Below are 55,059 nucleotides of genomic sequence, written 5' to 3'. Positions count from 1 at the left end.
GTATTCCACCTGGCATAAGCCATGCAGAGGAGCCACGATGGTGAACCAGTCCTGGGGTGGCTGGTATGTCATACGCCCCTGATCGGGAATGAATCGCCTTTCGATGGTCAGCGAATTCCACAGCGGGACGCCACGAGGGTCGGCCATGTCCGTGTCACCTTTCTGGTAAGTACTGCTTGGGCTCCCGCCGCCTCAGGACCTTCTTGAAGTCCGGTTGAGCGGGGGAAGTCGCTGGTCCCGTCAAGTCGCCTGTGCTGGCGGAATGCTGAGAGTTGTCGTTGGTCGATCGGCTGATCGATGCCCGGACCCACACCGCCGTCGCGGCGCACGGTCGACGGCTTCCGACACGGGACGGCCAGGGTTGAGGATCGCCGCCAGCGGAGGGTGACTGTCTGGGGGGTTCGATGCAACGGGCGTCAGGGCGGATCGCTAACTCGGGCATGTCGTCACCTCCGGACAGTCCAGCCGTCAGATGTCGCTCGGAACCGACAGGGCCCGCCGGTCGCGTAGAGCGATGGGAGAAGTTGTAAGGCCGAACGGGCAAGCCGAACGGGCCCGTTCGGCTACGCATCGGAACCGACTCTGTCCGTTTCCCTGCGGCCGACAAGGCCGACGACTTGCCCGAATGCTGGCCATGGGTCTGGTACCGGTGTCCGAATGGCACCTGCGGAGGCCCGTTTCCCACCCGGTTGCCTCCCGATCACCGCCCGAACCGGGCTCGGAGGCGGACATCGGGGGAGTGGGCCCAGTTCTCTCCGGCCGTCACGGTCCACTCACTTGGCCCGCGCGCGAGCCGAGTGGCGTGATTCCCCCGGCGCCATTGCCCGGTGGTGGACGCGCACCGTGGTGTCCGCGCCGGGCTGGCCAGCGGGGGCCTGCTCTGGAACCCCTTGCGGTCGATGACCGTGTGTCCAGGGGGTGTTGTGGCCGGCGGGCGGCGGCAGTGCGACTGAGCAGCCCCGGAACCCTGGTCCATCCAGTCCTCGAACCGCCCGGTTCGGCGCCTGATTCGCCGCCGGCGGGCACCCGTTCGGGCTCCGATCGCCAACTGTCGCCACTTGGCCTGCGATTGGACCGTCGGGTAAACGGGCAGATCCGGGCGGGCTGTGGTCTGGAACGGGCCGGTCCCCTTGAGTGCTGCGGCGGTATAAATTCTGGCGGGTCCATTCGGGCTTCGGATGCCCGAACGGGCTGTGAAGGGCAGGTAGTTGGGATGGGTTCGGAGGAGCGGCACCACAGGCTGCTGACTCTGGTGCGCCGGGAGGGCCGGGTGGAGGTCGCGGTGGTGGCGGCTGACTTCGGGGTGGCGCCGGAGACCATCCGGCGGGACCTGAGCGAGCTGGAGCGCCGGGGCCTCGTGCGGCGCACTCACGGTGGCGCCTATCCGGTGGAGGGCGCGGGGTTCGAGACGAACCTCGCCCAGCGGGTGACCCTGCACGTCGAGAACAAGCGCCGGATAGCCGCTGAGGGGGTGAAGTGGCTCGGTGGGGCGGAGACGGTGTTCGTGGACGAGGGCTACACCCCCCAGATCCTTGCCTCGCTCCTGCCCAGCGACCGGCCGCTGACCGTGATCACCGCCTCGCTGTCGACGGCTGCGGCCGTCGCCGAGTCGGCGAACACCACGGTGCTGCTGCTCGGCGGCCGGGTCCGCGCCCGGACCCTGGCCAGTGTGGGTGCGTGGGCCTGCTCGATGCTGTCGGGTTTCGTCATCGACCTCGCCTACCTCGGGTCCAACGGCATCTCGCGTGAGTTCGGGCTGACCACGCCCGATCCGGCCGTGGCCGACGTCAAGGCCAAGGCCCTGGAGGTCTCCCGGCGGCGCGTCTTCATGGGGCACCACGGCAAGTTCGGCGCCAGCAGCTTCTGCCGGTTCGCCGAGATCTCCGACTTCGAAACGATCATCACCGACACCGGCCTGTCCACCGCCGAGGCCCACCGCTACTCCCTGCTCGGCCCGCAGGTCATCCGGGTCTGACCCGGGACGCCGCGTTCTGGCATACCGGAGCACGAGAGCCGCCCCGGGCTGTCCTTGGCATGCCCGCAGCACTAGGGAAGGAATGATCTACGTGAGGAAGAACGGGCACATCGTTCGCGCAGGGACCGTAGCCCTCTGTGGCGCGCTGCTCGCCGCGTGTTCCGGCGCGGGCGGGGCGGGCGGGGGCTCCGGCGCCCACTCCATCAACGTGCTGATGGTCAACAACCCGCAGATGGCGGACCTCCAGAAGCTGACGGCCGACCACTTCACCAAGTCCACCGGCATCACCGTCAACTTCACGGTGCTGCCCGAGAACGATGTACGAGACAAGATCAGTCAGGACTTCGCGAGTCAGGCCGGCCAGTACGACATCGCCACCATCAGCAACTACGAGACACCGATCTACGCCAAGAACGGCTGGCTCGCCCCGCTCACCGACCGGGCGAAGGCCGACAGCGCCTTCGACCAGGGCGACATTCTGCCCGCCATCCAGGAATCCCTGACCGCTTCGGGGCAGCTCTACGCCGAGCCGTTCTACGGCGAATCCTCCTTCCTCATGTACCGCAAGGACGTCTTCGCCGCGAAGCAGCTCACGATGCCGGACCACCCCACCTGGCAGCAGGTGGCCGACCTCGCGGCGAAGGCGGACGGGGCGCAGCCCGGCATGAAGGGCATCTGCCTGCGCGGACAGCCCGGCTGGGGCGAGGTGGTGGCGCCGGTCACCACCGTCGTCAACACCATGGGCGGCACCTGGTTCGACCAGGACTGGACGGCGAAGGTCGACAGCCCCGAGTTCACCAAGGCCGTCACCTTCTACGTGAACCTGGTCCGCTCCCATGGCGAGGCGGGCGCCCCGCAGGCCGGGTTCACCGAGTGCCTGAACGACATGACCCAGGGCAAGGTCGCCATGTGGTACGACGCCACGTCCGCAGCCGGGGCCCTGGAGGCCACCGGCTCACCCGTCGCCGGAAAGATCGGCTACGTGCCCGCGCCGGTCGAGGAGACCAAGAGTTCGGGATGGCTCTACACCTGGGCCTGGGGCGTCCAGAAGGCGAGCAAGAACCAGGACGACGCCTGGAAGTTCATCTCCTGGGCCTCCGGCAAGGACTACGAGAACCTCGTCGGCACCCAGCTCGGCTGGTCCAAGGTCCCCGCGGGCAAGCGCACGTCGACGTACGGCAACCCCAAGTACGTCGCCGCCGCATCGGCGTTCGCCTCCGCCACCAAGGACGCGCTGACCGCCGTCGACCCGGGCAACCCGGGCGTGCAGCCCCGGCCCGCGCCCGGCATTCAGTTCGTGGGCATCCCCGAGTTCACCGACCTCGGCACCCAGGTCTCCCAGCAGATCAGCGCCGCGATCGCCGGAAAGACCAGCGTCGCCGACGCCCTCAAGGCGGGCCAGGCCCGCGCCGAAGCGGTCGCCGACAAGCACAAGGGACAGTGACATGACCGCCGCGCCCCTCGCCCGACCCACCCGCCGCGTCCGGATGCCCGCCGCCCGCGCCACCCCCGGGCCGCGCGGCACCTGGGCCCGCCGCGCACCCCTGTTGCCCGCCCTGGTGTTCCTCGTCGTGGTCACCCAACTTCCCTTCGTGGGAACCCTGGTGATCTCCTTCATGCGCTGGAACGCCCTCGAACCCGACCGGCGTGGCTTCGGCGGACTCGCCAACTACAAGGCCGCCTTCACCGACCCCGACCTGCGTTCCTCGCTGGTGACCACAGTGGTCCTGACCGCGGCCGTCGTCCTGGTCAGCCTACTCTTCGGACTCGGCCTCGCCCTGCTCCTGGACCGCCGATTCCGGGGACGGGGCGTCGTGCGCACCATGCTCATCGCGCCGTTCCTGGTCGTCCCGGTGGCCTCCGCGCTGTTGTGGAAGCACGCCCTTTACAACGCCTCGTACGGGTTCATCAACGGCTCGCTGACCTGGCTGTGGCAACTGTTCGGCAGCCACAGCGCCCCGCAGCCCGACTGGATGTCAGCGATCCCCCTCATCGCCGTAGAGGCGTCGCTGATCTGGCAGTGGACCCCGTTCATGATGCTGATCCTGCTCGCCGGGCTGCAGAGCCGCCCGCCGGACATCGCCGAGGCGGCCCGGGTCGACGGGGCGACCACCTGGCAGGTCTTCCGCCACCTCACCTTTCCGCACCTGCGCCGTTACCTGGAGCTCGCCGCCCTGCTCGGCAGCATCTACGTCGTCCAGAACTTCGACGCCGTCTTCACCCTGACCTCCGGCGGCCTCGGCACCGCCAACCTGCCCTACACCGTCTACGAGACCTTCTACCAGGCGCACGACTACGGCCAGGCCTCGGCCGAAGGCGTCATCGTCGTCGCCTGCACCATGCTCATCGCCACCTTCGCGCTGCGCACGGTCTCGTCCCTGTTCAAGGAGGAGGCACTGTGACCGCGCTCGTCCGCCGCGGCACCTGGGGATTCCTCGCCTGGTTCTGCGGGCTGTTCTTCTTCCTGCCGTTCGCCTGGATGGTGCTCACCTCGTTCCACGGGGAGGCCGACGCGGCGACCAACCCGCCGAGCGTCGGCGCCGCACTGACCCTCCAGGGCTACCGAGAGTTCTTCGGTACCAGCACGGGTGTCAGCCCGTGGCCGCCGCTCATCAACTCCCTTACAGCAAGCGTCACTTCGACCCTGCTCGTACTCGCGCTGGCCACCCCCGCCGCCTACGCCCTGTCCATCAGGCCGGTCCGCAAATGGACCGACGTCCTGTTCTTCTTCCTCTCGACGAAGATGCTGCCTGCCGTCGCGGGCCTGCTCCCCGTCTACCTGATCGCCAAGAACGCCGGAATGCTCGACAACATCTGGCTCCTGGTCATCCTCTACACCTCGATGAACCTCCCGATCGCGGTGTGGATGATGCGCTCCTTCCTGGCCGAGGTCCCCGTCGAGATCCTGGAGGCCGCCTCCATCGACGGCGCCGGACTGCCCACCGTCCTGGTCCGCATCGTCGCCCCGGTGGCCGCCCCCGGCATCGCCGCGACCGCTCTGATCTCCTTCATCTTCAGCTGGAACGAGCTCCTGTTCGCCCGGGTGCTCACCGGCGTCGTGGCCGGCACCGCACCCGTCTTCCTCACCGGTTTCGTCACCAGCCAGGGCCTGTTCCTGGCCAAGGTGTGCGCCGCCGCCGTCTGTGTCTCGCTGCCGGTTCTGGTCGCCGGCTTCGCCGCCCAGGACAAGCTCGTCCAGGGCCTGTCCCTTGGAGCAGTCAAGTGAAAGCAGCCGTCATCAGCTCGCCCGGCGTCGTGTCGATCGAGACGGTCGACGATCCGGCACCGGGGCCCCGGGAGGTGGTGGTCCAGGTCGCCGCGTGCGGTCTGTGCGGCACCGATCTCCACATACTCCAGGGCGAGTTCGCCCCCAGCCTGCCGATCGTGCCGGGCCACGAGTTCGCCGGAGAGGTCGTCGCCCTAGGAGCCGAGGTGGACACGCTCTCCCTCGGCGACCGGGTCGCCGTCGACCCCTCCCTGTATTGCAACGAGTGTCACTACTGCCGGATCGGCCGCAACAACCTGTGCGAGCGGTACGCGGCGATCGGCGTCACCACCGGGGGAGCGGCCGCCGAGTTCGCCCTGGCCCCCGCGGCGAACTGCGTCCGCCTGCCCGACCACGTACGGACCGAGGACGCCGCCCTCATCGAACCCCTGTCGTGCGCCGTACGCGGCTACGACGTGCTGCGCTCCCCGATGGCCTCCCACATCCTGATCTACGGCTCCGGCACCATGGGCCTGATGATGCTGGAGCTCGCCAAACGCACCGGCGCCGCCACCGTCGACGTCCTGGACGTCAACCCCCAACGGCTCGCGACAGCAAGGGAGTTGGGCTGTACGAACGCCGCGGCGGCAGCCGACGAGATCGAGCGGCCGCGCGGTTGGGACGTCGTCATCGACGCCACCGGCAGCGAACGGGCCATCCAGGACGCCCTCGGCAGGGTCGCGCGCGGCGGCACCTACCTCCAGTTCGGGGTCGCCGACTACGCCGCGCGGGCCACCATCGAGCCGTACCGCATCTACAACCAGGAGATCACCATCACCGGATCCATGGCCGTACTGCACAGCTACGAGAGAGCGGCCGACCTCTTCGCGGCGGGCGTCCTGGACTCCGAGATCTTCATCAGCGACCGGCGCCCGCTGACGGACTACGCCGCCGCACTCGCCCAGTTCCAGGCGGGCGTCGGCCGCAAGATCCTGGTGACGCCGTGACGGCCGGCGCACCTGCGCTGCTGGTCATCGGCGAAGCCCTCACCGACGTCATCGTGAAGCCCACAGGCACCCGCAGGTCGCGTCCGGGCGGCAGCCCCGCCAACGTGGCCCTTGGGCTAGCCCGGCTCGGCCACCCCGTACGACTCGCCACCCGCATCGGGCAGGACGCGCCCGGACAGCAGATCTCCGACCATCTCCGGGGCGGCGGAGTCGAGTTGACAGCCGGATCCGTCACCGCTGCCCCGACCTCAAGCGCGGTCGCCCGACTCGACGCCCAGGGGTCGGCGACGTACGACTTCGACTTGAGCTGGGACCCGGATCCCCGGGCCCTGGACCCGGTGACCTCAAGTCTCCCGTCCCACCTCCATACGGGCTCCCTCGCCACCTCCTTGGCCCCCGGAGCGAGCCTCGCCGTCGCCGCCGTCGAGAAGCTCCGAGGCACGGCGACCGTGTCGTACGACCCGAATCCGCGCCCCGCGCTCCTGTCCGACCCCGAGCGGGAGCGTCCCCGTGTCGAGCGCATGGTCATGCTGAGCGATGTGGTGAAGGCCAGCGCGGAGGACCTGCGTTGGCTCCATCCGGGCGGGGACCCCTTTCAGGCGGCTGCCCGCTGGGCCCGCACGGGGCCGTCGCTGGTCGTCGTCACCCTTGGGGAGGAAGGAGCGTGGGCCTTCTGGCGGCACGGCGACTGCCGGTTGCCGCCGAGGCGGATCGACCGTGTCGTCGACACGGTGGGAGCGGGGGACGCCTTCATGGCGGGACTGCTCAGCGGACTGCTGCGCACGGGGCTCCTGGCTTCGGGCGGCGGGGGAGTGGCGGACGCGGAGGGCGCCCGCCGTGCCCTGCACGCCGCGACGCTCTCCTCGCACCTCGTGGAACACCTCGCCGCAGCGCTGTCCTTCGCCGCCCGGGTGGCGGCGGTCACGTGCACGCGGCAGGGCGCGGACCCGCCGACGCTCACGGAACTGGAGAGGGATAGCAGGGACGCATGAGGTGGGCCTGGAATTGGCCCGGTAGCCGGAAGAACAGGACGCGAGTCGGGGCACTGTTTTCTCGGAGGGGACATCATCATGCAGGACAGTTGTCTGAGGGTGGAGACTCTCGGACCACTCCGTGCCTATGCCGGAGGGCGGGAGCTCGTCCTCGGCCCGCCGAAGCAACGCGCGGTGTTCGGAGTTCTCGCACTGAGCACGAACAGTATCGTCTCGCGTGATGATCTGATCGACCGGATCTGGGGCGAGTCGCCGCCGACCACCGCCGCCGGCAGCCTGCACACCTATGTGTCCGGACTGCGCCGGGCCCTGGCCGGACTGGGGGATCCGCTGCCCAGCTCGGGATCGGGCTACGCACTCCGACTCGACCCCGGGCAGCTCGACATCAGGGCGGTCGAGCGGCTGGCGGCACGAGCCCGGACCAGCCGGACCGAGCAGGACCTGTCCACTGCGGTCACCGCATTCGACGAGGCGCTGGCCTGCTGGCGGCCGGGCTCCGCGCTCAGCGGCCTGCCGGGGCCGTTCGCCGCCGAGTACCGTACGTGGGCGGCGGACCTGCGGCTGCGTTTGCTGATCGAGCGCGCCGAGCTGCTCCTGGAGGTCGATCAACCGAGGGATGTGGTCGACCAGTTGAGCGGGCACATCCTGGACAACCCTTATCACGAGCGGCTACGCGCGTTGCTGATGACGGCGTTGCGGCAGAGCGGCCGGACCGCTGACGCGCTCGCGCAGTACCACGCCCTGCGGAACCTCCTCGCCGAGGACCTGGGCATCGACCCGTCGATCGAGTTGCAGACCCTCTACGCGTCCCTCCTGGCAGACGGTGTCGGGACACACCCCGTACCGGCGAGGCCGGCTGACCCGGTGGTGGCCACGGGGCCGGTCCGGCCAGCCCAACTGCCGCACGGCATAGGGGAGTTCGTGGGACGGAATGCTGTGGTCCAGCAGGTCCTGGACGCGGCGCCCGCCGGCTCGGTGGACGGCGGCGGCCAGGCCGGCTGTCCGCGGATCGTGATGGTCGTCGGAGTCGGCGGGATCGGCAAGACGGCGCTGGCCGTGCACTGCGCCCACCTGCTGGCCTCCGCCTACCCCGACGGTCAGCTGTACGTGAACCTCCACGGCTTCGACCCCCAGCACCCCGCGAGACCCCCGGCGGACGCCCTGGGGCATCTGCTCGCCTCCCTGAACGTGGGGAAGGTCCCGGCGGACCAGGAGGGGCGGGTCGCGCTGTGGCGCAGCACCGTCCGGGACAAGCGCCTGCTCATCGTCCTGGACAACGCCGAATCCGCCGATCAGGTCGAGGACCTGCTGCCGGGCGGCGGCCCTTCCTTCACCATCGTGACCAGCCGCAACCGGCTCAGCGGCCTCGCGGTCCGGTACGCGGCCCGCCGGGTGACCCTGCCGCTGTTCACCGTCGAGGAGTCGCTGAAGCTGCTGTCCGACTCGATCGGGGGTGCGCGGGTCGAGGGCGAACCGTCGGCGGCGCGGCGCCTCGCCGACCTGTGCGACCACCTGCCGCTGGCGCTGCGGATCGCCTCGGAGCAGGTGACCGCGGGATTCCAGACGCGGATCGCCGACCTGGTCGCGGACCTGGAGGACGTGCGGCGCCGGCTCGACGCGTTGCAGATCCCGGACGACGAACTGGCTTCCGTGCGGGGCGTGTTGTCCTGGTCGTATGCGAGGCTGGACCCCGAGGCGGCCCAGGCTTTCCGTACGCTCGGGCTGTTCCCCGGGGCGGGCATCCGACTGGAGGCGGCCGCCGCGCTCCTGGACGTACCGCCGTCGAGGGCGGCCGCCGTGCTGCGCGGCCTGGCCGCCCAGCATTTGGTGGAGACCACGGGCGGCAGTTCCTGGATGCACGACCTGACGCGTATCTACGCCGAGGAAGTGTCCCGCAGCGGTGAGACGTCGGCATCGCGACGGCAGGCACTTGAGCGGCTGCTCCGCTGGTACGTGCGGACCCTGGCCCGGGGCCACGAGTCCGCCGGGGACGAGCTTCCGTTCACGCTTGAGGCCGAGGTGCGCCGTCACGTGCCGTTGCGCTTCGGCGACCGCAAGGAGTTCGTGGCCTGGTGCGCCCAGGAGCGGGACACCATCGCCTCGCTGGTGCGTACGGCGCAGCGGATCGGCTGCCATGAACAGGCCTGGCAGTTGGCCTACCTGCTGTTCGACTACTTCTATGCGGCAGGGCAGGTGCGGGAATGGGCCGACACGCTGCGGATCGGGCTGCGTAGCGCCGAAATGGCCGGGAACCGGCGGGCCCGGGCCGTCCTGTTCAACCACCTGGGCGTGGCCCACTCCCGCATGGGGCTGAACAGCGGCGCGGCTCAACAGCTGCGGCTTGGACTGCGGTTGGCCGAAGAGCTCGGCGACGACGTGCTGCGCACCGGCCTCCTCGGCAACCTGGCCGCCACGCTGCGGGCGGCCAAGGACTACGGGGCGGCTCTGCGCCATGCCCGGCAGGCCCTGGACCTGGCCTGGCGCACCGGATCGGAGTACCACGAGGCGGGCTGTCTGGACGTCCTGTGCGAACTGCACGCAGAACTGGGCGAGTTCGAGGAATCGTTACGGCACGGGAGAGCCGGCCTCACTGCGGCCCGACGCTCCCGGAACGTACTCCTTGAGGCCAACATCCTGATCAACCTGGGCGTGGCGGAACACGGGCTCAAAAACGACGGGCGGGCGCTGCGGTACTTCCAGGACGCGCTGTCGCTGTGCGAGTCGAGCGGTGACCACTACCACGAGGCCCTGGCTCTGTTCGCTCTCGCCAAGGTGCACCGGGCCGGACGCGCCCGGAAGACTGCCCACGGCCTGGCGACCCGGGCGCTGCTGCGGCTGAAGGGGCTGGACGCCACGGAGACCGCAGACATCACGGACTTCCTCCGTGTTCTGGCTGCCGACCCGCCACCAGTGCCGGTGGCGGATTCGATGCGCCGCGCCGGATAGCGTCGCCCGGCTGCCGGCGCTGCCAGACCAGCACCGCCTCGACGCGGCTGCCCGCACCCAGCGACCTGAAGATCCGGTTGATGTGGTTCTTCACAGTCTTCTCGCTGATGCGCAGCCGCGCGGCGATCTCGGCGTTGCGCACGCCGGCGGACACCAGGGCCATCACCTCGTGCTGACGCCGCGACAGGGCGGCCGGGCCCCCGGGGTCGGGCGCCGGGCGCGGCCGGTCCTCCGGGACGGGATGCCCGGCCCTCGGACCGTCGCCGACCCCGACCCCGACCCCGACCCCGACCCCGACCACGTTGAGCCGGTACTCCGCGCACAGCCGGCGCGCGACGGGGGCGCCCGCCGGGGAGACGGGGCCGACCACCTGCTCCAGCGAGGTCCCTTCCGCAGCGGGCCGCACGGCGACTTCGACGTACGGCATGCAGACGATGTCCACGGCCAGGTTCTTGCTGGCGAACACCTGCCGGATCTGGGCCAGGACGTCCGGGCTCGCGATGGCGATCCGCACGCGGGTGGGGCCGACCGGCGCGGTGGAGGCGACGAGTGTCATGCGTTCAGCGTGGCGGAGCCGGCTTCATTCGTTCTTCATGTTCGGTCCAGACCGTGTTCGGCGGTCCAGGCGGCATTCGGTCCGGACGGCGTTCAGAGCAGACGGAATTCAGGCAAAGCCGGGCCCGTCGGCCGGGGTGCCCGCGCCCACCAACTCGTCCAGCTGGGCGACCACTTCGGCCTCGGTGGGCACGTCGACGCGGTCCGCCCAGCGCAGCGTCGTCACGATCATGTCGAAGAGCAGGACGACGGCCTGGACCGGCTCGGCGTCCACGTCGCCGTCGGTCAGCACGGTGAAGGTCAGCAGCCCCCACACTCCGGGCGCCTCCGGATGGGACACGTAGTACGAGACCCGCCAGGACGGTGCCTTGCGCCCGACCCGACTGCTGTCCACGACCGAGGCCACGCGGACCGCCGGGGCTCCGCCGATCTCCAGGTACGTCCCGTCGGGGCCCGCGTCGGCGAGGAGGGAGGCGAGGAGCTGTTCCGGGTCCTCGGTCTCGTCCTCGCCTTCGAGGACGGTCACCAGCATCGATCCGGGCAGCTTGACACCGCTGAACTCCTGGAGCGGCAGCAGGACCGAGCGGGCGCTCTGCCGCGCGGCCTCGTCGGTCGCCCCGGTGAGCTCCTTGCGCAGCATCCGGCGCCACGGTCCCACCTTGTCCCTCGGCAGCGAGTCGGGGATGTGGTGGCGGATCACGTTGTCGATGATCCTGCGGCGCAGCGTGCCGGTGTCGGGCGCGGTGGGGATCTGCACCCAGCCGTCCGGGACGACGAGTTCGAAGTCGATCACGGCTGTCCTCCTTCGGCGGCCGCGACGAAGCCGAGCCGGGCCGAGCCCCCGTCGGCGGGGGCGCAGTCATTGGCTATCTGCTGCATCAACTGCTCAACTCCCGTGCCGATCAAGGCCATCAGCCCCAGCTCGAAGACGCGCGCGTTCAGCGTGACGTCGGTGCTGACGCTCGCCGCGCCACCGCGCGGCGGCACGTCGAGGCGCATCGCGGCGTCGAGCCGCCCAAACGCCGTGCCCTCCTCGGTCCGGCCCAGGGCGAAGATCTGCACCCCGTCGCCGATCGGGGTCGTCACGTAGTCCACCGTCGGCAGCCGTGCGTCGTCGTCGCGGCCGGCGGCATCCACCACCTTCATCAGGTAGGTCGGATCCTCGGCCTGCGGGTGGCGGAACTCCACGATGACGGGGACCGGTGCCCAGCGGACCGTGCCGTTCACGAACGCCGCGCCCCAGGCCACCCGCGCATACGGGGGCAGATCCTTCGCACGGGCGAGCAGCCACTCGGCGGCGCCGCGCCCCACCATGTCGGAGGTGAACGGGAATTCGACCTCCGCGTCCCCGGGCCAGGCCGGGCGCGCCGCGGCCATGCCCTGGAACGTCCAGTCCGTGAACAGGGACACCATGTGTGCCGTCCAGGCCTCGTGCTCGGCCTCGCCCGGCCGGACGTCCGGCACCCACTCCCAGTGCCACGGCAACCCGGTCGGCTCCGGCAGATCGTCGCTCATAGTCCTCTCCCTGATCGTCAGCTGGTCGCGCTCGGCGGGTTGACCGCGGGGATCCAGCCCACCAGGCGGCCGCCGGAGTAGATCAACCCGCCTATGCCGAACGCGCCGTTGAGGCCGCCCCAGACGTACCAGAGCGGCGAGATCTTGCCGCCGACGGCCGCCATGATCGCCGACAGGTCGCGGAAGCCGCTCAGGCCGCCGATGACACCGGCCCAGTCCTTCGCGAACTTCAGCGGATTGCTGAACAGCGTCGCCCACATCTGGAGGGCGGCCTTGCCCTGCATGCCCGCCGAAGTCCAGAGCCCGAACTCGGGGGTGACGGCGCCCAGTTTGCCGAGCAGCCAGTTGGTGGCCGGGTTGTTGAACCAGTCCGACATGTTCGTCCACCCGGTGGCCGGGTTCGGTGGTACGAAGAAGTCAGCCGGGGTCGTCTGGATGGTGGTGATGACCGTCGGTCCGCGCCCCCCGGGGCCCAGCTGGGTCAGCTGGATGGGGGCGCCCGGTCCCCACTGGAGCTGTGGCGGGTTGATCGTCACCGGCCGCGGTCGGCCGGCGAGGCTGCCGATGGTCTTGGCGGCGTTGGCCAGGCCCTTGGCCGCCGCCACCGAGGCGATGGCGCCGAGGCCCGCCAGACCGAGCCCGACGGCCCCGAGGACGACGTCGACGATGCTGCCCCTGCCGTCGACGTACAGCACGATGTTGGCCACCAGAGCGATGGCGCCGGCGACGAGGCCGCCGATGATCAGGATGTTCACGCCCGGGATGAGGATCGCGAGGACGCCCAGGATCATGCCGATGATGCTGAAGACCTGGCTGATCTTGGCCATGACGGCGTCGAGCTTGTCGCTGAAGGAGTCGTTCAGCCCGTCGTCGTACCGCTTGGAGTTGACCGCGTCGCCGAAGCGCTTGCCGGCCACATTGAGCGCGTCCAGGGCGTTGTTGAGCCGTGTCTTCGCGGCCGACATGCTCGCGTCCGCCTCGGAGACGGCCTTGTTCTTGTCGTTGCCCTTCTGCTGCTCCTCGGGGGAGGTGATGCCGTCCGGGCTCTTCTGCGCGTCCGGCAGGGCGTGCGCCTTGGTCTGGGCGGTCTCGGCCGCCTCGGCGTCGTGCAGCGCGCCCTCGGTCTCGCTGAGGCCCCGGTCCAGATCGGGCTCGTACTTGGCGATCTCGTTGGACACGTCGTGATAGCGCACGCCGGCTTTGGTGAGGCTGTCCTTGAGGGAACCGGCGTCCTTCTTGAGGCCCTCGACGTACTGGCCGGCGAGGCTCTCGCTGTTGCTGTCGACGATCATCCCGAGCCTGGCGTTGGCGTCGTCGATGGTCGTGGCGATGTGCTCGTAGCGCGCCTGCGACTGGCGCACCCGGTCGGGGTCGGCGTGGATGGGGTCCTTGTCCAGGTCCAGCGGCGACCAGTCGAGTTTCCTGATGGACATTCAGTTCTCCTTTCCCCTGGTTTCCTTGACTGCTCGTCAGCTTTGCTGGAACGAGTCGAACAGTTGCTGGTCCGCCTGCTCCCACGTCTCGTTGACCTTGGTCACCTTGTCGCGGAGGGTCTTCATGCTCTTGACCATGTCGTCGCGGTGGACGGTCCAGTTGTCGGCGAAGTCGCCCATCGACAGATTGGCGTTGTGCTGTCCCCAGAGCCCCTTGTCGTCGTTCTGGAAGTCAAGGGCCCCCTCGAACTGGCTGATCAGCTCGTTGAGGTTGTCGACGAGTTGTTGGAGGTCCCTCACCACGAGGTCGGCCATCACTGCTCCCGGTCGTCGTGGGCGGGTCCGCCGGGCCGGGCGGACGGGATCTGGGCGGTCAGCGGAATGCCGCTGCCCAGGTGCACAAGGGCGGCGCCCGGTACGACCCGGGCGGCGAGCTGGGATCGGGAAAGGCGGACGCCCACCAGGTCGCCGTCGCTCATGGTGGGTGGCGACAGGAGGGCGCCGCGCCGGTTCCGCTTGACCTCGGACTGCCAGCCGGAGAAGCCCGCCGCCACCGAGGAGACGTCCCCGGCGATGACCACGCCCCGCTTACGGCCGGAGGCCGTGCGGACGAAGGTCTTCAGCCAGTCCCGGCACGGCAGGTCGCGCCACAGCTCGGCGTCGTCGACCAGGAGCACCACCGGACCGTCGCCGGGGTCGAGGAGCTCGGCGAACTCCGCCTCGGCGGGGGCTTCGCCGGTGATGACGCCCCGCACACCGGGCCGGCCCTCGAAGCCGCGCAGCGGGGAGTTCATCGGGGCGCCGATGACCAGCTCGGTGCCGCCGCGCAGCAGCGACTCCGCCATGACGCACAGAGCGGTGCTGCGGCCGGACCGGGGCGGTCCGGCGACCAGGAAGGTCGGCTGATCACCCAGGAGGTCGGCTCCGGCCGGTTCCAGGTCGTCGCCGGCCACCCCGATCAGAGCCCACATGGGGGCCGGGGTCCCGACCGTCTCCCACACCTGGTCGAACTCCAGCTGCGTGGGCAGCACCGCGATCCGGTTGGGCCGCGCCGCCTTCGGGACTCCCGCCTCGCGCTCGACGAGCCGCTCGGCCAGGGCGTGCACCGCGGCGACCTGGGCCGGGCCCGCCGGATCGGCCGCCACGAGCGCGACCTGGGTCTCGACCGCGCTGCCCGCGCGGTAGCCGCGGCCGGGCGGCAGGTCCTCCGGGATCTTCCGCGGGTTGAGGCCGGCCAGGCTGGCGTCGCTGCGGTCCGAGAGCCGCAGCACCAGCTTGTCCTCGCACAGCGAACTCATCCGGCCGCTCAGCAGCATCCGGTCTCCGGCGATCACCAGGTGCACGCCGGCGCTCCCGCCCTCCCGGTGCAGGGTCTGGATCAGCTCGGTCAGTACGCCGCCGTCGTACTCGCTGAGGGTTCCCATGAACCCCTCCCAGCGGTCGAGCAGCAACAGGATGTGGGGCAGCCGCTCCGCCTCCGGCCTGGCCGCACGCTGCTCGGTCACATCGGCGAACCCGCCCTCGCCGAGCAGCCGTTGACGGTCCTGCACCTCGGTGTGCAGACGTCTCAGGAGGCGTACGGCCCGGTCGGTCTCCGTGCGCTGTACGACCGCGCCGCAGTGCGGCAGCCTGGTGAGCGGAAGCAGGGCGCCGTTGCCGCAGTCGAGCCCGTACAGATGCAGGTCGGCGACGCTGGAGGCGCTGGCCGCCGCCGCCGCGAAGGTGCGCAGCGCGGCGGAGCGCCCGGAGCGCGGGGCGCCGATGATGTGCAGGTGTCCGAAGGTGGCCAGGTCGACCGTGACCGGCTCCTGGCGCTGCTGCGCCGGCAGGTCCTGGACCGCCCACGAGAACGACGGGTTGGGGGCCGGTTCCGCCGCCAGGTCGACCACCGGCGACAGCGGCAGCGGCGGCAGCCACGGGCGGCGCTGCGCGGCGATGCCCAGCATGTCGTTGGCCTGCCTGATCGCAGTCACCAGGACGGAGAGGTCGGTCGCCTCGTCGGTCTCGGCCTTGCGGTGCGGGCGCTGGGGCGCGGGCATCCCGAAGTCCTGCCACGAGACGGCCACCGTGGCCGTCCGGTCGGCCAGCGGGCGCCGACCCCCCCACCCGGCCGGTCTGGAACGGGATCAGCGAGCTGTGCCCGAGGCGGGCGTAGGCCCGCCCGGGGGTCGACGCCGCGATGCTCGCGGCCTCCCGGGCGTCGATGACGTCGGTGCTCTCGCCGACGTCGGTCACGCGCAGCGCGACCCGCAGGTTGGTGTTGGCGCGGATCTCCGCCGACACCACACCGGAGGGGCGTTGGGTCGCCAGGATCAGATGGATTCCCAGCGAGCGGCCGCGCTGTGCGACGTTGACCAATCCCGTGACGAAGTCGGGCAGTTCACGTGCCATGGACGCGAACTCGTCGATGACGATGAGCAGCCGGGGGATCGGCGCCAGTTCGGGGCGGCGGCTGGCGTAGTCGAGGTAGTCCTCCAGGTCCTTCGCTCCTGCGGCCGCGAGCAGGTGCTCGCGATGGGTCAGCTCGGCGCTCAGCGAGGCCAGGGCACGCTCGACCAGATGTGTGTCCAGGTCCGTCACCAGGCCGACGGTGTGGGGGAGTTGGACGCAGTCCTTGAACGCGGCGCCGCCCTTGTAGTCGACCAGGACGAAGGTCATGGCGTCCGGGCGGTTGGCCACGGCCAGCGACGCCACGAGGGTCTGCAGGAACTCCGACTTGCCCGAGCCGGTCGTGCCCGCCACCAGGCCGTGCGGGCCGTGGCCGACCAGGTCGAGGAAGAAGGGGCCGTTGAGCGAATAGCCGACCGGAGCCTTGGTGCCGCGGCCCGAGGCGCGCCAGCGGGAAGAGACCGCGGCCGCGCTCGGTTCCTCCAGACCGAGGAGCTCAAGGAGGCGCGCGGAGGCGGGCAGTGCGGCCTCGCCCTGGTTCTCGCTGACATCGCGCAGGGGCGCCAACTGGCGCCCGGTGGCCGCGTACCAGCTGTCCGCCACCTCGTCCGCGAGGATGCCGTCGATCTGCGCGGCACGCTGCTGGCGCAGGGTGGCCGGTCCCGTGGCGCCTCCGACTACGACGGCGGTGCACTCCTCGGGCAGGGTGCGTTCGTCGGCGTCCACGCAGATGCTGAAGACGCCTACCGCTGGCCCTTCCTGAAGGATCGTCACCACTCCCGGCAGCGCCCGAAGCCGTCGGGCACCGTCCAGCACCACGACGACGTCCGGGTCCGCGAGCACCGCCGCGGCACCGGCATTGAGCTGCGCCTGCTGGCGGGCGTTGATGAGCTCGACCAACTCGGCCACCCGGTGACCGAGCGTCTCGGCGTCGGTCCCCACCAGCGCCAGGGCCTGCTGCCCCAACTGCGGCCGGGTGTGCGGCAGCCAGGCCGCCCACTCCCACAAGGCCCGTCCGGTCGGATCGGTCAGGATGTACAGCTGTACGTCGCGCGGGCTCTGCAGCACGGCCAGCTGTCCGAGCAGCCAGCGCGCCATGCGCCGGGGCCATTCGTCCCGCCCCGCGACACCGACGACTCCCGTCTGCGCGAGGGAGAACGCGGCGGGGACGTCCGGCGCCGCCCGCAGCTCCCGGCGGCGCTGCTGGATGCCGCCGCCCTCCTCGACGGCGATCTGGGTGGGCAGGTCGGCGATGCCGACCCGGACCAGGAGGTGGTCGGGATCGGTACGGCGGCGCTCCCACAGCCGGGCCCGGGGACCGGTCGCGATGACGAGCAGCTCGCCCGGGTCGGGGCTGGCGTCGCGCCGGTCCAGGCGTTCCTGGCCGAGGGCCGCGGCGATCTCGCCCTCGATCGTCTCCAACTGGTCCCGGTATTCGGCCACTTGGCGCCGGTGGCTGATGCGGCCCTGGCGCCGTCCGGAGAACCAGCTTCCGAGCACCATGACCGGCGACATCGCCGCCATCATGAGGTACATCGGGTTGTGCATCAGCAGGGCGAACAGGCCGCCGGCGGCGGGCACGGCGGCCGCGATCCACGGCAGTGCGCTCAGGGTCGCCTGCCTGGGCTCGGTCGGCAGGTGGAACTCGGTGCGCCGCACCGGCGGGAGCAGCCGGGGCGGACGGTTGTAGTCCAGGTACTCGCCGTCGGGCGAGGGCTCGACGACGGCGTCCGGGCGCAGCTGGGGATGCGCCTCCAGGAGGGTGTCCCCGATCAGGAGCTGGTGCCGCTCCGGCCAGCCGACTTCGCGGTCGGGCAGCGGGCTGCGGTCGAGCTGGGCGGAGGCGGCGACGGAGCGCACGTGCACCGAGGCGTCGAGGGAGACCCGCAGAACGGCGACGACCTCCGGCTGGTCGGCGCCCACGGTGATGCGGCACCCGGCACCCGATCCGATGCGGTGCTCGCCCGCATCCAGGTACCAGACCCGGCCGGCGCCGGTGCCCGCCACCGCCCTGATGGTGACCAGACCGGTGCGGGGGCCCGCGCCGAGGCCGGGCCGGCCGAGCCACAGCACGCTGCCGTCGTGGATCCCGGTCTCCGACAGGGGCTGGGACAGGTCGAGCGGTTGGCCGGCGAGATGGACCTCCGGCTCGGCCGAGGGCATGGGCGGTGGGGCCTGCCACACGTCGAGGCTGTCGAGCAGGCCCTTGACGACGTCGCGGAGCGGGGTGGTGGGATCGGCGTCCACCACCACGTCGGCCGACCAGTCCGGGAGCCGGGCAATGGTGATCATCATGGGCATGGTTCCCCACCCCTCATAAGTCCGGGCGCCCGCGCCGATGGCGCTGACGCGGGGCGCGTGTGCGGTGCCGACCGGGTGCGGGCCGGCGGGTACGTGCCGGAGTCGGCCGCTACGTACTGCTGAGCCGGCCGCTGCCTACGTCTGGGTCGGCTGATACGTACGTCCGGGCCGGCCGCTACTTGTTGAGGGAGCCGGAGAGCTGCTGGTCCATGTCACGCATCGCGTCCACGGCCTTGTCCAGCCACTGCGACAGCTGGTCCAGGCTCTCCATGACCTGGTTGGCCGAGGTCACGAACTCGGTGTGCGTTTCCTCGAACTTGCCCGACGCCTGCTCGGTGACGAAGCCCGAGCTGGTCAGGCCGTCGACGATGTTCTTGCACTCGGTGAGCTTGGCGTCGATGTCGGCCTTGTTGTTGCGCATCTTGCTCGCGCTGTCCGACATCTCCTGATAAGTGACGTTCAGGTTTGCCATGGATGTGCCCCTTCCGGTGTTGCCGAACGTGAGGGTGTGCCGACAGGTTCGGCACGGACGCGGTCGATGCTAGGAACGGGCCCAGTGGCGGTCCAGCGCCACGGTGGTGGACGTGGGCCCCAGGGCCCAAGCCCTGCCCGTACTGGGCGTTGACGCCTCGTCAGGCGTCTTTCGACGCGGTAGACACCGGGGTGTACACACACCGCCCGCCGACCGTCGAGGAGACAAAGGTGACACTGCCGAGCCGATCCACTGACCGCGTTCCTCGCCGCGGGAACTGGCTTGCGGGGCTCCGTCGGCAGCGCACGGCCGAGCCACGATCGGGGCCGGCCCCGGGCGCCGACCACGGTTCGTGGACCGTGGACCGGGTCGTGCGCGTCCTGGCCACCTCCTGCGAGCGGGCCAACCGCGGCGTCCCCGTGGCCTACGCGGTCGTCCTGGGGCCGGACACCGTCCGGTTCCACCTGAAGAACCCCGACGAGCGGCCCCCCGCCGGCTGGACCGCCGAGTCCGGCGGCCGGACCTGGCACGCGCAGCTGCACTGGCTGCATAGCGCGAGCGTGGCGGAGTCGCTGCGCGAGCCGTATCCGCAGCTTGTCTCGCTCGGCCACACCAGCAAGGGGTTCGTGCTGCTGAACCTCAGCCAGGCCGGCGGGATCGTCGCGCTGGAGGGCGACAGCCGGCAGGCCAGGGCCTTGGCCGAGGACTGGACCGGCGAGCTCACGGCGAGCCCGTGGTCGCAGGGTGTGCAGGTGGTCCGGATCGGCTTCAAGCCGGGCGCCGCGGAACCGGCCGCCGGAACGATCGAGGTGAAGAGCCTGGCCGAGGCCGAGGCGGCGCTGTCCGACGAGGGCGGCGGGGTGCTACTCCTGTCCGGTCTGCCCGGCGGCCGGGACCGCGAACGCGTCTACACGCTGGCCAATGATCCGGAGGGCCGGTGGTCGGTGGTCGTCGCCGACGAGGTCGAGCACCCGCGCTGGCGCTTCACCATCGACCCGGCCGGCATCGTGAACACCGGGCTCCTGGACGAGCCCGTGGCACACCGGCTGAACGCGGACCTTGGCGCGCCCGTCCCCGTGGACGCCGACGCGAATGCCGCACAGCCGCAGGGCGCGGCCGTACCAGGGAGCCGCAGGGCCGAGCGGCGGTTCACCCGCCGGCGGGTCATCGTCGCGAGCGTGGTCGTGGCCTGCCTGCTGGGTACGGGACTGACGCTCGGGCTGAGGGGAACCTCCTCGCCCTCCGCCCCGGTGGGGCAGGCCTCCAAGACCCCGGGGACGCAGTCGAAGGCCCCGGCGGACGCCGCGAACATCAAGGGCCAGGGCTGGTGGCCCACCGAGGAAGGGAAGGGCGCCACGGCCAAGGACGGCGCGGGGCGGCACGATGCCCGGCTCGAAGGCGGCGTGTCCTGGACGGACGCGCCCAAGGGCAAGGCGCTGCTGTTCGACGGCTCGACGGGGTTCGCGGACACGGGCGCCCCGATCATCGACACCGCCAAGGGCAGCTACTCCGTGACGGCCCGGGTGCGCCTGGATGCCGAGGGGTTCCGTACGGCCGTCTCGCAGGACAGTGAGACGGCCAGCACCTTCTACCTCCAATACCTCGGCGACGAACGCCGGTTCTCGTTCAGCTTCGCCAACGCCCGTGCCGTGGCCCGCGATCTCGGCCCCGCGCAACTGGGCCGCTGGTACCACCTCACCGGGACCTACAGCCAGAGCGACGGCTGGCTCCGCATCTACGTGGACGGCAAGCACATGGGCGCTGTGCAGGCCCGCAACACGGAGACGGCGACGGGCAATCTGGTGATCGGCCGGGGCAAGAGTTTCGGCAAGCTCGCGGACTTCTGGCCGGGCGCGATCACCGACGTACACGTCTTCCAACGGACCCTGAAACCATGGGAGATCGCGAAGCTGGCCACCGCCGAACCCAAGTGATCGCGGGGCCCGGGTGGCGTCACTGCGGCCCGCCGCAGCGGCGACGGCGCCCAGCGCCATTCGCGCATGGACGGAAGCGGCCCACTGATGCCCGGCGGGTATCACAGCTGCCGAAACAGGTCTTGGACCGGCCGCCCGTGTCGACCGCAGTCTGTAAGTGAAGTCTCCGACCGAACCAAGGACGAAGGTCATGAAGGTTTTCCTCACCGGTGGATCCGGATATATCGGCAAGGCCACGATCAGTGCGCTGATCCGGCACGGGCATACCGTGGAGTCGCTGGCCCGCAACGAGCGTGCGGCCGACACGGTGAGCGCCCTGGGGGCGGTGCCCGTGTTCGGCGGCTTGGGTGACCTCGGTGTCCTCAACGCTGCGGCGACCAGGGCCGAGGCGGTTGTGCACCTGGCGCAGGCGGACACCGGACAGGCCGATCTCGAAGCCGCCACCGCCATGCTGGACGGGATCGGCACCGGCACCTATGTGCACACCGGCGGGACCTGGGTCTACGGCGACACCGACGGGATGGCCGACGAGACTGCGGCGTGGAACCCGCCTCCGGTGGTCGCCTGGCGGCAACCCGTCGAGGAGACGGTGCTCCGGCGTGCGGAGCAGGGGGGTCGTCCGGTGGTCGTCCAGCCCGGCCTGCTGTACGGCGGCGAGAACCGGCTGATCGATCTGTTCTACACCGCGCCCGGCAAGGAGGCGGGCGCCATCCCCTACATCGGCGACGGCGCAAACCGTTGGGCGCTGGTCCATATCGACGACATCGTGGAGCTGTACGTCGCCGCGCTCAAGGCGAAGCCGGGCTCGGTCTACGTCGGTGTGGCCGGGGTGAACCCGACCGCCAAGGACGTCGCCCTGGCCGTCAGCCGAAGCGCTGGTATCGACGGCAAGGTCGAGTCGATCTCCCTGGCGCAGGCTCGTGAGCGCATGGGTGCGGTCGCCGACGCGTTCGCTCTCGACCAGCAGATGACACCGGCCAAGGCCCGGACCGAGTTGGGGTGGACGCCCGCTCACACGGACCCGCTGACGGCCCTCGCGCGTCGCTGAGCCCGGGGGGGCCTCCCGGACACCGCTGCGCGGCCGGGAAAGCGGCGCACGGGGGGCCGGGCGGGTAGATTTCGGGACCAGCACGTTGGCCGCTGCGGCAGGTCCGCCGAGCCGATCGATCCCGGGAGGCGCGGGCGCGTCCTGCGGGCGTCACGGCGAGAAAGTGGACGGTGAGTCAGAGTGGACGTCGATCTGCGAAAGCTCCGGTATTTCGTGGCGGTGGCCGACGAACTGCACTTCGGACGGGCGGCGGAGCGTCTGCACATTGCCCAGCCTGTGCTCTCCCGGCAGATCCGCGCACTGGAGGACGAACTCGGGGCGGAGCTCTTCGCCCGGGACCGCCGGGGCACGTTGCTGACTCCGGCAGGCGAGCAGCTGCTGGAGGACGCGCCCTCCCTGCTGTCCGCGTCGCAGGCGCTCCTCAGGCGCGTGCAGTCCGCCGCCGAGGGCACTGCGAGATTCACGATCGGCTTCATGCCCGGCATCACGCTGACCTCCGCGGTCCTCGCGCTGACCGCCCGGCATCCGAAGCTCGACGTGCGGCTCCTGCGCACCAGTTGGCACGACCAGGTGGAGGTCCTGCGGGACGGCCGGGCGGACGTCAGCATCGTCCGGCTCCCCGTGGACCAGAGGGATCTGCACGTACGGCCGCTGTTCGAGGAGCCGCGCGTCGTCATGCTCCCGGCGGGGCACCGGTTGGCAGGCAAGGCGTCGGTGGCCATCGCGGACCTGGCCCACGAGCACCTGCTCCAAGACCCGGACGCGGTGCCGGAGTGGCGAGACGTGGCGCTGGAGATGCGGGAGAAGAACCGCCCCAAGGTGCCGGTGATCCACCAGGTGGAGGAGAAACTGGAGCTGGTGGCCGCCGGTTCAGGGGTCTCGGTGCTCCCGCTCTCCACGGCCGGCTTTTACACCCGGCCGGATGTGATTCCCGTACCGATCGAGGACATCGGACCCAACCGGGTCTGTCTTGCGTGGGTGGCGACACGGCGTTCGCCGCTCATCGACGACTTCGCCGAGGCCGCCGCTCGGACGATCGGGGCGGCTGCTTCGGACACGTCGGCCTGACGGGTCGGTTCTGAGCCAGTGGCATCGCGCCCGTGCCCAAGTTGGGCCGGTGGTCGCTCCAGGGCAGCAGTCTTCAACCAAGGGCCTGCTCTGGCCCGGGGCGGCCGTCGACAGAAGGCACGCTTCTCCTCGGCCCACCCGTGGGGGCCGTGCCGAGTTGCCCTCGGGCCCCACCCCCCAGGGCCGACGCGAAGGGCAGCAGGATGGCCGACCAGGACGAAGAGCGGGACTACGCCGCCGCACTCGACACCGCCGAGCGCCTGCTCGGCATGCGGCTGGAGCGGTTCCTCCAACCCGGCGTGGGCGAGCCCGCCAATGGGGCGGACTTCAAGCGCCTCGCCACGGTGCACACCTTCGGCGACGCGTGGCCGCGCACCGACGTCCTGGACACCCACACCCGGGCCCTCCTGCCGGTGACGATCGCGGCGGTGCTCGGCACCCTGGAACCGCTGCGCGGCCAACTCCGCATCGCGCTCAACGCTCGGTAGCTCGCTGGGCTCATAACCCAGAGGTCGCAGGTTCAAATCCTGTCCCCGCTACTGCTGAAGAGGCCCGGATCCGTGTGGATCCGGGCCTCTTCGCATCGGAGCTGCCCGAGGGCGAGGTCCTCCGGTACAGACGATCCCTTCTGGCGGCAGCCGGGTCTGTCGCGGTGTTGCTCAGTGCCGGGGCGCCAGCCGGTCTTCGCCATCCCCGACGTCGTCCTCGGCGGGGTGGAGGAAGTCGTTGAGCCGGATCGGGGTCTGCAAGTGGGGCCGCTCCAAGCCGACGGGCAGGGGGCCGAGTTCGGCGGTGAAGTGGGTGGGGTCGGTGGCCTTCCGCACCGGCACCCTGCCCCGCGCCATGGCTTCCCTGCGCAACCTTGCCATCAGCGTCTTCCGCCAGGACGGCCAGACCAACATCGCCGCCGCCCTCCGCCACACCGGCCGCGACTACCACCGGCCCCTTGGAGTCGTACTCGCGGAACGTGCGGTCCCGGACGTGGTGCAGGAGGTTCTCGATGCCCCAGTGGCCTCTGATCCAGGTGGCGAGCTCGGTGCAGGTGGTGTCGAAGACGCTCAGGCTGGTGATCAGTTAGACGCGCTCGATGGTCAGCTTCCCTGTGCTCAAGTCGCGTCGCTACCGTACGACTTGGATCGCCTGGCGGGCGCCGGGGTAATCGAGGTGGCTGAACGCGGTGACCTTGAGCCGGCGGATCTCGTCGCGCTGGTGGGCATGGTCGCGGGTGCGGTGCCGGAGCGGGATGTCCCGCCAGGGCGGTTTACCGACCTGGGCGTACAGGCCCGGATGGCTCTTCTTCACGACGGCCACGTAGTGCGCACCGCGACTGATCAGATGGGCCCCGTGGTCGTGCTGGGTGTGCAGGGCGTCGGCGGTCACGACCGTGTTCTCCAGCCCGAGACCGTCCAGCAACGGCGCGAAGGAGGGGATCTCGTTGCTCTTGGAAGAGACCTGGCGCTGGGCCAGGACCACGCCGTGGTGGTCCATCGCCGCCAGCAGCTGGATCGCCGCGGCCGTTGCGCTTCGCGATCCGCGGACCACCTTGCCGTCGACCGCGATCACCCGTCGCACCGGCCCATTCTCCGTCTCCGGCTCGACCGGGAGTGGCGTTCTGGCCTGCAGATACGCGCTGATCGCCGCGTCCAGCGGGTCACCGTCCACACGCTGCAGCAGGCGGCGCACGGTTGCGGCATGGGGCATCGGCCGTACTTCAGTAAGCGGATCGGCTGCACACAGCAACGCGAGGGTCGGATGCTGAAGTGCTCGCGCATCGCGGGGGATTGGCAACCAGGATTAGGAAACGCGGCAGGTCAGCGACATCGCTTGAGGTGAGGGGATCCGTCGGGGAGCCCAGTTGCTCCAGCGTGGAAGGGATGGGCGATGGTGTTCGGGCAAGGTACGGTCTCGCTCGGTTCTCAAGGGTCTCGACAACCACACGATCACCAGCACCGTGCCTGTTCTGCTCTCCCGGACCCCTTGCCGCACAGCGGACATGACGCCACGTCACTCACGAGGCCGGCGAACCGGACCCATCACCATCACGCAATGCCCCTGGGCGTTGAACGGCCCGACGTGACCGTTTCCTGGCGCGTCTTTCAGAGATCCTTAGGAGTAGTCACGCGTATCCGTTCCGCCCTGACCGCGTACGCCCTCGCAGCCGGCATCCTGCTCGGTGGTGCTGGAGCCGCTCTCGCTGACGGGGGTGACGGGCTCGTGCAAGCCACCGCCTCGCCGACTTGACGAACGGCATTAGGAATCATCCCCGCGCGGACTCCGTTCTCCTGGACCATCAAGATCCAAGTCTCTCCGGTGTCCGAACTCCAGGGTCAAGGCCCGGGCCCCGGGGCAGGAGAGTGCCGCGGTGGGTCCGGGCGCGAAGGTGCTTGCCGAGCTCGCCGCCCGAATCGCCGATGGGCGCCTTGAGGTGCCCATCGCGAGCGTCTACCCGCTGGCGCAGGTACGCGAGGCATACACCGGACTCGAACGCCGCCACACCCACGGCAAGATCCTCAGGCCCTAGCTGTCCGCAGGCGTCGCAGGGTGCGGATGAGTGCGGGTGCGAGCAGGAGCAGGGTGGCGGTTTCGACCAGGATGCTGATCAGCGACTGGGGCGACGGTTGCAGGCCGCGTTCGACGAAGCCGAAGACGCCGGTGGTGCGGGAGACGGCGAATCCGCCCAGGGCTCCGGCGGCCGCTCCCGCGGCGGCGAGCCGGATCAGCGGGGGGTCGCCGATCAGCAGCAGAGCGGCGATCGCGAAGGAGGCGCTGGCCTGAAGGAGGAACATCACGCCGATGACGTGGATGTAGCGGTAGCCGGTGATGTAGAGCTGGGCGTGGATGTATCCGCTGGCCGCCAGGGTGGCGGCGAGTCCGGTACGCGGGACGATGGTCCGGGCGAGTGTGCTCTTCATGCCAGCCTCTCGTCGGTGATGGCCAGGGCGGCGGTGCCCCGCCGGTAGGTCACGCTGCGGATGCCGAGGGCGGATTTGAGCTGCCCGGCGGGCAGGACCTGCGGGGTGGGTGCGGCGCCATGGCCAGGGGCGGGGAGTGGGTAGGCGGTAGTTGTGGCGGAGTGGAAGGTGACGTTGCCTTCGGTCCTGCTGAACAGCTGGTGCACATGGCCGTTGAGGCAGGTGACCGAGGAGAAGCGCTTGAGCAGGGCCAGGGCCTGCAGCGCGTCGTCCGTGCTCCAGCCCCACTTCGGGTACATCGCGAACAGCGGGATGTGGCTGAACACCACGATCGGGGTGTCGGACTTGAGCCCTGCGACGTCCCTGCGTACGAAGTTGATCTGGTCGGTGCCGAGGTGTCCGAGCTTCTCCAGGCTCAGGGTGTTGACCAGGGCGATGAAGTGGACGCCGTGGGTGTCGAAGGAGTACCAGCCCTCGCCCGAGGTGCCGGCGCCGAAGCGCTGCCGGTAGGCGCGCCCGGCGTCGCCGACCGAGTCGTGCTCCCCGGGGACGGTGAACACCCGGCCTGTGCGGACGCCGCCGAGCATCTGCTGGACCTGGTCGAACTGGGCCGGGGTGGACAGGTGCGTGAGGTCGCCGGTGTGCATGACGAAGTCGGGGCGGAACCCCAGGGTGTTGATCTGTTCGAGGGCCTGGTTGAAGGAGCCGGTCACGTCGGTGTTGGCCGGGCCGCCGAAGCCGATGTGGCTGTCGGACACCTGGACGAACCGCAGGGCGTTGGCATCCGCCGCAACGGCGGCTGCGGCGGTGCTGTCCTGGTCGTGAGCGATGTGGCTGACGACCTCGCCGCCCGCGACCGTCAGCACGACGGCGGAGCCGAACCATCCGGCGTGGCGGAGCAGTTGGCGCCGGCTCATGCCGTGCTCGGAGGCAGGTCCGGACTGGTGGGCGGTGGGGTCGGCGGGGCTGTGGGGGGTGTCGGTCACTTCGTCACCGTCACGGTCGCGGTCATGAAGGGGTGGATGGTGCACAGGTAGGCGTAGGTGCCTGGGGTGGTGAACGTGTAGGAGTAGCTCTGCCCCGTACTGAGGGCCGCGGACTTCAACGGGCCGCCGGTTCCCTGGCTGGTGACGGTGTGGGCGTCGGCGTCCCGGTTGGTCCAGGTGACGGTGGTACCAGCCTTGACGACCAGCGCGGCCGGGGCGAACGCGAAGCCCTTGACTGCGACCGTGTCACCGCCCACCGTCGCCGGGGCGCTGGCGGCGGAGCCGCTCTGGGCGGGAGGGCTCATGGTCATACCCGGCATGGCGGTTGGGGCGGTGAGCGGGCCGGTGGCGGTGGAGCCGGGCGTCCCGGCCAGCGACTGTCCTGGCCCGGGGGACAGCGCGGCCGGGTGGGCGGGGCTTCCGCAGGCGGCCAGCAGCATGCTCGTGCCCAGGCCGGCAAGGCTCAGGACGGCCGGTTTCAGCATGCGGGACGTGCGGCGGTGAACGTGCAGGTTCATGACTCTCGTCTCTTCGTCTGGCGCGGGGCGCCCAGGGCCGGGCAACGACCGGCGTCCCGCGAACTCACATTGGAGATAGGGGGCGGGGTTACACCGCAGAACACATCGGTGCACCGCAGAGACCGCAGCCCTGGCACGGTGTAACCCGGGGCGCTATGGCTATTGGCATCGTGGAAGGCGCCCCGGGCACGGTCACCTGCGTCGCCCCACCCATGGGGAACGTCACCCTCACTCTGCGCCCGCTGGACGAAAGCCTGCCCAAGGCCGCCAAACTGTTCCCCACCCAGCCCTCAGCCTCCCTGAGCACCCAACGGACCGCCCTGGTACGCGCCGTGAGGAAGGCGGCAGCGGTCATCAAGGCCAAGGGCGCTGGCGGTTACACGGCCGGAGTGTTCGGGTGGAAGGACCGCTCGCTCACCTTCACCCGCGCATCGGGGACGTCGACCAGCAGGCCCGCGTACGCGGAGTCGAGGTCCCCGTGGTGTTCACGCACGGCACCGAGGAGACGCTGAAGGACCGTCCGTTGGTGTTCAACCCGGCCTTCCTGCTGGAGGCACTCGACTCCTTCACCGGCGACAGCCTGACCCTCCACCTGCCGGCCGACCGACGACAAGAGGACCACGGGCCCGATGCTCCTCACGGACGGCCCAGAGATGGCCGGGCAGGGCTGTGAATGTGCGAGGTGGTGGCAGTGGTTGGTCATCAGTGGGGCAGGTCTTCGTGGGGTGTGTTTCTCTGCAGGGCAGCGCGTGTGTGCGGGTGATCGGGGCGACTGCTACGGGGTGACCGGTTGACTGTCATGAAGGGCTCAGGACAAGAGCCGGACAAGAGCCGTTTCCTGTCATGGAGTTGCCTGTTCCTGTGCACGCGTTCTGGGGTGCGGCGTGTGCTGGCGGCTATGGCGAAGAGCCGGCTGGCGAGCGTGGGGCGTAACCGGACCGCTCGCGTTCCACAGCAGGGCCTTGCCGTCCGCCACGCCCGCTGTCAGCCGGTGGCCGTCCGTGGAGAAGGCCACCGCGTAGATCCGGGAGCCGGATGCCAGTAGCCGCGTCACCTCGGCCGGATGGCCAATTCCGCTGACGCTGATCAGCCAGACCGCGTTGTCGGTCCGGTGGACGGGGGGTGTTGTGATGGCGCTGGGGGGCCAGACGAGGCGCATGTGGCCCCAGCGGGCTCGGGTCGCGTCGAGGGGCGGACGATCAGCTCGGTGGGTGGTGACGTCGGCGGCTGTGCTAGCCCGCGGCCTGGTCTGCCGGGGGTGATCGAGCCGAGGATGCTGGGGTGGCGCGCGCCGGTACAGGTGGGGATCGTTCCCGGGAGGCTGTGAGCCGTGAGCCAGCCGAGCACCGCGAAGGCGTAGGCTTCCTTCGCGCCCGACGGCAGTCCGAGTTCGTCCGAGGTTCGCAGCACGGTGGGGCCGGCGTCCTTGTGCCGGGCCATTTCCTCCGCCAGCCACCGCATCAGCACCGGGTTGCGGGTTCCGCCGCCCGAAGAGATCACCTCCGTGGTGCCGAAGGGCCGGAGGGCGTCGGCGACGGTCCGTGCGGTGAGCCGGGTCACCGTGGCGAGGACGTCCTCGACGGGCACCGGCCCGCACGCGGCCAGTGCGGTGCGCAGATAGGGCCAGTGGAACAGTTCCTTGCCCGTCGTCTTGGGGACGGGCAACGCGTAGTACGGCTCGTCCAGCAGCCGGTGAAGCAGTGGCTGGTGGACGCTGCCCCGTGCGGCGAGCGCGCCGCCGGTGTCCATGGAGGGGGCCGAGCCTGAGGCGTCGGGTCGCGCCAGCTCTCTTGCGGCCGCGTCGATGAGCGCGTTGGCGGGGCCGGTGTCGAAGGCGAGCGGCGAGCCGGCCGCTCCCTGCGGTACCACCGTCACGTTTGCGATACCACCCAGGTTGAGCGCGACGGGCACGCCTGGACGGCCGCGCAGCCACAGGACGTCGACGATGCTCACCAGAGGCGCGCCCTGACCCCCGGCGGCCACGTCCCTGGTCCGGAAGCCGGATACGACAGGACGGCCCGTCGCCTCGGCGATCCAGGCCGGTTCGCCGATTTGGAGGGTCCCGTGCACCCGGCCGGCCCCGGCCCAGTGGTAGACGGTCTGCCCGTGCGAGGCGATCAAGTCAGCCCGACCGTCGCACAGTTCGGCGTCGGCCCGGACGGCCAGCGCGGCGAACTCCTGCCCGATGCGCGTATCGAGCCTGCATACCGTGGCCAGGTCGGTGCCGGCGGGTGGGAGTGACCGGGCCAGTTCCGCGCGGAGTTCGTCTCCGTACGGTGTGCTGATCGTGCCCAGCGGGGTGAGGACCAGTGTGCTGCCTTCCAGGGCCACGTCGGCCGCGGCGGCGTCGATGGCGTCGTACGAGGTTCCGGACATCAGGCCGATCACCCGCAGGGCGTTCGTCCGGGGTCTGTCCGGGCGCGAGTCGGCTGTATGCGGGGCATTGGCTGGCGGGCCTTTGTCGCGCCGGACGTTCACCGCAGGCTCCTTTGGTGGGCGTCTCCGCTCAGTGTGAGCAGCGCGGCGAGGCTGACGGTGCAGGCTGCCGCGGCGTAGTACGCGGGGATGTCCGCGTCCCCGGTCCGCTCGATGGCCTCGGTGATGATCAGGCCGGCGCATCCGGAGAACACGGCGTTGGAGAGGGCGTACGCCAGCCCGAGTCCCGTGTAGCGCACGGTGGTTGGGAACATCTCGGCCAGCATCGCCGGCCCGGGCCCGGCCATCAGGCCGACCGCGGCGCCCGCGACCAGGAGCAAGGCCCCCTTCACGTACGAGGGCGTGCCGGGGTCCTGTACCAGGTTGAGCAGCGGCAGCGCGAACACGGCGACCAGCAGCGCACCGGCCAGCATTACCGGTCGTCGTCCGATCCGGTCGCTCAGCTCGCCGGAGGGCAGGATCGTGGCCGCGAAGCCGACGTTCGCCAGCACGGTGGCGATCAGCGCCTGCTGGAACGAGACGTTCGCGGTGTGCTGGAGGTAGGAGGGCAGGACCACCAGGAAGGTGTATCCGGCGGCCGACCATCCCGTCAGACGTCCGATGCCCAGCGCGATCGCTTTGACTGTTTCTCCGGTGGGTGGATGCCTCAGAGTTTCGCTTTCCTTCGTCACGGCAGAGGCTGCGAAGGCGGGCGTTTCGTCCAGGTGGAGACGCAGCCACAGGGCGCCGAGTCCCAGTGGCAGCGTGAGCAGGAACGGCAGTCGCCATCCCCATCCGTCCAGTTGCGCGGTGGTAAGCACCGTCGCCAGAAGCGCCGTGGTGCCGGCGCCCGCGAGCAGACCGATCGACACGGTGAATGACTGCCACGCCCCGTAGCGTCCCCGGCGCCCAGGCGGCGCGAACTCCGTCATGACCGCCACGGCGCCCCCGAACTCCCCACCTGCCGACAGCCCTTGGACGACGCGCAGCACCGTGAGCAGCCAGGGTGCGGCGGCGCCGACGGACGCGTACGTCGGCAGCGCGCCGATGAGGGTCGTGGCGCCGGTCATCAGGCAGACGACCAGGACGAGCACGGGCCGGCGGCCCATTCGGTCGCCGAGCCTTCCGAACACGGCGGCCCCGACGGGCCGGAAGAAGAACGCGAGCGCGAAGGACGCGTACGTCCTGACGAGGCCTTCGGTCTCACTGCCTCCCTCGGGCGTGAAGAACCGTGCGGCGATGACGGTGGTGAGATAGCCGTAGACGCCGAACTCGTACCACTCGATGAAGTTGCCGACGGATCCCGCCAGCAGTGCCCGGCGGGGTCCGGGAGACCGGACCGGAGCGGGGTCGGGTGGGGTCATGGAGCCAAGCGTGCTGACCGAGGCCGGACTCCACAAGCCCCGTCCGCCATCTGCCGGAGACCAGGGGCCGGAAGAGGCGTCCGCGCCGTATCGGTGCTCGCCCTGGCCGCCGCTCTCGTTCCTGGTCACGACACCGTCGCTCCACCCGTGAGCAGCAACTGGTTCCACAGCGCTTTCTGGTGAGTTCGCCGAGCAGGATCGCGGGGCGACGTACCCCGCGATGACCTGGCCGCGCACACCGGGCGGTAACCAGATGCACCCGGGGGCAGCGTGCGCAGCGTCATGCGGATGGTTTGGGAGGCTCACCGGCTGAAGGGCCCGACGAGGGGCGATCGCACGGGTGGTGGGGGTTGTTCAAGAGCCGGTGAACAGTTGCTTGAGCTTGAGCCCCAGTTCGTACATGCCGTACGCGAACGGCACACCGACCCACAACCAGGCGACGGCGAACAGGGCCTTTTGGCGGACCGTCATGACAGCGCTCCCTTCTCCGGTGCGAGGAGCGTCGACTCGCCTTCGGCGGACGGGGATTCGTGGTGGCGCGGGTGAACGGGGCGTACCAGCTCGTTGGCCGCGAAACCCACCGCGAGGAGCCCGATCATGATGAAGAAGGAGGTGCTGTAGAGGTCCGGTCCGGTGCGTCCGGCATTCTTCTGCGCGTCGGCGATGGCGTTGACGATCAGCGGGCCGAGGACGCCCGCGATGGACCAGGCCGTGAGCAGCCGGCCGTGGATCGCACCGACCTGGTAGGTGCCGAAGAGGTCCTTGAGGTAGGCGGGGATCGTGGCGAAGCCGCCACCGTAGAAGGAGAGGATGACGGCGGCGCAGACGATGAACAGTGGCTTCGAGGCGTTGCCGGTGAGCGCGATGAGCAGGTACATCAGCGCTCCGATGCCGAGGTAGCCGCGGTAGACGTTCTTGCGGCCGAGGACGTCGGAGGCCGAGGACCACAGGATGCGGCCGAGCATGTTGGCGAGCGATAGCAGACCGACGAAGCCCGCGGCGGCGGCCGCCGCGACTGGTGACGCCGTACCGGCGAAGAAGTCCCCGATCATCGGCGCGGCCTTCTCCAGGATGCCGATTCCGGCGGTCACGTTCATACAGAGCACTACCCACAGGCACCAGAACTGCGGGGTGCGCACGGCGTTGCGGGCGGAGACCTCCCCGCCGGTGGCGGCCGGGGCCGCGTTCGCCGGCGGGGAGGGAGGCCGCCAGCCGTCCGGGGGCAGCCGCACCAGGAGTGTGCCGAGCGTCATGAAGACCGCGTAGCCGGCCCCCATCACGAGGAAGGTCCGCGCGATGCCCGCGGAGTCCGCGCCGAAGGAGGAGAGCAGCTGGGTGGAGAGGGGCGCTGCGATGAGGGCGCCGCCGCCGAAGCCCATGATGGCGATGCCGGTGGCCATGCCCGGCCGGTCGGGGAACCATTTGATGAGGGTGGAGACCGGCGAGATGTAGCCGATGCCGAGTCCGATGCCGCCGATGAAGCCGTAACCGAGGATCACGAGCCAGTACTGGCGGGTGGCGGCGCCGAGCGCGGCGACCAGGAACCCGGAGGAGAAGCAGACCGTCGAGACGGCCATCGCCCACCGGGGCCCGTTGCGCTCCACGAGGGTTCCGCCGAAGGCCGCGGAGAGGCCGAGCATGACAATGGCCAGCTGGAACGGCAGGGCGGACGCGGTACCCGACAGGCTGAGCGAGGACTCCAGGGGCGGTTTGAAGACGCTCCAGGCGTACGCCTGGCCGATGGCGAGGTGGATGGAGAGCGCGGCGGGCGGCACGAGCCAGCGGCTCCACCCCCGTGGGGACGGTGTGCGCGAGCGGGCGAGCATGTCGCGGACCGTACAGCAGACCGGCAACTCCCGGAAGACCGCCAGCCGTTGGCGGAACAGGCACATCGCATACGCGGACCCGGGCCTCGACGGCGAAGACCTGTGCCCGCTCCCGCCGGTCCTGGCGATGGCTCCAGAGGCCGCGAACGCCGTGTGCGCCACCGGGCGTTGCTCTGCTCGACGATGTGGCATGGCGCGAACCGGCAAGAGCTTGCCCGGGAATCTTCCGCCGCCACCGGTACGCCCCGAGTCGTGTACGGGGGCAGGTTGGTGGCGGCGGGCGTGGTTCCGGTCTAGAGCTGGGTGGCGCCGCCGTCGACGAACAGTTCCGCCCCGGTGGTGAAGGAACTCTGGTCCCCGGCCAGGTAGAGGGCGGTGGCCGCGACCTCGTCGGGGCGCCCCATGCGGCCGAGCGGGGTCGGTGCGGCGGACTCCCCGGGCGCTGCGGCCTGATCGCTCTGCGGGAACGCCGCCCGGATCTCGTCGCCGCCGGGGGTGGCGACAGGGCCAGGGGTGAGGGCGTTGACGCGGATGCCGCGGCCGGCGAGTTCAGCGGCCCAGGTGCGGGCGAGGCTTCGGATCGCGGCCTTGGTCGCGGCGTAGACACCCAGCCCCGGGACGCCGATCAGGGCCGCGCTGGAGGAGAGCAGGATCACCGAGGCGCCGACGGGCAGCAGCGGCAGCGCCTTTTGGACGGTGAAGATGGTGCCCTTGAGGTTGATGGAGGCAGTCCGGTCATACTCCTCTTCGGTGATCTCGCCGAGCGGGGCGAAGCCCCCGACTCCGGCGTTGGCCACGACGATGTCGAGACGGCCGCTGCGCTCGGTGATCTCGGCGAAGAGCCGGTCGAGATCGTCGAGTTGCGACACGTCGCTCTGGATGCCGATGGCGCGGCTGCCGACCTGCTCGACGGCGGCCTCCAGTTCGGCCTTGCGGCGGCCGGTGAGGTAGACGGTGGCGCCTTCGGCGGCGAATCTGCGGGCGATGGCCAGGCCGATGCCGGTGGAGGCCCCGGTCACCAGGGCGGTCTTGTTGTCCAGCTGTCCCATGAGATCCTCCCGGATCATCGTTGACGTAACCATGTTTGTTACATTTTCGGGCGCGGGAAGCGCCGGTTCGCGGCCGGGGAGGCCGACGGTCGACGCTAGGTGGTTTTCAGTACGTCGTGCAGTACGTCCTCAAGCGTGGTCTTCGCCAGCTCCTTGCGGAGGGTGGCTTCGACCCCGTCATAGACGCTTGCCATGGCTGGCCCGATGCCGTGGCCCACAACGCACTCGGGATCGGGCGTGGCGCGGTGCAGGGCGAAGATCGGCCCCGACTCCACCGCCTCGTAGACATCGAGCAGGGTGATCGCCGACAGGTCTCGTGACAGCATCCAGCCGGCGCCGGCGCCCCTGCGCGAGTCGGCCAGCCCGGCCGTGCGCAGCTGGGCCAGCAGGCGACGGATCACCACGGGATTCGTATTGACGCTCGTTGCGATCTGCTCGGAAGTGGCGACCTCGTGGCCGCGGCGCTGATACAGGCCGATCCAGGTCAGGGCGTGCGCGGCGATGGTCAGTCTGCTGTTGGCGCTCATGTCCTCACCTCGCCTCCGGCCGTATGGTAACTGTATTGGTTACGACGGCGTTGGGCAAGCCCCTTCGAGGGGGGCTGCCAAAGCCCCGAACTGCTCAACACGCAGATCAGGAAACGGACTTCGGCCCCCCCCCGCCGTGTCACCGCGCCACATCGCGCAGGGTCTGCTCCTGGAGGGAAGAACCATCAGGGCAGTCCCTGGCAGTGGTCAACGGCCACTCGCCGCTCTCTGCCCGTCACGCGTTCGCCCATGCGCGATCCGTCGACCGTAGGCCCGGCCAGCCTCAACCTTCGTGTTCGGCCGAGCTGTCATCTCTTCATCACATTGCCATGAAGCGGTCATCACATTCGCGGGTGACGTTGGACGGCATGCCCACTCCCTGCAACAGCCTTGCACCCCTCGGCACACCGTCGCGGAGCCACCCGTGACACGGATGCATCGCCGACCGACCCGGCGCGGCGTGTTCATCCTCGGGGGAGGTCTGCTACTCGCTCCTGCATCGGCGAGCGTCCTCTTCTGGGAGGGACCGCCAGCGCAGCAGACCCCAGCCTCTGCGGAGACCGACGCCGCCCAGCGGCCCGTCCCCGGGTTGACCGGTCCGGCCTCCCCGCCCCTCGGATGGATGCCCGGCATCATCCAGAAGCCGATCAAAGAGAACTTCAGCCGAGGCGGGCGGACGAGCCAACTGGGTCTGGTCCTGCACGTACAGGAGGGTGAAGGGTCGCTGTTCGAGCGGTTCTCCGACCCCGCGACACGGTCTTCAGCCCATTTCTGGGTGTCGCAAGCGGGCGAGATCGAGCAGTACGTATCGGTCCAGGACCAGGCCTGGACGCAGAGCGCGGGCAACGCCGAATGGGTGTCGATAGAGACTTCGGGCTTTGCGGGTAAACCGCTCACCACGGCGCAGGTCGATGCCGTCGCCCGTGTCTACGCGTGGGGCGCCCGCGAGCACAGCTGGCCGCTTGAGGTGACCGACTCCTCGAAGGGGCGGGGGCTGGGCACCCATGCCATGGGCGGAGCCCCCTGGGGCGGACACGCATGCCCAGGGACGATACGGGCGGGGCAGCGCGAGGCGGTCATCAACCGCGTACGGCAGTCTCACGGGACCTGACGACCCTGTGCCGCTCGTAAAGTCATCAGGGCGTAGTGCTGCGCAAGGGGACGGCGGCTACTACGGGATTGTGGTTGGTCTCGGTGGGCGTACACCTCGGACTGAGCCTGTGGGTTGACCATGTGGCCGGGGTCGGTGTGCTGGGCGGTGTGTCGCTCTACGCATATCTGGCGATCGGCCTGGGGACGCAGAACCCCTTGGTACGTAGCCGGTCCACCGCGCTGTGAACGAGGCCTGACACGACGTGGCCAACTGGCTCAAACTTGGCTTCCAACAGCGGTGTGCGCATGTCCTGCATCCTGGTCGATCCGAGCCGCCAAGGGCGGCGGGCACAGGGAAGCTAAGCGGTCTTGGAAATTTGTGTACGGCTTGGGGGACAGCCGTCCGGCGGTTGGACGGGGCTATGCCCGTGGTTGCGTCTTCCCGGGCCTGTACCGTCGGCTGACGCCCCGGATCGTACGTCTCCTGACCGCCGCCGGTTCGACCACGGGATGATCGCCTCCCGGCTTCTTGCCGCCGACTGGGACACCTGGCCCGCACCGGCGCGAATAGCCGTGGAGAAGGTATGGCATGCCTGGTGGCGTTCAGCTCTGCACACCCAGCCGAGCACCGGACACATCACCCACATACTGGAAACGCTCTCGGTCACCGCTGGCACTCGCCCCCTGGCTCGCCGCGTGGGCCGAAACCCGCACCGAGGCGTCAGACCTGCATCTGAGCGATGCGCTCGACTACTGGCTCTGCGAGGGCGAACTCGCCGATCTCCGTCTCGGCTTCTACGGCGAACTGCACGCCACACCCGAGCTGCTGCCCTGGCTCCTGCCCTTGGAAACCGGCCGCATCGGCGCCGCTCACCTGTGGACTCGATCATGCTCCACATCCGCGGAGGGTGGCCTCATCGGGCTGAGGCCAGCCCCGGAGGGGGTGGCGCCGGGGCCGACACGGGCGGCCCGTCGCCGTGCAACCGGACCCGCCCCCTGCCCAGCACGATGAGCCGTCTCGTCAGCGGCCCGCGCTGCGCGCGGGGCCAGGGTCCCGCCGGGAGAGGGCGTTGTCAGTCCCCCCGCCCGGGTGGCTGTGATCGGACAGCCGAATCACGTTGCCGTGACCGGCTACCGCGCCATCGCCTCTTGGGGTCCATTCCAAAATTTTGGAACGGCTGACTCGACAGCAGCGCCTCGCGTCCATGCGGCCAGGCCGGCGGTTCACGCTGGGGGCGTGGCGACGAGCGTGATGGCCGTCGGCGGATGGCTGGCAGACCGAAGGGCCGCGCACCGGATCACGGCCGGTCAGCTAGTACTCGTAGGCGTCGGTCCGCCGCGCCGCCCGAGGGCGCGGCCCGGCCGGCTCCAGGTGCGTGATCTGGGTCACGTTCCGGGTTCGGTCGGCAGCTGGGTACTTTGCGCAAAGTCTGATTGACCGTTGGCCTTGTTTTGCCGCTGCCCAGGTCGCGGGCGGTGGCGGGGCGGGCGGGGCAGGATGGCGCGTAGTGGTGGAGTCAACTGCGAACGACCGTACGGGATTTGCTGTAACCGGAAGGCTACCATCCGTTAAAAAGTCAATGTCAGGGCTCTGCACGTTTCGGGGGACCCACCCGCTTATCTGTTCCCAGGAGCAACGAGGCTCCAGGCACAGCGGGCTCTGCGGGGATGGCAATTCAACGCGGTGCCGACCGAACGCGAAGGACCTTGAACCATCGTGAACTACGACGTTGCCAGCTTCCTGCTGGCCTCGGCGGCCGCGGCGCGTGCGTATGCGCCGGATGCGCGGTCGGCACTCCGGCGCCTGCTCGGCGCCGGAGTCCGCGTAGGAGCAGCGACTCTGATCGAACGTCAGACACCGGTGGCCCGCCCCGGTGCCGCCCCGCTGGACGAGGGGGAGCGGTGATGACCGAGCCGCCGCAGGACCCCGCGGAATACGCGACGCGTGAGCCGAGTGAGGCCATGCCGCCCGCGTTCTGGGCGTTCCACGCCCGTTACCACCGGCCCTACCTGGAGTACGCGCGCATCCATCTGGGCGATGACGAAGCCGCGCACGACCTGGTTGACGGAACGTTTATCTACCTGGCCGTGGTGTGGGGCGCGGCGACGGAGCAGGAGAACATCGGCTCCTACGCCTGGGTGCTGCTGAAAGAACGAGTGTGGGCCGAGCTGGCGATGAAGGGCCGGGACCCGGCTGCGGCCGAGACGCTGGCATTCGCCCGCGCCGTATGTGCGGCCACCGACCCGATCCTGGACAGCTTCCGCGCGCAGTTCCGTCAGCAGATCACGGAACTGGAGGAGACCATGGGCCTGTTTGCCGCGATGGCACGGCTTCCGGAGCGCCAGTTCGATGTCATTGTCCTTCAGTTCGCCCTGGACTTCGACACCAAGACCACCGCTCTGGTGATGGGGATCCGCGAGGCCACGGTCCGCTCCATCCGCCGTACCGCCAAGCGTCGGCTCGCTGCCGAGCTGGGGCTGGGCGTCGACGAGGACACCGACGATGAGGAGTGATGGGCAGATGCGGCGAGAGCGCAGCATCGAGGAAGCCCTGGCCCGGGCACGGGTCTTCGAGGGGGAGTACACCAGCCAGGACCGGGAGGCATCCCGGCGCCGGATCACCCAGGAACTGGGGGAGTTCCGGTGGATGCAAGTGCTGGCGAGCCCGGGCACCGTCCGGGTACGGCACGCCCCGTCAGCTCTGCACGAGCGGGCGGCCCGAGACCTGCGGACCCTGAGCCAGGGCATCATCCTCGACGAGGACGCCGCCCGGCGCATCGCCCGCTTCGACACCGCGCGCGACCCAGGCGGGGCCCTGGCCTTCGCCTGCCTGCTCGTCCTCGCCGACAAGGAAGAAGGAGCCCAGTTCTGGTGGCAGTTCGCTGCCGGGGCCGGCAACGCCACCAGCGCCCTGTGCCTCTACCTGCTCCACCTGCGGCGCGGCGAGCTGCGCGACGCTCAGTACTGGGCTCGGCAGCTCGCCCTGCTGCAGAGCGAGCCGTGCCAGTACATGCCCGTGCCGCACGAGGTCGTCACCGGCACCGAATCCCCGATGAGCGTCACCGTCCACTACGAGCTGCCCACCGACAACCACGCGTTACTCGAAACTGCGGTCAAGGACGCTGTCGAAGACCTCGACATTGCTCAACTCGACGACTTCGGCCCCATTCCGCAGCCCGGGCCCGACCTGGCCGACCAGTGGGCTGAACTCGTGGCCTCCTGACCAGTCGGCCCGGAGATCCGGCGACAGCCAAGGGGAGATGCCGAACGGCCAGCCGATCAGGCAAGGGCCGCATCGGAGGTCTCCCCTTCGGCATGCCCCCCGGGGGGAGGGGCGGGATCAGCTGTCGTTGATGTGGTCGAAGCCGCGTAGGACGGGGTCCAGTTCCTGCGTTATCTCGCTTCCTTTTGCCTGATATTGACCCGGCTTGCGAGGGTGTCGTCCTCGCAGGCCAGGTCCACAGCCGAAGAGCTTCAGGAAGCAACGGGGCGTGAGTAGCGATGGGCGGTCACGCCAGCGACTTCGAGCGTGAGTAGCTGGGGTGTAGGACATCGCAGTGAGATGGATGGAAGGCGGTCAGGCGGGCGGCCGGTGCTTGGGGGCCTGTCCGGCGGATCACGTGATTACTAGGCTGCGACGATGCAATCTGCGGATCGGGACCAGACGAACGACGGCGAACCGTCCGAGCGCTTCCCCAAGCACTGGACCATCATGACGTGGGTCCCCGGCGAGCCGCTCGACCACACCTCGATCAGCCGCGGCGACCACGCGGCCCGACACCCTTGCGGGCTTCCTCACAGTGGCCTTGCATGCTGAGGGGTGTCCTCGTTGTCACCACGGCCGCTTGGTGACGGTCTCCACCGCGCCGTTGATGACGTACACCCATCCCTCGTCGTGGAATTTCTCGTCCCGCCACGTGGTGAATGCGTGCGCGACTCGGTCCGCGCTCTGCTTCGTCTCCGCGTCCATGTTGGGTGCTTCGAGGTGGGGGTCGTAGTCCGTGAGGACGTTCGCCTCTCTGTCGCCGCCCGGGCAGTCGCGGAGCTTGGCGTCCTTGACGTGCTCGGTCAGCTCGCTAGCCCCCGACAGCTTCAAGTAGTCGCGGAACTCCGCCAGTACCGACTTCCAGGGGCCGGCCTCGCTCGGCTTCGTCTCATCGCAGGTACCGGGCCCTCCGGAGGGCTGGGGCTGCGCTGTCGCCGAGCGGGATTGGGCCGGGTGACCGCCATTGCCGCCGTCACAGGCGGCCAGGGTCACCAGACACACCAGAACGGTGCCCGGCAGAGTGAGCCTTCGGCTGTGCATGACTGTCCAATCCGAACGTGGGCCACGGTGCCCGGGCGTCTCGCCCGGGCACGGTGTGCGCTACTTCCTGGGGGTGACGAGCGGGTTGTCCTTGCCCGGGCCCTTATCGTCGCCGTCGGTGTAGAGGGACAGCTCGCCGTCCGTCCAGCGGATGATGGTGTCGTCCGCGTACGGGTTGTCGGAGAAGTCACCTCCAGTCACCAGGACTGCATGGGTCAACAGTTCATTCGGGGCGTACCACTTGTTCTCCCTCCAGGTGCCTCCACCGTCGAAGTCCGCGTAGTTGGTCACTTCGCCGTCCGACCAGCGCACGATCAGGTCCCAGCCGTCGTTGCCCGTGTAGTCCCCGGAGCCGATCTCGACCGCGTGCTTCCAAGTCTCCGCCTGGGGGGTCTTGGGCGTCACGGCGATGATTTGTCGGCCGAGTGTCGTTCCTGTGTTCTGGTAGATGGTTACCTCGCCGTCGGTCCAGCGGACCACGAGGTCGTCCACCTTGTCGTTGCCGCCGAAGCGGCCGACCGTCATCGCGGCGGCGTGCTTCCAGGTGTCGTCCGGCTCCGGCTTGTGGAGCTGTACCTCGCCGTGGAAGCCCTTCTCGTCCACGGACGGGTACAGCGTCACCTCGCCGTCGGTCCAGCGCACGATCAGGTCGGAGCCGCTGTCTCCGGTGAAGTCGCCGGCGACCACCTGCACGGCGTGGTCCGCCCAGAGCTTGTTGGGCCCCTGGACCTTGAACTCCTTGTCGAAGAAGTTGTCGCGCTGACTCGCGCCCCGGTAGATCGTCAGCTCGCCGTCGGTCCACAGCACGAACATGTCCATGCGGTCGTCCTCGACCGCTCCGGCGAGTGTGAAGTAGCCGTTGGCGATGTCCTTGGCGTGCTTCCACATCTCTGCGTCCGGCAGCACGTTCGAGGGCGGCTGGGTGCCGGCCACGGCGGCGTCGAAGACCCGCTTCACATTGTTGTCGAAGTACGAGGAGTACGAGGTGTTGGGGCTGTGGCCCCCGGTCTCGAAACCACCAGTGACGCCTGCGAGCCCGCGCTTGCCTCCACCGGTGTCGATCAGGAACGGGCCGCCGGAGGTGCCGGACACGTAACCGTCGCAGTCGACCTGGGCGAACGAACCGCCCTTCCAGACCTTGCCCTTGTCCGTCTTGTCACCCGTCGTGAACTTCTTCATTGTCGTGATGCAGTCCAGCGGGTCCTGCTTGGGCTTGTAGCCGTCCATGCCCGGCAGCCGGGGGTAGCCGATCACCCGGGTGCCCGGGTGATCGAAGCCCGCGTTCAGCGCCAGCGGAATCGAGCCCACCACGTCTTCGAGCTGCTTGCCGTCGGAGCGCGGCTCGGTCTTGAGGAACGCGAAGTCGAGATCGGTGTACTTGTGGTCGCCATCCGTCTCCAGGTACTTCGAGTCCATGAAGATCCCGCCGACCTTGATGGCGAACTTGCCGTGCGGGAAAGGGTCCTTCTCGTGGTGCTGTGGCACGAAGACCATGTTGGTCTTGCGGTCAGTACTGTCGAAGCAGTGCCCCGCCGATGCGATGATGTTCTTCCCGGGCGACGGCACCACGGTGCCCGCGCAGAAGCGGTAGTTCTCGTCCGTCTGGTAGAAGAACGTGCCGACCTGCGGGATGCCTTCGAAGGGATGCGAGGGCGAGCGCGGTGCGCCACCGGCCGCCGCCGGCTTCGGGATCCTTGCCTCCCGCTCCTCCTGCTCCTTCACGGGCTTGGCCTCGGCCATCCGCTCGGGGGTCCAGAAGTCTTCGATCGCCTTCAGTCGCGGGTCCCTGCCATCGGCCTTGGGTGTCACCGGCCCCGAGGGCTTCGGTTCGGCGGCCGGCTCGGGCGCCTTCGAGGGCTCGGCCTCCTTCGTCGCCCGCCCCTTGGGCTGCGTCACGTCCGGCACCGGGTGGGTGGCTGCCACCGCCAGATCGAAGACGCGCTGGACGTCGTCGTCGAAGTAGGAGGAGTACGACGTACCGGGACCGCCCGCAGCGAAGCCGCCCGTGACACCGGCGAGGCCGCGCTTGCCCTCGCCGAGATCGATCAGGAACGGCGCACCGGACACACCGGCGCCGGGCTCGTTGCAGTCGGCCTGGAGGAACGAACCTCCCTTCCATGTCTGCCCCTTGAAAGTCTGGTCGCCGGTGGCGAACTCCTTCGTCGTGGTGAGGCACTCCACCGGGCCCTGCTGCGGCCCGTAGCCGACGACCCTGGTGCCCGGGTGGTCGAACCCGGCGTTCAAGGCCAGCGGAACCGCGCCCACCACGTCTTCGAGCTGCTTGCCGTCGGAGCGCGGCTCGGCTTTCAGGAACGCGAAGTCGAGATCGGTGTACTTGTGGTCGCCATCCGGCTCCGCATACTTCGCGTCCATGAAGATCTGCTCGGCACGGACCACGAACTTGCCGTGTGGTGCGGGATCCTGCGGCCGGTGCTGCGGCACGAACACGAGGTTGGACTTGGGCTCAGTACCGTCGAAGCAGTGCGCTGCCGTGGCGACGATGTCCTTGGCCGGAGATGCCACCACGGTGCCGGTACAGAACCGGTAGTCCGCGTCCGTCTCGAAGAAGAAGGTACCGACCTGACGCACTTCTTCGGACGAACCCTTTTTGGCTGCAGGTGAGTTCTGTGCAGCCTTCACGCTTTGTCCCTGCACCGGCTTCGCCTGAGCCATCCGCTCGGGGGTCCAGAAGTCCTCGATCGCCTTGAGGGCCGGATCACGGTCGTCGGCATTCGGGGCTGGGCTCGGTGATCCCCCCGGGGCTGGCAACGCCGTCACGGCGAACGCCGGCGCCACGCCGGATATGACCGCCGCAACGCCTATAGCTACGGCAGGCAGGACATGTCTCGCAAACATGTGTGGAAAGTTCCCAACTTGCTTTGAGGCCGCCCCTGTTGGCGGACTCCGCTCAGACCCGGGACGGGGTCTCGGCCCAGCTCGAAGGCGCTGTCCAGCCGCAGACGGCCGCACGGAAATGCATCCAGTCCCCCCATAGGAATGGTCAAGAGATTGCATTGTCAGTGCAAAGCCCCGGATCGAGCCTCGGACTGTACAGGAGGTCTTTGGTCTAGTCCAAGGCTTAGTTTTTGTCGCGATTAACCGTAAATACCGTCAATGCCAGGCTTCTCATCAAGGAAGCAGCAACGTCGGCTTGGGGCTCTTGCCTAAACGCTGGAAGCGTGATCACGTTGACGTGCACCTATGTCTCCGGTTCGCCGCCACACCCTCCACATGGAGGGCAGACACACACCCACGTCACACAGGGCAGGTGGCGCCTGCCGCAGCCCTTCCGGCACGGCTCTTTGAGCCTGTCTCATCCTGTGCAGTTGGAGTGAGTGAAGGGGCTGCTCAGGTAGGTGTGCCCGGGGGGAGGCGCCCCCCTGGTGTCCTGGCCCGGGCGCCGGCCCGACACGATGTCTGGACGCGGCGGCACGATCCTGATGGCAGAGCAGGTGACGCGGGCCGCCCTGATCGGGCCGTCCGGAATACGGGGGAGCCGGGCCGCGTGAGATGACGAAGGGGAGGGGTTCGTGAACGCATTACCCGACTGGAGGACCCGTGCCGCCTGCGGGGGCGCCGACCTGGAGGAGCTGTTCGGAGAGGCGGCACAGCAGCACCGTGCCAAGACGGTGTCCGAAGGATGTGCAGGGCAGCTGGAGTGCCTGGTCGAGGCACTGGACCTCCGGATCGAGTTCGGAGCCTGGGGCGGGATGACCGACCGCGAGCGCCGCGCCCTGCTGCGGCGTCGGCCGACGGTCACGTCCTGGAGGAGCCTGCTGGAGACAGCCCGTAGCGAGCACCAGCGCAAGCCCGGCTCGTCGGCGCCCCATACCGGTGATCGTCTGCCGGCCCTCCCGCTCACCGGCACGGGCTGAGGGGACCGCGACCTTTGACCGGCCGAGGAACGCAGGTACCAACCCTCGCGAAGGGCCAGAACGCCACGATCACTGTGTGAGACGACGATGCCAATCGCAGCTCGCGACGGTTGCCTACTATCCCTTGGCGGCTTCCTTGAGCTTCGAGCCCGCGGAGACCTTCACGCTGTAGCCGGCGGGGATGTTGATCGGGTCGCCGGTCTGCGGGTGGCGAGTGGTGCGAGCGGCGCGGTGGGTGCGTTCGAGGGTCAGGAAGCCGGGGATGGTGACCTTCTCGTCGCCCTTGGCGACAATGTCGCCGACGGTCTCGGCGAGAGCGGCGAGCACGGCATCGGCGTCCTTGCGGGTCACCTCGGCGCGGTCGGCCGGTGCGGCCACCAGCTCTCTGCGGTTCATGTTCCTGCTCCCGTGTTCTTCGCGCCCACCGTGGGCGTGAGTGTCGTCTACGACGCCGATGCCGCCAGGTCCCGCTGACGAGAGCCGCGGTGGATCGTCGTACAGCGGGTCGCTGTGGCTGACCGGGAATGAAGGAGTCCGTCGGACGCAGATCCAGCAGGACAGGCGATGCCCTCGCTCAACGGCCCGGCTCGCCAGGTCAACGGCTTGATCGGGGAACTCGGCAAGGCCGCCCGGGGCCGGCGCCGCGGTGAACGCCTCCGATGTGGCCCATGCCTGGGCAACACCGTGCAGCGCAACGCGAACAGCGATCACCGCCGAACCTTCCGCAGTCTGCGGCCAACTGCGGGAGGTTTCACCTCGGAGTCGCTCCGGGGGTCACCGGCTTCGGTGCCCCGGCTGGTGGCTGGGGCACCGAAGCAGGTGGTGACTGTTACTTGCTGAAGGCGGTGTTGTTGCAGCCCATGCTGGAGCCCATGGAGGTCTGTTGCGAGCTCGGGTTGCCTTCGCCGTTGAGTCCGTTGCCCAGCAGGCCGTTGAGGATGCCGACCTGGCCGAGGATGTTGAGGTTCAGGTCGTGTGACCTGCAGGTGGTGCTCTGTCCGATGTTGAAGTGGTCGCCGCGCCTCCCGTGGCCCCCGTCGTGTGCCTGGGCTGTGCCGGTGGCGAGCATTCCGAGGCTGCCGAGGGCAGCGACCAACACGGCGGCCTTGCGAAGCTTGTGCATGTCATCTCCGATGGAGAGAAGTGGACGCGATCTGCAGCAGATCGACTTCGTGTAGTTGCAGAGGTAATACGACGCATCCCTCAAGCACCTGGCGGCGCGCCGAATTCGGGTAATCCTCACCGCCTTGGTCGGCACGCCAGGCAGCCGGCCGGGCCGGAATCGGCGGTGAACCACGGCACGGGGAGGTGCATGGCAAGTGCGGCCGTCGGATTCCGCAGGGCCAACCAGACAACGGGCCGTCAGATCACCGCTGTTGTCACCCAGTCCGGCTACCTTTACAAAAGGTCCGGGCCGCTGGGCAAACCCGGACGCTTCACCGGCCCTCGCGACGTGACACGCTTTCCGGCGGCCCCCCAACAGCCACCCAGTGCAGGAGGCCGGGGTGTCGGCGGTAGCGTCAGCAGGATCACTGGCGGGGGAGAGTGCGTCCTGCCCAGCTGCTCCCATCGCAGGAAGGCTTTGGTGAAGAAGGACTGCCCCGGTTGCCAGGCCTGCGCCTGGAGGCATCGAAGCCCGGCGCGCCCCTCGCTGATCTCCTGGTCCGTGTGGCGCTGCACGAACGGTCGGCAGAGTGCCGCGAGCCGGACCCCGCGCGAAAGAGACCGAAAGCGTAGGGCTGATTGCGAACGTGATGGCCAGCCTTACCTGTAGGGCAAAAAAATACCAGGTCAGTGCCGCCTTCACCTGCCATTCTGTATCCGTGGGAATCATCGGGCCTGACGACGAGCACGTGGCGGCGATCAGGGATGCTGATTCCGTTTCATGGTCGGTAAGGGCCGCAGCAGGGCGGCGCCTTGCAGCATCAGCAGAGCTCGCGGGCTTCACCCACGTCCTTCATCGTCTCCTCCTCGACAACCAGGACACAGGAGTGATCGAGGAGACCGCCGAGGCGCTGCTGGCACGGGGGGATTCCAGCGGACTGCGCACTGTGTTGGCCACCCTCGCTTGCGCGGCATCGACCGATGCCTTGGACGAGCTCAGCGCGGCAGTGGACTGCAACCCCATGTGGACGACCGTGGAACGCACGGCATGTCTCGTCAAGCAGCTTCAGGAACTGGTCGCCGATGACGACGAGGGAGTCCGGAACGAAGCCCTGCGACTCCTGGATCCGATTCTCCAGCGCCGGAAGTAGCCGCCAACTTCGCTCTTTACGGAACTCCGGTCAGAACCACTTACAACGAGCCCCATCAGGGACGCTCTACTTCAGGGCGACGCAGGGGCTGGTGGTGGCGCCGTAGTTGAACTCGGCGCAGACCTGTGTCCCGGCCGGCATGACGGGCCCGGTGTGGCCGTGGCCGCGGAGCCCCAGGTGATCTCCGTCCAGGACTGGACCCTCGTGCCGCGGCGCCGGGCCCCGCCCACGCGGGCTTGGTCACTGGGTGCCCGGCACCACCGGCGGGCCAGGTTGTTGGTGTTCGCGGGGCTGCACGTGGCGTAAATCCAGCTCACGGCGCGTTGTAGGGATCCGGTGCGGTGTCAGGAGGTGACGACCAGTCCGTACGCGCACGCGATGCCGCCCTCGGGCCGGCAGGTGTTGGCGCGCTGGTCGACGGAGGAGTCGGTGGAGGCTGGCGCCGCAGCGAAGGCGACAACAGCCAGCGCGCCGGCCAGCAACGCGCGCGTCGTGGAACATGTCGGCATGGGGCCCTCCTGGATCGCTGGTGTTGGTGAGCCCACCCGTCTTGGGGCGGGGAAGGGCACCGAAGGCAGGCGATGGCTCGCACAGGACGACGGAGACGGGCCGAGGTCTCACGGGTTGGCCAATGTCGTTCAGCGGCCGAGTTGTTGGCGGCAGGCGCTTACGACGGCCGGGGCGATGCCGGTGCCCTGCGCCCAGGAGCAGACGGCGCCGGGGTCGTAGTGGGGGCGGTCCCGGTGAGGGCTGGGTGAAGGTGCGGCGCGCCAGGGGGGTACTCCGGCCCCGGTCGTCGCCGTGGGGCAGGAGCGGCCTCGGGCCGCGGACGGTCACGCCGCGGTCGCTCCGCCGTCTCTACGCCACTGGCCGTGCTGCTGGCCGGGGGCCGGACCGTAGCGGGGGCCAGTGTTTCGCGGGTCGGCGGCTGGACCGGCTCGGGCCACTGTGGCGCCGGTGCCCAGTCGCGAGACGGGCGCCGTAGGGCAGCAACTCCCCGCCGTGCGGCGCGGCCTTGTGCGCCACGGTGACAAAGCCCGTGGCAAGCAGCACGACACCGACCGCCACCAGCAGACGGAATGAAAGACCGCACGATCGAGGCTTCGTTCTTCCCTCAGCCGAAGGCGTCGCATCCGCGCGCGTCGCCGATCTGTTTCCCGGACGGGCCGTGACGGCGCTCGGCCCGGAAACCCGGCGGAGAACTTCGCAGCGAGAGGACCACGATCGGGACACGCCTCCTTGAGCCGGTTGTATTCCCTCTTCAGCGCCTTCTTGAGGTGGATTCTCCTCGGAGCGGCCGAGGCAACCATGAAGGCACTCGCGACCTGGCGGAAGGGCAGCGCGCACGGCATGCAGTCCTCGACCGCCACGGCGTGCTTGAGCAGGGCCGGACTTACGCCCTGCGTCCACTCGGCCGAGCCAGGCGCACACCGACTCCTATGTACCGGGTCGTCGTCGCTCACTGGCATGTGTAGCTCAGAAACGGACATGTGGCGGCCGGCTCGCTCACGAGACGGGTGTGGGGCCCTGCATGTGCTCGCTGATCCACTGGATGAGTCCGGCGGACTCCATGTTCGGCACGTAGGTCGCGGCGTTGTGCTTGCCGCCCTGGATGACGTCCAGCTTGGTGTGTATGGGGCCCTTCGTGTAGGACTTCACGAAGTCCTCGATGGGTGGCATGGCCGCGGTCTCCTTGGTGCCGACCTCGAAGGCGAGGTAGACGTCCGGGTGCCCGGACTTGATCAGCTTCGGGGCGAGGGCCTTGGGGTTGTTCTCGGCCTTCTCCTGGTCGTGGCCCTTCCACAGGCGGGAGTCCGGCACGATGTCCGGGCCCGCCGCGATGACGGCCTTGAACCGGTCGGGCTTCTGCAGCACGGACTTGAGGCCCGCGAAGCCGCCGGTGGACGCGCCCATGAAGGCCCAGCCGTCGCGGGAGTTGACCGTGCGGAAGTTCTCCTTGACCAGGTCGGGCACGTCCTCGGTCAGCCATGTGCCCATCTTCGGCTGGCCGGGGATGTCACTGCCGTCCCAGTACTGGCCCAGCTTGGGGTCCTTGGGGTCCCGGTCGTGGTCCTCGGGGTTGAGCACCGGCATGACCACGATGAACGGCAGGCTCTTGCCCTCCTTGGACCACTTGGAGATGCTCGCCTCCAGCTTCAGGTCGGGCCCCATCCAGTAGTTGTTCGGGTACCCGGAGCCGCCGGGCAGGGCGATCAGCACGGGGAAACCGCTCTTCGCGTACTGCGGGTCCTTGTACTGTGGCGGGACCCAGACCCACACCTTGCCCTTGAACCCGGATTTCTTGCCCTCGTACGTCGTGACGGCGATCTTGCTGCCGTCCTCCGGCACGGTGCCGGAGACGGTGAAATCAGCCTTCGGGCCCGTCGGCATGGACGCCTTGGAACTGCTTGTTCCGCCCCGTTCGCCGCCCTGCTTGTCGTCCTGGCCGAAGCTGATCGCGTCGCCCTTGTCGGAGAAGACGTCGAAGTAGCTGAGCACGGGCCAGGTGGCGAGCCCGAGCACGGCCACCACCGTGGCGGTGAGGACCCAGCGCTTGGTACGGCGGCCCTGAGCGGGCGTCGCCACGGTGTCGGGGGGTGTCATCGTCTGTGCTCCACGTGGTGCTCGTGACTGGGGGCAGGGCGGTCCCCCCGGCCTGTTCCCGGCGGTGACCAGCCCCGAAGGACAACGGGAACAGATATTTCAGAGCCCGATAAGAGTTCTCTAAGAGCCCGGGCCGCAGGGCCACCCGGTCCCAGTTACGATCTCCACGGAATGACAAGCCGCGTCCCTGGTCGACTCGGGCTGCGCATAACTTCTTGCGGGTGGTGAAATGTCCTCCCGCCATTGCCCCATGACTAGCGCGTGGATGGGTGTCGAAGCCGCGGACGGGTGTTCCCCACGAGGCATTCGAGGGGGCGTACTACGACGCTGTCGTGCGCACACCGGGGATCTACTCCGCTGATCTCCAGGCGGGTGTAGACATTACCGAGGTCAAGACGCAGATCACCACCGCGCTCCATGCAGTGGTGTACCGCCACCGCCGGGCGCGCGACACGGCCCTGGAACTGACCGGCCTGGTGAACCTTCCGAGGGAGGAGCGCCTGAGCGACTGGCATTTCACCACCCAGACCCGCCTCTTCGAGTTCTTCGTCTCCCTCCACTCCGCCTTCGAAAGCTCCTTCTGCGGTCTCTACTTCGCTGCTTCCCGCCTTGACCGGCAGCGCTTTACGTTCGCTGACGATCCAGAGAGGTGCCAGCGCGTCACGGGGAAGTCGACGACCGAGGCATTTCAGGTGGCATGGCCAAACGATGCGCTCGCGAGGGCGATGTCGGACCTGAGGTCCGACTCCTTCTACGAGCGACTGGGCGAGGTCCGAAACCGCCTGGCACACCGGATCGCGCCGGGGTTCGACCACAGGATCACTCTGTCCGCCGGAGCGAGGGTAACAAGCGGCGGATCACGCACGGGCGGGCAGGAATGCGAGAGTTACGAACTCGCGTGGCTGGGTGAACCGCTCGCCACGATGGTGCCTTCGACCTTGGCGCAGGCAGAGGAGAAGCTCGGTGTTCTGTGGAGCACGGCTGCAACCTTCTTCGCTTCACGGCAGTGATGATGAGCGACATGTGAGTTTCAGTGGATGGCGTCGGCTGTTTGCACCGGGGGCGTATGGGGTCTTCCTGGTGGTCGGGGTTGTGGGTGTCGTTTTCTCGGTGAAGGCCGCTGTCGTTTTCCGGTGATGGTTGAGCGTCGTTTGTAAGGCATAGGGCTGGTTGCCGAGTTTCTGAGCCTTCGTGGTGTTCGGGACCGCCACCGCCTCACCCTGCAGCGACGACACCTCGCCCATCGGGCCCGTGCGCCGCCCTCACGCCACGCCGTCTCGGTCTGCGCGAGCGGATCCAGCGAGGGCACGAGCACGAGCACACGGCCCGCACGCAGCTCCTCCGCGCTGCGTACCGCGACGTCGGTCTTCCCGGACCCGGTGGCCATGACCGCCGGGGTGCGATGGCTTGATTCAGTCAGCCTGGGCTGCGTGACGTGGGGTTGGCAGCCGAAGGTGGGGGCGTCAGTGGTTTGCATCAAGGTGGGGGTGCAACCGGGCACATGGGAGTGCCTCCCGAGGTGCCCGCTCCGCCGCAGCACCAGCCCTTGTGAGCCGCTTGAATCTGCCGGTGAGTATGTGGATGTTGCTGGAGCCTGCCGCGACGAAGATCGCCCCGGGGGACAGTGCTGTGGCGAGGCTGCGGGTGCGCAATACGGGGGACACGGTTGAGGAGTACCGGTTGTTTCCTCTTGGGGGACGGGGCGGTTGGGCCGAGGTGGACACTGCCGTTTGCGGCTCTATCCGGGCGCGGAGGAGGGCGCCGAGATCACGCTGGCGCCGCTGCGCACTGCGGATGTACCAGCGGGCCTGCTGCTCTTGGGGGTACGGGTTGAGCCCTGTGGGCAGCCCGATGCTGGGGATGTGGCCGAGGGCCGGATCACGGTCGGTGCGTTCAGCGAGACACGGGCCGAGCTTCCTGCCGCGCCGGGTGCGCGCTGGCCCTGGCGTGGTTCCAGCACGACCCGAGCATCAAGACCCAGGCCAGTGAGAAGCCGGAGAGCGCCGGCCAGCTCTCGCCCCAGGAGAACTCACAGACCCCGGCGGCCAGTCAGGCCCCGCTGTCGCCACCGGCGTCGCAGGCTCCAACTGTCCCCGAGGCCCCCAAGGCAGACGGGCAGCCCAAGTCTCCCCCCCCAGCCCCCGGGGCGGCCCCCGCTCCTGGGACGGGCACGAAGCCAAAGCCGGCGGAGGCGGAGGCGACAACGGGGGCGGCCCGTCAGGCTCGTCCGAGCAGCGCGTGAGCATCGAGACGGGCCAGGGCGGCGGCTACTTGGGGATGTTCCGCAACGGGATGGGCGACTCGGCCCCTGTGTACACGCTCGGCTGGGTCGACGACCAGAAGAACCTCGACGAGTACTGGATCCTGCGCCGCTACAGCGATGGCACCGTCTCACTGTCCCCGTCGGGCAATCCTGCTCTGGTCCTGGACCGCAGGGCGGAGAACAACCGGGGCCAGCTGTGGAACGCGGGCGGAGGCCAGGACGCCATCAGGGCCGGTGGGCTGCCCGCCAACCAGAAGTGGCGGCTCAAGGACCTCGGCGACGGCTGGGTGTCGATCCTCAGTGCCATCGACGGACAGTGCCTGACCGACATGTACATGAAGCAGAACGGCGGCGACGTCCAGCAAACCCTCGTCTACGCCTGCCAGGACCGCTACCTCTTGGGCCAGAAACAGAAGCTGGGCTGAGCGAGTTCACGTCATCCGCTTGCCCCCGTTCGTCCCTGTTCAGACCGGCCGCCGTAGATGGTGGGAGGAACAGCGGGTGCGGTCCGGACGGCGTGGAACTGCAGGCCAGCCTGGTCGATGTCCGCCAGGGGCGTGGGAAATGGCAGCCGTACGTCTGGTGCGTGGCGGGGAGTTCGAGGCGCAGGGTGATGCCGCAGCGGTCCATGCCCAGAGGCACGGGGTGTACGACACCACCTGGCCTCTCTCGCTGGTCGGCGGCAACTGTTGCCGGTAAGGGATTTCCTGTGGGCATCCATCAAGATCTGCTGTGATCTCCCTGTTGTCGGTACCCCTGTGCCGCGTAGTGCCCGGCGCCAGCCAGCATTGCGTGGACTGTTGCGCCTTGCAGGAGCGAAACCCAGTCGTGCTCTTGCCCTGAAATGGGTCGGTGCATACCCCTGTGGGCGCCCCCGGACACCGCAGGCCTCCAGCAGGCGGGCCAGTCACCGGCAGGGGTGGCGGGATGGACGGCGGACGGCCTGGAGTCTTTTGGCGGCAAAGCCGGCGGGTGCGGCCGGGGCGGCATGTCAGCGCCTGGTGCCGCAGGATGGGCAGAAGGTCGAGTTGTCCGGCACCACGGCCTGGCAGGAGGCGCAGTGCGCTTGCAGGGCGAGGCGGTGCCCACAGGTTGCGCAGAACGGCGCGCCGCGTGTTTCGGCCTGGCATTGCGGGCACACCAGCTGCCGTGCGGCCGTGGGGTCGTAGTCCTCGCCCTGTACTTGCCCTTGGGCGTACGCCTGCTGCGAAGCCATGTCGTTGATGCCCCGCCTGCGGGCAGCCTCGGCCTCCGCTGCTGTGTCGGGAGCGCAGTTCAAGCACAGGCCGTGCTCTGGGTTCCAGCAGCGGTCGCACACGTAACTGCTGCACCGTCCGCAGCGGTTGAAGTGTCCGCGCGCCGTGTCGACCGCCCGCTGGAAGGCGGCGTCGCGGGTGCCGCCCCAGCTGGCGCCAGCGAGCCCGTCGGCGGCGCTCGACATGCCGCTGCCGACCCGCCCGCCGATCACGCTCCATGCCGCGGTCACCCCCCTGGACAGCCAGCTCGCCATGCGGCCCGCGGTGAAGTTCTCGAACGGTGATCGCCAGGTGTCAAAACAGCGTGAGCAGTGGAACTCGAACTGGAAGCCGGCTCCGGTGCCGTGCTGATCGCACAGGTCCCGGTAGTTGTTGGAGAAGTAGATTTCGGAACTCATGGTGCTCGCCCCCGAGTGGTCGTGACCGGACCCGTGTGAGACGCGAGGGGGGTGGCTCCGGTTTCACCGGAACCGCCCGCCCTCGGGGGTCTGACAGCGGACGTCCAAATGGTGGCAGAACAGGGCGAGTTCGGCCACGCAATGTACCGGTTCCACGCAAGGTCCACACCACCTGGTCAGTGCCCCGGAGGACCCCCGGCCCCCCTCCTCTTCACGGCCGGACCGGCTCGTGTGGGAGGCCAGGGCGTGGAGGCGGAGCCGGAAAGCCGGCAAGGAGTGCAGCGAGCCCGCCCAGGCCGAACTACACGAGGCCAAGTCCCAAGCGAGGCCAGGGTTTACGGCCGTGTAAGGGTCGGCCGGAGCCTGGAGGGCTGCGGCCGGGGTGGTTCTGCTGCGGTGGTGCCGGTTATGCCAGGATTTGAACCCAGGGGTTCATGAGCTGGTAGGGCGTGCCTGCGGGAATTTTGAGGCCTGGCATCTTCCCGGTGATGATTCCTGCGGCCTGGGCCGCGTCTTGAGTGCCGGACGGAATGAAGTGCGAGCGTCCGTTTGCCTGGGCAAGGCCCCAGTACTGATAGTGCGTCAAAGTCAGGTAAACGCGCTTCTGGATGTAGTCGAGTACGACCTTGGTGTTGTGCTCGAAGTTGGATCCGGTTCCGGTGTATTCGGCAAACCCACGGGGGAAATCTGCGGCAGTTTGGATCGCGGATCCTGTGCCTGATTGAGAGTGGTCGTTGTAGTGGTTGTGGAGGGTGCGGCTTTCTTCCGGGACCTGGTCGCCGAATTGGGTGGCTCCTGTGCGGTGGTCGGCACCGTGGGAGGGGAGTCGGCCTGTGTCGTCCTGGTGCCAGCTCCGGAGTGTGCCGGGCTCATTGGGAGTGGCATCCTGTCTGGCCAGCTGATTTGGTGTCCGCTCGTCGATCAGGGCGCCGCTTTCGAGCTGGAATCGGACATCGAAGATCAAGTTTATGAGGGGCCTGGGCAGGAGTCGCTTGGCCTGGTCCCAGGTGAGCTGCTTGAGCGGCTCATTCCCTACACGGCCGACCGTCTCCGTGGCGTCCTGGGCGTGCTGCCCGAGCCCTTGCCCGAACTGGTCCCACATCGCTTCGTCGTTCGCCCACGGATCTCTGACGCCGAGAGACTGATGCTTATACCCCCCCTGCGGGTCTACGTGGTACCGGGTGTTTTTGTTGGCGCGGTATTCTGCGGGGACGTCCCGTTCCATCACGTTGTTGACTTCCGCGATCAGGAGGTCGAGCTCGGCGACACCATTTCCTTGAGAGCTGATTACCGCCTCGAATCTCGCCTTCAGGGAAGCATCGCCATCTTTCGAGTACTGGGCTGCCATTCGATAATCGTCGAAGACAGCTACCTTGAGGTACTCCATGACTTGCGGACGAGTGAGAGCGTCCTTGTTTTCGAGGCCTTTGGCTTGCGCGTAGCCGTCAGCGGTGACCTTGATCGTGCGTTGCACCGCCGCCGCGTCGGGCACCGGCCCACTCGACGCCTGACAGCCGGTTCCCGCACTCGGCGTTGACGCGGCCGACCGCTGAACCCCGGCCGTCGACATCACCCGGGTCGCGTTGGCTTCGGCTTCACGCTCGAACCGGTCGGACGGGTCCGAGACCTTGAGCCCGGCTCCGTTGTCGGTTCCGGCGACGGGGCCTTGGCGCTGCTGGATCACGTGGGTCAGTTCATGGGCGAGGGTGTGCTTGTCACCGCCTCCATCACCGATCACCACGTGACTGCCAGAGGTGTAGGCATGTGCCCCGACCTCGGCCGCGGATGCCTTGGCCGCGCTGTCCGTGTGGATGCGGACAGCGGAGAAGTCCGCCCCGAGACGGCTTTCCATGTCGGTGCGGGTGGCGTCGTCCAAGGGGCGGCCGCCCGATCGGAGAACGTCATGCACGGCGGACCGCTGCACCTGGGGCTGCTCGGTCTGTTGACGTCCACAGCCGGCACCGTGTTGGTGCTGGCCCTGGGCCCACTCGTGGCCGGTCTGGCGCAGCATCTGCACGACGGCCGCGTTACCGGCACTCGCCTGAAGCGCTGTGAGGCCCAAGGGCAAGCCGCCTCCCGGAGTCTGGGTCTTGGCGGGCGAGCGGAGACGCTGCTTGCTGTCAGAGGTCGGGGCTTGTTCGTTGGCGTGCATCGGGTCCTTTCGAGGCTGCGGACGCGCAGCCAGACGTGGCCCTCTGATCCTTTCAGAGGGTGGCAACGCGTAGTTAATGCAGGCACAGCCGTGTGTCAGCGGAGGCCGGGAAGCTGTGAATGTGCGGGGTGGTGGCAGTGGTTGGTCATCAGTGGGATGGGTCTTTTCCGGGGTGTGTGTTTCTGCAGGGCAGGTGTGTGTGCGGGTGATCGGGTCGACTGCTATGTGGTGATTGGTTGACTGTCATGAAGCGCTTGGCACAAGAGCCGTTTCCTGTCATGGAGTTGCGCGTTCCTGTGCGTGCGTTCGGGTCTGGTGCAGGGTTGGGTGACGGGTTGACCTGACCCACCATTTGGGTTCCAGGCTCGGTGGCTAACCGGCAGCCGGGATGGTGTCGTTCTCGGAGCGTACTTCGTACTCGA

General features: G+C 69.1%; 49 protein-coding genes and 2 pseudogenes. 23 read left to right on the top strand and 28 right to left on the bottom strand.

From position 1 onward, the window contains the following. The first annotated feature begins 1,213 nt into the window (after positions 1 to 1,213). The 7 genes from ADK54_RS39715 to ADK54_RS39685 all read left to right on the top strand — a co-directional run bounded on the left by ADK54_RS39715 (position 1,214) and on the right by ADK54_RS39685 (position 10,125). Positions 1,214 to 1,975: a DeoR/GlpR family DNA-binding transcription regulator gene (locus ADK54_RS39715; RefSeq protein WP_053730716.1), complete on the top strand. Its 762-nt coding sequence runs from the start codon at positions 1,214 to 1,216 to the stop codon at positions 1,973 to 1,975. A gap of 82 nt (positions 1,976 to 2,057) precedes the next feature. Continuing rightward, complete coding sequence (locus tag ADK54_RS39710) at positions 2,058 to 3,419, top strand: ABC transporter substrate-binding protein (protein ID WP_078967005.1); 1,362 nt, start codon at positions 2,058 to 2,060, stop codon at positions 3,417 to 3,419. Positions 3,420 to 3,462: 43 nt separating this feature from the next. Beyond that, positions 3,463 to 4,377 (top strand): carbohydrate ABC transporter permease, encoded by a 915-nt coding sequence (locus ADK54_RS39705; RefSeq protein WP_234392403.1) that lies wholly within the window; start codon positions 3,463 to 3,465, stop codon positions 4,375 to 4,377. After that, on the top strand, positions 4,374 to 5,201 hold the full coding sequence (locus ADK54_RS39700) for a carbohydrate ABC transporter permease (RefSeq protein ID WP_053730714.1): 828 nt from the start codon (positions 4,374 to 4,376) through the stop codon (positions 5,199 to 5,201). The genes ADK54_RS39705 and ADK54_RS39700 overlap by 4 nt, the downstream gene beginning before the upstream one ends. Further along, a complete protein-coding gene (locus tag ADK54_RS39695) occupies positions 5,198 to 6,187 on the top strand; it encodes a zinc-dependent alcohol dehydrogenase family protein (protein WP_053730713.1) in 990 nt (329 codons plus the stop codon). The genes ADK54_RS39700 and ADK54_RS39695 overlap by 4 nt, the downstream gene beginning before the upstream one ends. Further along, complete coding sequence (locus ADK54_RS39690) at positions 6,184 to 7,179, top strand: carbohydrate kinase family protein (RefSeq protein WP_078967004.1); 996 nt, start codon at positions 6,184 to 6,186, stop codon at positions 7,177 to 7,179. The genes ADK54_RS39695 and ADK54_RS39690 overlap by 4 nt, the downstream gene beginning before the upstream one ends. A 78-nt stretch (positions 7,180 to 7,257) precedes the next feature. Next, a complete protein-coding gene (locus tag ADK54_RS39685; protein ID WP_078967003.1) occupies positions 7,258 to 10,125 on the top strand; it encodes an AfsR/SARP family transcriptional regulator in 2,868 nt (955 codons plus the stop codon). Here ADK54_RS39685 and ADK54_RS39680 read toward each other — a convergent pair. The 8 genes and pseudogenes from ADK54_RS39680 to ADK54_RS39650 form a co-directional block, all read right to left on the bottom strand. Beyond that, a complete protein-coding gene (locus ADK54_RS39680) occupies positions 10,049 to 10,681 on the bottom strand; it encodes a helix-turn-helix transcriptional regulator (protein ID WP_053730711.1) in 633 nt (210 codons plus the stop codon). The two genes, ADK54_RS39685 and ADK54_RS39680, sit on opposite strands and share 77 nt — an antisense overlap. 108 nt (positions 10,682 to 10,789) lie before the next feature. Next, the gene (locus ADK54_RS39675) at positions 10,790 to 11,473 is read right to left on the bottom strand and encodes a hypothetical protein (protein WP_053730710.1); all 684 of its coding nucleotides are present in this window, start codon (positions 11,471 to 11,473) and stop codon (positions 10,790 to 10,792) included. After that, complete coding sequence (locus tag ADK54_RS39670) at positions 11,470 to 12,195, bottom strand: hypothetical protein (RefSeq protein ID WP_053730709.1); 726 nt, start codon at positions 12,193 to 12,195, stop codon at positions 11,470 to 11,472. The genes ADK54_RS39675 and ADK54_RS39670 overlap by 4 nt, the downstream gene beginning before the upstream one ends. Positions 12,196 to 12,212: 17 nt before the next feature. Next, positions 12,213 to 13,628, bottom strand: a complete 1,416-nt coding sequence (locus ADK54_RS39665; RefSeq protein ID WP_053730708.1) for a hypothetical protein — start codon at positions 13,626 to 13,628, stop codon at positions 12,213 to 12,215. Positions 13,629 to 13,664: 36 nt separating this feature from the next. Further along, positions 13,665 to 13,943 (bottom strand): hypothetical protein, encoded by a 279-nt coding sequence (locus ADK54_RS39660; RefSeq protein ID WP_053730707.1) that lies wholly within the window; start codon positions 13,941 to 13,943, stop codon positions 13,665 to 13,667. Next, positions 13,943 to 15,667: an FtsK/SpoIIIE domain-containing protein gene (locus tag ADK54_RS48650; RefSeq protein WP_324610224.1), complete on the bottom strand. Its 1,725-nt coding sequence runs from the start codon at positions 15,665 to 15,667 to the stop codon at positions 13,943 to 13,945. The genes ADK54_RS39660 and ADK54_RS48650 overlap by 1 nt, the downstream gene beginning before the upstream one ends. Before the next feature lie 310 nt (positions 15,668 to 15,977). Further along, positions 15,978 to 17,114: pseudogene (locus ADK54_RS48645) on the bottom strand (FtsK/SpoIIIE domain-containing protein); the annotation flags it as partial. 1,378 nt (positions 17,115 to 18,492) lie between these two features. Further along, a complete protein-coding gene (locus tag ADK54_RS39650) occupies positions 18,493 to 18,789 on the bottom strand; it encodes a WXG100 family type VII secretion target (RefSeq protein ID WP_053730706.1) in 297 nt (98 codons plus the stop codon). Positions 18,790 to 19,148: 359 nt separating this feature from the next. On the opposite strand from ADK54_RS39650, the gene ADK54_RS44350 reads away from it, so the two are divergent. From ADK54_RS44350 to ADK54_RS39630, 4 genes are all read left to right on the top strand, one after another. Further along, positions 19,149 to 20,723: a LamG domain-containing protein gene (locus tag ADK54_RS44350; protein WP_053730705.1), complete on the top strand. Its 1,575-nt coding sequence runs from the start codon at positions 19,149 to 19,151 to the stop codon at positions 20,721 to 20,723. 190 nt (positions 20,724 to 20,913) lie between these two features. After that, complete coding sequence (locus ADK54_RS39640) at positions 20,914 to 21,771, top strand: NAD-dependent epimerase/dehydratase family protein (protein WP_053730704.1); 858 nt, start codon at positions 20,914 to 20,916, stop codon at positions 21,769 to 21,771. 180 nt (positions 21,772 to 21,951) lie between these two features. Next, entirely contained in the window at positions 21,952 to 22,839 is an 888-nt protein-coding gene (locus ADK54_RS39635; RefSeq protein WP_053730703.1) for a LysR family transcriptional regulator, read from the top strand. A 203-nt stretch (positions 22,840 to 23,042) separates the two neighbouring features. After that, on the top strand, positions 23,043 to 23,327 hold the full coding sequence (locus ADK54_RS39630) for a hypothetical protein (protein WP_053730702.1): 285 nt from the start codon (positions 23,043 to 23,045) through the stop codon (positions 23,325 to 23,327). Between the two features lie 171 nt (positions 23,328 to 23,498). Here ADK54_RS39630 and ADK54_RS46510 read toward each other — a convergent pair whose 3' ends face one another. Beyond that, complete coding sequence (locus tag ADK54_RS46510; protein ID WP_159048028.1) at positions 23,499 to 23,708, bottom strand: hypothetical protein; 210 nt, start codon at positions 23,706 to 23,708, stop codon at positions 23,499 to 23,501. A gap of 250 nt (positions 23,709 to 23,958) precedes the next feature. After that, positions 23,959 to 24,540: an ISAs1 family transposase gene (locus ADK54_RS39620; protein WP_053730700.1), complete on the bottom strand. Its 582-nt coding sequence runs from the start codon at positions 24,538 to 24,540 to the stop codon at positions 23,959 to 23,961. A gap of 661 nt (positions 24,541 to 25,201) precedes the next feature. On the opposite strand from ADK54_RS39620, the gene ADK54_RS44345 reads away from it, so the two are divergent. Next, entirely contained in the window at positions 25,202 to 25,360 is a 159-nt protein-coding gene (locus ADK54_RS44345) for a zinc-binding dehydrogenase (protein WP_078967002.1), read from the top strand. Here the strand turns inward: ADK54_RS44345 and ADK54_RS39615 are convergent. The 3 genes from ADK54_RS39615 to ADK54_RS48035 are packed head-to-tail and all read right to left on the bottom strand — an operon-like array spanning position 25,350 to position 27,255. Further along, on the bottom strand, positions 25,350 to 25,751 hold the full coding sequence (locus ADK54_RS39615) for a hypothetical protein (RefSeq protein WP_053730699.1): 402 nt from the start codon (positions 25,749 to 25,751) through the stop codon (positions 25,350 to 25,352). The genes ADK54_RS44345 and ADK54_RS39615 overlap by 11 nt on opposite strands. Beyond that, positions 25,748 to 26,737, bottom strand: a complete 990-nt coding sequence (locus ADK54_RS39610; RefSeq protein ID WP_053730698.1) for a metallophosphoesterase family protein — start codon at positions 26,735 to 26,737, stop codon at positions 25,748 to 25,750. Before ADK54_RS39610 ends, ADK54_RS39615 begins: the two co-directional genes overlap by 4 nt. Continuing rightward, positions 26,734 to 27,255 carry a cupredoxin domain-containing protein gene (locus ADK54_RS48035; RefSeq protein ID WP_234392402.1) on the bottom strand — a complete coding sequence of 174 codons (522 nt, stop codon included), beginning with the start codon at positions 27,253 to 27,255 and terminating at the stop codon, positions 26,734 to 26,736. Before ADK54_RS48035 ends, ADK54_RS39610 begins: the two co-directional genes overlap by 4 nt. Positions 27,256 to 27,652: 397 nt before the next feature. On the opposite strand from ADK54_RS48035, the gene ADK54_RS39600 reads away from it, so the two are divergent. Next, entirely contained in the window at positions 27,653 to 27,928 is a 276-nt protein-coding gene (locus ADK54_RS39600) for a hypothetical protein (protein WP_053730697.1), read from the top strand. Between the two features lie 413 nt (positions 27,929 to 28,341). Here ADK54_RS39600 and ADK54_RS39595 read toward each other — a convergent pair whose 3' ends face one another. From ADK54_RS39595 to ADK54_RS39575, 6 genes are all read right to left on the bottom strand, one after another. After that, positions 28,342 to 29,649 carry an anhydro-N-acetylmuramic acid kinase gene (locus tag ADK54_RS39595; RefSeq protein ID WP_078967006.1) on the bottom strand — a complete coding sequence of 436 codons (1,308 nt, stop codon included), beginning with the start codon at positions 29,647 to 29,649 and terminating at the stop codon, positions 28,342 to 28,344. Between the two features lie 80 nt (positions 29,650 to 29,729). Next, positions 29,730 to 31,034 (bottom strand): MFS transporter, encoded by a 1,305-nt coding sequence (locus ADK54_RS39590; RefSeq protein ID WP_053730696.1) that lies wholly within the window; start codon positions 31,032 to 31,034, stop codon positions 29,730 to 29,732. A 354-nt stretch (positions 31,035 to 31,388) separates the two neighbouring features. Next, a complete protein-coding gene (locus ADK54_RS49030) occupies positions 31,389 to 31,505 on the bottom strand; it encodes an MFS transporter small subunit (protein WP_420717479.1) in 117 nt (38 codons plus the stop codon). Continuing rightward, entirely contained in the window at positions 31,502 to 32,860 is a 1,359-nt protein-coding gene (locus ADK54_RS39585; RefSeq protein ID WP_053730720.1) for an OFA family MFS transporter, read from the bottom strand. The genes ADK54_RS49030 and ADK54_RS39585 overlap by 4 nt, the downstream gene beginning before the upstream one ends. A 293-nt stretch (positions 32,861 to 33,153) precedes the next feature. Then, the gene (locus ADK54_RS39580) at positions 33,154 to 33,909 is read right to left on the bottom strand and encodes an SDR family NAD(P)-dependent oxidoreductase (protein ID WP_053730719.1); all 756 of its coding nucleotides are present in this window, start codon (positions 33,907 to 33,909) and stop codon (positions 33,154 to 33,156) included. Positions 33,910 to 34,004: 95 nt separating this feature from the next. After that, on the bottom strand, positions 34,005 to 34,436 hold the full coding sequence (locus ADK54_RS39575; RefSeq protein WP_053730695.1) for an Rrf2 family transcriptional regulator: 432 nt from the start codon (positions 34,434 to 34,436) through the stop codon (positions 34,005 to 34,007). A 622-nt stretch (positions 34,437 to 35,058) separates the two neighbouring features. Here ADK54_RS39575 and ADK54_RS39570 point away from each other — a divergent pair. From ADK54_RS39570 to ADK54_RS48030, 5 genes and pseudogenes are all read left to right on the top strand, one after another. Continuing rightward, a complete protein-coding gene (locus ADK54_RS39570; protein ID WP_234392401.1) occupies positions 35,059 to 35,547 on the top strand; it encodes an N-acetylmuramoyl-L-alanine amidase in 489 nt (162 codons plus the stop codon). Between the two features lie 1,698 nt (positions 35,548 to 37,245). Then, on the top strand, positions 37,246 to 37,434 hold the full coding sequence (locus tag ADK54_RS46505; protein WP_053730694.1) for a hypothetical protein: 189 nt from the start codon (positions 37,246 to 37,248) through the stop codon (positions 37,432 to 37,434). After that, positions 37,434 to 38,042 carry a sigma-70 family RNA polymerase sigma factor gene (locus ADK54_RS39560; protein ID WP_053730693.1) on the top strand — a complete coding sequence of 203 codons (609 nt, stop codon included), beginning with the start codon at positions 37,434 to 37,436 and terminating at the stop codon, positions 38,040 to 38,042. The genes ADK54_RS46505 and ADK54_RS39560 overlap by 1 nt, the downstream gene beginning before the upstream one ends. 7 nt (positions 38,043 to 38,049) lie before the next feature. Next, on the top strand, positions 38,050 to 38,751 hold the full coding sequence (locus ADK54_RS39555) for a hypothetical protein (RefSeq protein WP_053730692.1): 702 nt from the start codon (positions 38,050 to 38,052) through the stop codon (positions 38,749 to 38,751). 450 nt (positions 38,752 to 39,201) lie between these two features. After that, positions 39,202 to 39,346, top strand: a pseudogene (locus ADK54_RS48030) (aminoglycoside phosphotransferase); the annotation flags it as partial. A 14-nt stretch (positions 39,347 to 39,360) separates the two neighbouring features. Here the strand turns inward: ADK54_RS48030 and ADK54_RS47040 are convergent. Both ADK54_RS47040 and ADK54_RS39545 read right to left on the bottom strand, forming a co-directional pair. Then, positions 39,361 to 39,834, bottom strand: a complete 474-nt coding sequence (locus tag ADK54_RS47040) for a hypothetical protein (protein ID WP_053730691.1) — start codon at positions 39,832 to 39,834, stop codon at positions 39,361 to 39,363. A gap of 60 nt (positions 39,835 to 39,894) precedes the next feature. Continuing rightward, a complete protein-coding gene (locus ADK54_RS39545) occupies positions 39,895 to 42,423 on the bottom strand; it encodes a trypsin-like peptidase domain-containing protein (protein ID WP_053730690.1) in 2,529 nt (842 codons plus the stop codon). A 941-nt stretch (positions 42,424 to 43,364) separates the two neighbouring features. Here ADK54_RS39545 and ADK54_RS39540 point away from each other — a divergent pair. Next, positions 43,365 to 43,709 (top strand): WhiB family transcriptional regulator, encoded by a 345-nt coding sequence (locus tag ADK54_RS39540; RefSeq protein WP_053730689.1) that lies wholly within the window; start codon positions 43,365 to 43,367, stop codon positions 43,707 to 43,709. Positions 43,710 to 43,826: 117 nt separating this feature from the next. Here ADK54_RS39540 and ADK54_RS39535 read toward each other — a convergent pair whose 3' ends face one another. Together ADK54_RS39535 and ADK54_RS39530 are read right to left on the bottom strand one after the other, a co-directional pair. Further along, complete coding sequence (locus ADK54_RS39535) at positions 43,827 to 44,105, bottom strand: HU family DNA-binding protein (protein ID WP_053730688.1); 279 nt, start codon at positions 44,103 to 44,105, stop codon at positions 43,827 to 43,829. Between the two features lie 433 nt (positions 44,106 to 44,538). Continuing rightward, on the bottom strand, positions 44,539 to 44,832 hold the full coding sequence (locus ADK54_RS39530) for a hypothetical protein (protein ID WP_053730687.1): 294 nt from the start codon (positions 44,830 to 44,832) through the stop codon (positions 44,539 to 44,541). Positions 44,833 to 45,532: 700 nt separating this feature from the next. Here ADK54_RS39530 and ADK54_RS46500 point away from each other — a divergent pair. Further along, positions 45,533 to 45,964, top strand: coding sequence for a hypothetical protein (locus ADK54_RS46500; RefSeq protein WP_159048027.1), 432 nt, complete (start codon positions 45,533 to 45,535; stop codon positions 45,962 to 45,964). Between the two features lie 344 nt (positions 45,965 to 46,308). Here the strand turns inward: ADK54_RS46500 and ADK54_RS46495 are convergent, their stop codons facing one another. After that, positions 46,309 to 46,473, bottom strand: a complete 165-nt coding sequence (locus tag ADK54_RS46495) for a hypothetical protein (protein WP_159048026.1) — start codon at positions 46,471 to 46,473, stop codon at positions 46,309 to 46,311. Between the two features lie 448 nt (positions 46,474 to 46,921). Here ADK54_RS46495 and ADK54_RS48445 point away from each other — a divergent pair, with 448 nt between their 5' ends. Then, positions 46,922 to 47,047, top strand: a complete 126-nt coding sequence (locus ADK54_RS48445; protein ID WP_267887077.1) for a hypothetical protein — start codon at positions 46,922 to 46,924, stop codon at positions 47,045 to 47,047. Positions 47,048 to 47,470: 423 nt separating this feature from the next. On the opposite strand, the gene ADK54_RS39520 is transcribed toward ADK54_RS48445, so the two are convergent. Next, positions 47,471 to 48,568, bottom strand: a complete 1,098-nt coding sequence (locus ADK54_RS39520) for an alpha/beta hydrolase (RefSeq protein WP_078966998.1) — start codon at positions 48,566 to 48,568, stop codon at positions 47,471 to 47,473. 269 nt (positions 48,569 to 48,837) lie between these two features. Between ADK54_RS39520 and ADK54_RS39515 the strand changes: the two genes are divergently transcribed. Next, on the top strand, positions 48,838 to 49,578 hold the full coding sequence (locus ADK54_RS39515; protein WP_053730685.1) for a hypothetical protein: 741 nt from the start codon (positions 48,838 to 48,840) through the stop codon (positions 49,576 to 49,578). 20 nt (positions 49,579 to 49,598) lie between these two features. On the opposite strand, the gene ADK54_RS49025 is transcribed toward ADK54_RS39515, so the two are convergent. After that, positions 49,599 to 49,955, bottom strand: coding sequence for a DEAD/DEAH box helicase family protein (locus ADK54_RS49025; protein ID WP_420717480.1), 357 nt, complete (start codon positions 49,953 to 49,955; stop codon positions 49,599 to 49,601). An 851-nt stretch (positions 49,956 to 50,806) separates the two neighbouring features. Between ADK54_RS49025 and ADK54_RS39510 the strand changes: the two genes are divergently transcribed. Further along, on the top strand, positions 50,807 to 51,256 hold the full coding sequence (locus ADK54_RS39510; RefSeq protein WP_053730684.1) for an RICIN domain-containing protein: 450 nt from the start codon (positions 50,807 to 50,809) through the stop codon (positions 51,254 to 51,256). A 566-nt stretch (positions 51,257 to 51,822) separates the two neighbouring features. Here ADK54_RS39510 and ADK54_RS39505 read toward each other — a convergent pair. Together ADK54_RS39505 and ADK54_RS48025 are read right to left on the bottom strand one after the other, a co-directional pair. Then, complete coding sequence (locus ADK54_RS39505) at positions 51,823 to 52,485, bottom strand: zinc ribbon domain-containing protein (protein WP_053730683.1); 663 nt, start codon at positions 52,483 to 52,485, stop codon at positions 51,823 to 51,825. A 406-nt stretch (positions 52,486 to 52,891) separates the two neighbouring features. After that, positions 52,892 to 54,637: a DUF4157 domain-containing protein gene (locus tag ADK54_RS48025; RefSeq protein ID WP_078966997.1), complete on the bottom strand. Its 1,746-nt coding sequence runs from the start codon at positions 54,635 to 54,637 to the stop codon at positions 52,892 to 52,894. Positions 54,638 to 55,059 lie beyond the last annotated feature (422 nt).

Source organism: Streptomyces sp. WM6378 (assembly GCF_001279695.1).
GTDB lineage: Bacteria > Actinomycetota > Actinomycetes > Streptomycetales > Streptomycetaceae > Streptomyces.
Note: the sequence above shows the minus strand (reverse complement) of the source record. Positions and strands in the feature narration are given on the sequence as shown.

Coding starts and splice junctions, on each gene's coding strand:
- ADK54_RS39715 (WP_053730716.1), top strand. CDS start 1,214: ATGGGTTCGGAGGAGCGGCACCACAGGCTGCTGACTCTGGTGCGCCGG.
- ADK54_RS39710 (WP_078967005.1), top strand. CDS start 2,058: ATGATCTACGTGAGGAAGAACGGGCACATCGTTCGCGCAGGGACCGTA.
- ADK54_RS39705 (WP_234392403.1), top strand. CDS start 3,463: ATGCCCGCCGCCCGCGCCACCCCCGGGCCGCGCGGCACCTGGGCCCGC.
- ADK54_RS39685 (WP_078967003.1), top strand. CDS start 7,258: ATGCAGGACAGTTGTCTGAGGGTGGAGACTCTCGGACCACTCCGTGCC.
- ADK54_RS39680 (WP_053730711.1), bottom strand. CDS start 10,681: ATGACACTCGTCGCCTCCACCGCGCCGGTCGGCCCCACCCGCGTGCGG.
- ADK54_RS39670 (WP_053730709.1), bottom strand. CDS start 12,195: ATGAGCGACGATCTGCCGGAGCCGACCGGGTTGCCGTGGCACTGGGAG.
- ADK54_RS39665 (WP_053730708.1), bottom strand. CDS start 13,628: ATGTCCATCAGGAAACTCGACTGGTCGCCGCTGGACCTGGACAAGGAC.
- ADK54_RS39660 (WP_053730707.1), bottom strand. CDS start 13,943: ATGGCCGACCTCGTGGTGAGGGACCTCCAACAACTCGTCGACAACCTC.
- ADK54_RS48650 (WP_324610224.1), bottom strand. CDS start 15,667: ATGCCCGCGCCCCAGCGCCCGCACCGCAAGGCCGAGACCGACGAGGCG.
- ADK54_RS39650 (WP_053730706.1), bottom strand. CDS start 18,789: ATGGCAAACCTGAACGTCACTTATCAGGAGATGTCGGACAGCGCGAGC.
- ADK54_RS39640 (WP_053730704.1), top strand. CDS start 20,914: ATGAAGGTTTTCCTCACCGGTGGATCCGGATATATCGGCAAGGCCACG.
- ADK54_RS39630 (WP_053730702.1), top strand. CDS start 23,043: ATGGCCGACCAGGACGAAGAGCGGGACTACGCCGCCGCACTCGACACC.
- ADK54_RS46510 (WP_159048028.1), bottom strand. CDS start 23,708: ATGGCAAGGTTGCGCAGGGAAGCCATGGCGCGGGGCAGGGTGCCGGTG.
- ADK54_RS39620 (WP_053730700.1), bottom strand. CDS start 24,540: ATGCCCCATGCCGCAACCGTGCGCCGCCTGCTGCAGCGTGTGGACGGT.
- ADK54_RS39615 (WP_053730699.1), bottom strand. CDS start 25,751: ATGAAGAGCACACTCGCCCGGACCATCGTCCCGCGTACCGGACTCGCC.
- ADK54_RS48035 (WP_234392402.1), bottom strand. CDS start 27,255: ATGAACCTGCACGTTCACCGCCGCACGTCCCGCATGCTGAAACCGGCC.
- ADK54_RS39590 (WP_053730696.1), bottom strand. CDS start 31,034: ATGACCCCACCCGACCCCGCTCCGGTCCGGTCTCCCGGACCCCGCCGG.
- ADK54_RS49030 (WP_420717479.1), bottom strand. CDS start 31,505: ATGACGGTCCGCCAAAAGGCCCTGTTCGCCGTCGCCTGGTTGTGGGTC.
- ADK54_RS39585 (WP_053730720.1), bottom strand. CDS start 32,860: ATGCTCGCCCGCTCGCGCACACCGTCCCCACGGGGGTGGAGCCGCTGG.
- ADK54_RS39580 (WP_053730719.1), bottom strand. CDS start 33,909: ATGGGACAGCTGGACAACAAGACCGCCCTGGTGACCGGGGCCTCCACC.
- ADK54_RS39575 (WP_053730695.1), bottom strand. CDS start 34,436: ATGAGCGCCAACAGCAGACTGACCATCGCCGCGCACGCCCTGACCTGG.
- ADK54_RS39570 (WP_234392401.1), top strand. CDS start 35,059: ATGCCCGGCATCATCCAGAAGCCGATCAAAGAGAACTTCAGCCGAGGC.
- ADK54_RS39560 (WP_053730693.1), top strand. CDS start 37,434: ATGACCGAGCCGCCGCAGGACCCCGCGGAATACGCGACGCGTGAGCCG.
- ADK54_RS39555 (WP_053730692.1), top strand. CDS start 38,050: ATGCGGCGAGAGCGCAGCATCGAGGAAGCCCTGGCCCGGGCACGGGTC.
- ADK54_RS47040 (WP_053730691.1), bottom strand. CDS start 39,834: ATGCACAGCCGAAGGCTCACTCTGCCGGGCACCGTTCTGGTGTGTCTG.
- ADK54_RS39535 (WP_053730688.1), bottom strand. CDS start 44,105: ATGAACCGCAGAGAGCTGGTGGCCGCACCGGCCGACCGCGCCGAGGTG.
- ADK54_RS39530 (WP_053730687.1), bottom strand. CDS start 44,832: ATGCACAAGCTTCGCAAGGCCGCCGTGTTGGTCGCTGCCCTCGGCAGC.
- ADK54_RS46495 (WP_159048026.1), bottom strand. CDS start 46,473: ATGCCGACATGTTCCACGACGCGCGCGTTGCTGGCCGGCGCGCTGGCT.
- ADK54_RS39520 (WP_078966998.1), bottom strand. CDS start 48,568: ATGACACCCCCCGACACCGTGGCGACGCCCGCTCAGGGCCGCCGTACC.
- ADK54_RS49025 (WP_420717480.1), bottom strand. CDS start 49,955: ATGGCCACCGGGTCCGGGAAGACCGACGTCGCGGTACGCAGCGCGGAG.
- ADK54_RS39505 (WP_053730683.1), bottom strand. CDS start 52,485: ATGAGTTCCGAAATCTACTTCTCCAACAACTACCGGGACCTGTGCGAT.
- ADK54_RS48025 (WP_078966997.1), bottom strand. CDS start 54,637: ATGCACGCCAACGAACAAGCCCCGACCTCTGACAGCAAGCAGCGTCTC.